Here is a 57,342-nt window from a genome sequence, read left to right on the forward strand (position 1 = left end):
CGCTGCTGGACATCCTTGCGGTGGATACGGATGGACCCGCCGCCGATCTCGTTGCCGTTGCAGACGATGTCGTAGGCGTAGGCGAGCGCATCGCCCGGGGCTGACTCGAAGTTGCCGAGCCACTCAGCCTTCGGCGAGGTGAACGGGTGGTGCACGGCCGTCCAGCCGGTGTCCGCGCCGCCGGGCGCCTCGACCCGCTCGAACATCGGGGCGTCGATCACCCAGCAGAACGCCCAGGCCGACTCGTCGATCAGCCCGGACCGCTTGGCGATCTCCTGCCGGGCGGCGCCGAGCAGCTCCTGGGCGGCGCGACGCTCCGCGCCGGCGGCGAAGAAGACGGCGTCGCCGGGCTTGGCCCCGGCAGCGTCGGCGAGGCCGGCGAGGTGGTCCTCGTGCAGATTCTTGGCGACGGGGCCGCGCGGCTCGCCGGTCTCGGCGTCCAGAACGATGTAGGCCAGGCCACGGGCGCCGCGGGCCTTGGCCCAGTCCTGCCAGCCGTCCAGCTCCTTGCGGGTCTGCGAGGCCCCGCCGGGCATGACGACGGCGCCGACGTAGCCGCCGTCGTCGATGGCGCTGGCGAACACCCGGAACGCGGTGCCGCGCAGGTACTCGGTGAGGTCGACCAGCTCGACGCCGTAGCGCAGGTCGGGCTTGTCGGAGCCGTACCGGCTCATCGCCTCGTGCCAGGTGATCCGCGGGATCGGTCGGGTGATCTCGTGCCCGGCCAGCTCGCCCCAGAGCGCGGCGACGATGTTCTCGCCGAGGTCGATGACGTCGTCCTGGGTGACGAACGACATCTCGATGTCGAGCTGGGTGAACTCGGGCTGCCGGTCGGCGCGGAAGTCCTCATCGCGGTAGCAGCGGGCGATCTGGTAGTAGCGTTCCAGGCCGGAGACCATGAGGAGCTGCTTGAACAGCTGCGGCGACTGCGGCAGCGCGTACCAGGCGCCGGGCTGGAGCCGGACCGGGACGAGGAAGTCGCGGGCGCCCTCGGGAGTGGACCGGGTCAGCGTCGGAGTCTCGATCTCCAGGAAGTCGCGGGCGTGGAGCACCTCGCGGGCGATCTGGTTGGCGCGCGAGCGCAGCCGCATCGCCGACGCTGGTCCGCTGCGCCGCAGGTCGAGGTAGCGGTAGCGGAGACGGATGTCGTCGCCTGCCTCGACGTGGTCGTCGATCGGCAGTGGCAGCGGCGCCGCCTCGGACAGCACGTTCAGCTCGGCGGCGACGACCTCGACGGCGCCGGTGGCCAGTTCGGGGTTCTCGTTACCCTCCGGCCGCAGCCGGACCGAGCCGGTGACGGTCACGCAGAACTCGTTGCGCAGGTCGTGCGCGCTGTCCATGCCCTCGCGGAACACCACCTGGGTGACGCCTGAGGCGTCACGCAGGTCGACGAAGATCACTCCACCGTGGTCACGGCGGCGGGCCACCCAGCCGGCGAGCGTGACGGTCGCGCCGGCGTCGCTGGCGCGCAGGCTGCCGGCGTTGTGGGTACGGATCACGGTGGTTCTCCTTCGCGGTGAGCTCGCCTGCCATTCTGTCAGTTGACTCGACATCGCGTAGGCCCGGGGACGACACCGGCCCAGCCGTTCCCCGGCATGAGACCGGTCGTGCGGTCGCCCGCGCCGGCGATGTGTGGCCATGGCTGTGCGAACGGCCACTGTGACGGATACCGGACTGCGAAACGGTCGCCAGCCGTCGATACTCACGCGCATGAACGCACCCCACCCCGGTCAGCCGGCCGGTCATCCGATGCCCGATCCCAACCCGTCGGGTGGTTATCCGATGCCTGCGCCCAACCCGCCGGCCGGTTATCCGATGCCCGATGCCCCGGCGCCGCGCAAGCGTCACGTGGGCTGGTGGATCGCAGGCGGGATCACCGCGGTGCTTGTGCTCGGCTGCTGCGGCGTCGGCGCCGGCGCCGTGCTGTTGTCTGACCTGCCCGCCGGCGACGACGGCCCGCCGGCCATGAGCGCCGGCGACTACCACCAGCTCATTGCCCGGATCGACGGCGATCTGGGGACGGCAATGGGCGCCGTCACGACAGCCACCAGCCCCGCCAAGGTCTCCAACGCCACCGAGAAACTCCGCGCCACGACGAGCGCGAGCCTCGACGAGATCCGTGGCACGAACCCGCCCAAGGGACAGGCGGCCGCGCACGGCGCGCTCCTGGACGCGCTCGTCTCCATGGACACCACAGCGGCCGCCACCGGCAGCGCCGCCGACGCCTACGAAGTCTGCACGGGCACGTCGGCGGCCGCGATGATCGCCAGGTCCGAGGCGACGAAAGCCACCCGGGCGGCGGCGCAGCTGCTCGCCCAGGCGGATCCGCCGCTGGCCCAACCGTTCGCCGCCTATCTGCCGGAGCCCACGCCGGATGCCAACCGACGCCTCAAGCACGGCGCTTTCCTGGCCAGGCCCAACGGCGGCTCGGGTCACCTCAAGATCACTGGCGGCAAGCAGGACGCGCTGGTGACTCTCGCCCGCAAGGGGGCCAAGAAGCCGACGCTGAGCGTCTACATCCGGGCCAAGGCGAAGCTGACGATCACCGGAATCCGTGACGGCGACTACCGGGTCTACATCGCCAACGGAGTCGACTGGGACCCGCGCGCCAAGCGGTTCAACCGCGACTGCGGCTACCAGCGGGACACCACCGGGATGCGCTTCAGCACCAGCAGCGCCACCTACACGATCTGGCGGCTCACGTTGCAGGCCGGCGCCGCCGGGAACGTGCCGTCGGAGCCGGCAGACCCGGACACGTTCCCGATCTGAGCCTCAGCCGCCGTGGACCTGCGGGCGCAGGTCCACGGCCGGTGGCGCCCACGTCGCGGCGAACGCCTCGGCCTGGTCGCCGGAGCGGATGTCCTTGACCGTGTCAGGCTCGCCGTCGCCGCCGGGGAACCACACGAACGGAATGCCCCGGCGCTCGGCGAACCGGATCTGCTTGCCGTACTTCTGCGCGCCCGGCGCCACCTCGGTGGCGATCCCCCGGGCGCGCAGCGCCGCGGCCACCTGGTCGCAGTCAGCCCGTCGCTCCTCGTCCGGCAACGCCACCAGCACCGCCGTCGGGACCTGCCGGGATACCGTCAATACGCCGGCGCCGAACAGGAGCCCGAGCATCCGCGACACTCCGATGGACAGCCCGACGCCGGGGAAACGGTCCGCGCCGGCGGTGGCGAGGTTGTCGTAGCGGCCGCCCGAGCAGATCGAGCCAGCCCGTTCGAACCCCCGCAGCTGCGTCTCGTAGACGGTGCCGGTGTAGTAGTCCAGCCCCCGGGCGATCTTCAGCTCGGCTCGGCACAGGCCCGGCGCGTAGCGTCCGGCGGCCTCGACGACGGCAGCCAGCTCGGCCAGGCCCTCGTCGAGCATCGGGTCGTCGACGCCCAACGCCCGGACCTGGTCCACGAAGGACGCGTCGGCGGCGCCGATCTGGGCCAGGGCCAGGCAGGCACGGGCCTGCGCGTCGCTGGCGCCGACCGTCTCGGACAGCGCCGCGGCGACCCTGTCGGGGCCGATCTTGTCGAGCTTGTCGATGACCCGCAGCGCGCCCTCGGCGTCCTCGATGCCCAGGCCGCGGTAGAAACCCTCACACAGCTTGCGGTTGTTGACCTGGATGACGACCGGCAGCTCACCGTCCGGCTGCCCCAACGGCAGCCCGCCGAGCGCGTCGCCGATCACCAACGGCAGCTCGACCTCGTAGTGGAACGGCAACGTGTCCCGGTCGACGATGTCGATGTCGGCCTGTAGGAACTCCCGGTACCGGCCCTCCTGCGGCCGCTCGCCACGCCACACCTTCTGGATCTGGTACCGCCGGAACGGGAACTGCAACTTGCCGGCGTTCTCCAACACGAACCGGGCGAACGGCACCGTCAGGTCGAAGTGCAGGCCGAGCGCGTCCGCCCCGACGTCGGCCCCGGCGTCGTCCTGGAGCCGGCGCAGCAGGTAAACCTCCTTGGAGGTCTCGCCCTTGCGCAGCAACTGGTCCAGCGGCTCCACCGACCGGGTCTCCAACGGCGCGAAGCCGTACAGCTCGAAAGTGGAGCGCAGCCGGTCGAGCACGTGCAGCTCGATCATCCGCTGCGGGGGCAGCCACTCGGGGAAACCGGAGATCGGCGTCGGCTTGCTCATCTGCACCCATGCCTTGGATCAGGAGGCCGGCGGCCTCGGATCGGGGAAGCTAGCCTCGGATCGGGGAAGCTACCAGCCTCGGTTCGGCGACGCGACCGCCCCGCCGGCGCCGAGATCCCGCAGGTACGGGTTCGCCCGGCGCTCGCGGCCGATCGTCGTCGAGGGGCCGTGGCCGGGCAACACCATTGTGTTGTCAGCCAGCGGCAGGATCTTGTCGCGGAGGCTGGCGAGCATCTGGTCGATGCTGCCGCCGGGAAGGTCCGTGCGGCCGATCGAGCCGGCGAACAGGACGTCCCCGGACAGGCACAGCTCGTCCGCCTCAGCCTGGGCCGCGGCCGGGAGCCGGAACAGCACCGACCCCCGGGTGTGACCCGGAGCGTGGTCGACAGTCAACTCCAGCCCGGCCAGCGACAGCACCGACCCATCGGTCATCTCGACGACATCCTCCGGCTCGGCGTAGCTGAACCGGCCGCCGAACAGCTCGGTGAGGTCCATCGACAACGCCTTCGCCGGGTCGGCCAGCAGCTCCCGGTCGTCCGGGTGGACGTAGGCGGAGACGCCGCGGGCGCCGCAGACCGGCGTCACCGAGAACGTGTGATCGAGGTGCCCGTGGGTGAGCAGCACCGCCGCCGGCTGGAGCCGGTGCTCGGCCAGAATCGCGTCGAGCCGGTCGATAACGCCGATGCCCGGATCGACGATGACACACTGCTCACCAGGGGCCGGCGCCAGGACGTAACAGTTGGTCCCGAACGCGTCGGCGGGAAAGCCGGCGACGAGCAACGAAGCCTCCGAGATACAGGCGAAACCGGCTCGCGTCCGCTACCGCGGGCCGCCGACAACCGCGGACAGGACGCCAGCCTAGTCGGCTCGGCGCCGGCGCTGTCGTCGTGGCGCGTCGCCGGGAGATCCGCTTTCAGACTTTGCCCGTACACTCGTGCGGACGTGTGCCGGGGCACACTCCTGCCCGCGCGTGGCGCTGTGGACAGCTTGGCAACAATCAGATAACGACGAGGAGGGCGTCCGGTGACTCCCAGCAAGGATCGGCAGCGCAGGCTCGCCCGCGCCAAGCTCGACCGGCAGTTGGCCAAGCAGGCCCGGGCGGCCAGGCTGCGTCGTCAGATCCTGGCCGGGCTCGCCACCGCGATGTCCCTTTTGCTTGTCGCCGGCGGGATGGCCCACTTCTTCGGCGCGTTCGACGACGAGCCCGCTGCGAACACCGCGGTCTGCGGTTGGACCCCCCTCGACCCGGCCGCGAATCCGGCCCTCAAGGACGTCGGCACGCCGCCCACGACAGGCGTACCCGAAACCGGCGCGGCGACGCTCGACATCGCCACCAGCTACGGGATCATCAACGCCACGCTGCCGATCGCGTCCGCTCCCTGCGCCGTCGCGAGCCTGCGGCACCTGGCCGCGAAGACGTTCTACAACAACACCACCTGCCACGAGCTGACCGGAAACTACCTCACCTGCGGCGACCCCAGCGGCACCGGCAACGGCGGACCCACATACAGCGTCCTCGCCGAGAACCGACCGGACCCGGGCGCCTCGCCCGCCAAGCCCGGCGAGCCGCCGCAGTACCCGCGCGGCACGATCGCCCTCAAGCGCACCGGCCCGGCCAGCTACGGCAGCCAGTTCGTCATCGTCCACAAGGACATCACCACCGACGACCCCACCCTGGCCACCGTCGGTTACGTCACCACGAACATGTACCTGATGGACCGGATCGTCAAAGCCGGGACCGTCGACAACGGCGCCGGCGACAAGACCCGACCGGCCAAACCGGTCACCCTCGCCTACGTCAACGTCGAAGGCGGGCTCGACCAGGGACTCATCACCATCACGCCGCCGCCGGCGGCGCCCTCACCCGTGACGTCACCGACCCGGTGACCACCGCCCCCACGTCCGACCGACAGGCACGCCGTAAGGAGCGAAGGTGAACGCGACGAACCAGCGGGACGCCGCCCGGGCCCGTTTGGAACAACAGATGGCCGAACGTAAGAGCGCGGCGCGGCGCAAGCGCAGGGTGCTCACCGGCGTGGCGGCCGGCGCGGCCGTCGTCGTCGTCGGCGGCGCCACCGCGTGGGTGATCCACATCGCCACCCGGCCCGTCCCGGCCGAGTGCGACTACCAGGCGCTGCCCGCCGAGGCGGTCACCCCGACAGTCAAGGACGTCGGCAAGCCACCGGCCGAGGTGCCCAAGTCCGGCATGAAGACGATGACGCTGAGCACCAACTTCGGCGACGTCGACATCGTCATGGACCGCGCGCTGGCGCCGTGCACCGTGGCGAGCTTCACGCACCTGGCGAGCAAGAACTTCTTCAACGACACCAAGTGCCACCGGATGTTCCCGGGGATGCTCCAGTGCGGGGACCCCAGCGCCAAGGGCCCCGGCTACCGGCAGACCGACGGCACGGGCGGTCCCAACTACGTCTTCGGCACCGAGAACCTGCCGCTGAACAAGCGGCCGGCGTACCCGGCCGGGACCGTGGCGATGGCCCGGACCCAGGACCCGGTGAGCAACGGCAGCCAGTTCTTCATCATCACCCAGGACAACGAGAACCTGAGCCCCGACTACACGGTGTTCGGGACGATGTCAGCGGCCGGCCAGGAGATCATCAAGAAGGCCACCGCAACCGGTCACGACGGCGCCTTCGAGCCCACCCCCGGCGGCGGACACCCCAAGAAGGACATCATCCTCAAGTCGGTCGCGGTGCGCTGACCCGCCGAAGGTCGGACGGCCCATCCCCAGCGCGAAAGCGCCGGAAGGTGGGCCGTCCTCGCTGCGTCGGCCCAGCTCCTACGCCCCGGAGGTGACCCGGTAGGCGTCGAAGACGCCGTCGACCTTGCGCACGGCGGCCAGCAGGTGCCCCAGATGCTTCGGGTCGGCCATCTCGAAGCTGAACCGGCTCACCGCCACCCGGTCCCGGGTCGTGGTGACGGTCGCCGACAGTATGTTCACCCGCTCCTCGCTCATCACCTTGGTGATGTCGGCGAGGAGCTTGTGCCGGTCCAGCGCCTCGACCTGGATCGCCACCAGGAACGTCGACGCCGAGGTCGGTTTCCACTCCACGGCCACGATGCGCTCGGTCTGCGCCTTGAGGTCCTCGGCGTTCGCGCAGCCCTCCCGGTGCACGCTGACACCTCCGGTGCGGGTCACGAACCCGAAGATCTGGTCGCCCGGAACCGGGGTGCAGCAGCGGGCCAGCTTCACCCACACGTCGCTGACGTCCTTGACCACCACGCCCGGATCCTGGCCGGCCCCGCGGTGGCGCGGCGGTCGGGTCGGCATCGCGGTCTCGGCGATGTCCTCGACCGCGCCCTCCTCACCGCCGTAGGTGGCGACGAGCTTCTGAACCACCGACTGGGCTGACACCTGTCCCTCGCCGACCACCGCGTACAGCGAGGCGACATCCTGCAGGTGCAGATCCCGGGCGATCGTCATCAACGAGTCCGAGGTGAGCAGCCGCTGCAACGGCAGCCCCTGCTTCCGCATCGCCTTCGTGATCGACTCCTTGCCGATCTCGATGGCCTCCTCGCGGCGCTCCTTGTTGAAGTACTGCCGGATCTTCGTACGCGCCCGCGGGCTCTTGACGAAGCCGAGCCAGTCCTGGGTCGGGCTGGCCGTCTCCGACTTCGAGGTGAAGATCTCGATGACGTCGCCGTTGGACAGCGGCGACTCCAGCGGCACCAGCTTGCCGTTGACCCGGGCGCCGATGCACTTGTGGCCGACCTCGGTGTGGACGGCGTACGCGAAGTCGACCGGCGTCGATCCGGTGGGCAGCGGGATGACGTCGCCCTTGGGGGTGAAGACGTACACCTCCTGGCTGGACAGGTCGAAACGCAGCGCGTCGAGGAACTCGCTCGGGTCGCTGGCCTCACGCTGCCAGTCGAGCAGCTGCCGCAGCCAGGTCATCTCGTCGATGTGCGCCGGCGGGCCGACCACCGTCATCGCCTTGTTGTCCTTGTAGCGCCAGTGCGCGGCGATGCCGTACTCGGCGGTGCGGTGCATGGCGTAGGTGCGGATCTGCATCTCGACCGGCTTGCCGGTCGGGCCGATGACCGTCGTGTGCAACGACTGGTACATGTTGAACTTCGGCATCGCGATGTAGTCCTTGAACCGGCCCGGGACCGGCTGCCAGTTCGCGTGGATGACGCCCAGGGCCGCGTAGCAGTCACGGACGGTGTCAACGGTGATCCGCACGCCGACCAGGTCGTAGATGTCGTTGAACTCGCGGCCCCGCACGATCATCTTCTGGTAGATCGAGTACAGGTGCTTCGGGCGTCCGGTGACCTCGGCTTTGATCTTGGCTGAACGCAGGTCCAGGCCCACCTTCTTGGTGACCTGCTTGAGTAGCGCCTCCCGCTGCGGCTGGTGCTCGCCGATGAGGCGGTTGATCTCCTCATACCGCTTCGGGAACAGGGTGCCGAAGGACAGGTCCTCCAACTCCCACTTGATCGTGTTCATACCGAGGCGGTGCGCCAGCGGCGCCAGGATCTCCAGCGTCTCTTTGGCCTTCTGCTCCTGCTTGGCCCGCGGCAGGAACGTCAGGGTGCGCATATTGTGCAGCCGGTCAGCCAGCTTGATCACCAGAACGCGGGGGTCCTTGGCCATCGCCACGACCATCTTGCGGATCGTCTCAGCCTTCGCGGCATCGCCGAGCTTGACCCGGTCCAGCTTGGTGACGCCATCGACGAGCAGACCGACTTCGTCGCCGAAGTCCGCGCGGATCTGCTCCAGGGTGTACGGGGTGTCCTCGACGGTGTCGTGCAGCAGGGCGGCGACCAGGGTGGTGGTGTCCATGCCCAGGTTGGCCAGGATGGTGGCGACCGCCAGCGGGTGGGTGATGTACGGGTCACCGGACTTGCGGAACTGCCCGTCGTGCCACTTCGCGGCCACGTCGAAGGCCCGCTGCAACAGCCGGGCGTCGCCCTTGGGGTGGGTGTTGCGGTGGACCGCGATGAGCGGTTCCAGAACCTCGCTGACCTGCGGGGTCTGCCACGGGGCGTTGAACCGGGCCAGCCTGGCCCGCACCCGCCGGCCGGTGGGGGCGCCGGACAGGGTCAACGCCGAGTCGTGCGGCTCGACGGCGGTCGGGGGACTGTCCAGGCTCGCGTCGGCCACGGGCTCAGGCTCAGGTCCGCCCTCAGCCTGCGTCGATTCGCGCGCCGGGGGCGCGACGTCGCTGGACACCGGGCGGCTCCTCATGTCAACTCACCGTTGGTCGCCTGCCACAGGCATCCCGGCTACCCAGGACAAACCCGATGGGGCGGGGAAAGCCATCGTACCCGTAGCCGGGCGCCCCGGGCGCCGCTCGGCCCCCAGCGCCGACCGGATGGCCGACAGCGCGGGTTGTCGCACGTTGAGGTCAGGACGTGATGGCGGATGGTTGCGGCGGATGCGGCGCCGCTCGGGCGCCGGTAGGCCCAACCTCGGTGTTCGCGAAGCCGGGCCAGCCGGGCGCCGCGGTGTCCACCACACAGCTGACCGGCAGGGTGACGGTGAACGTGCTGCCCTGTCCGACCGTGGAGTCCAGCGTGATATCCCCACCGTGGGCACGGGCGATCTGCCGGGCCAGCGTGAGTCCCAGGCCGGTGCCCTGGCTGCGCGAATCGGGCTCCCCGACCTGCTGGAACTCCTGGAAGACCAGATCCTGGCTCTCAGGTGCGATCCCGGGTCCCGGGTCGGCGACGTGCAGCGCCGCGCCCTGGACGCCCACAGCTCCGCTGACGGTGATCGCGCCGCCCTCGGGCGTGAACTTGATGGCGTTCGAGAGCAGGTTCTCCAGCACCTGCCGGAACCGGAACGGATCGACGTCAGCGGTGATGTCCGGGACCGCGTGGCTCACCTGCAACACCTTCCCCCGCCACAGCGGCTCCAGCATGCCGACAGTCTGACGGACCAGTTCGTCGAGCCGCGTCGGACTCATCTGGAGGTCCATTCGACCCGAGCCGACCTTGGACAGGTCGAGCAGATCGTTGATGAGGTGCAGCAGCCGGCGGCCGCCAGTGTGCACGTGCTCCATGAACGGTCGGTTGAGGTCGTCCTCGGCGAGGTTGGACAGGACCAGGTCAGAGAACCCGATGATGGCGTTGAGTGGGGTGCGGAGCTCGTGGCTTGTGGCGGCCAGAAACTGGCTGCGGAACTCGTCGGTGCGTCGCTGCTCCGCCAGCGCCTCGCCCAGCTCGTCGGAGAGTCGTCGCTGCTCGACAAGTAGGCGTCGCTGCTCGGCGAGCAGCCTGCCCCGTTCGGCGAGCACCGCGGCCTCAGCGGCGGCCGTGGCGAAGGCCAGCAGGTCGTCGCGGTCGAACAGCCCCTGCCGCCGGTTCATCACCGCCATCGCCCCGCCGTCGATCCGCTGGTCGACCAGCGGCACCCAGCGCACGTCGCCAGCGATGATGACGTCTGGTCTGGTGGCGTCGCGGTGGGCAGCGGACTCGGCCACGGCCCGCAGGTCGTTCGCGGCGCCCGACTCCTCGGGGTGCCGGACCGCCAGGACCGAGACGTCCCGACCCACGACGACCGCGACCGCGTCGCCACTGCTGGCCTCGGCCACCGCGTCCGCGTACTGCTGCCACACCCGCTGTGGCGCCGCGTCGGCCGGTAGCGCCAGGACGCGTCTGCTCACCTCGTGGGCGGCGGCGGCCGCCCACGCCTGACGCAGCCATCGAGGCGGCATGAACGTCAGGACGAAACCGAGGGCCAACAGCATGAGGCCGGCGGCGCTGAGCAGCACCAGGACCTCGCCGACCGGGCTCACCGGCACGAGCGCGTACTGCCCCAGGTTGAGCGTGAAACCGCCGGCCCTACCCACGACCAGGGTCAGGCTCCAGAGGGTAAAGGCGCCGCAGCCGGCCGCCGTCAGCCAGAGCCGGGTACCCGACCAGCCGCCCCGGTGACGCGCCTCTGCGGCGAAAAGCATCGTCACCCGAACGACCGGAACGAGCAACACGACGCAGTACGGCACGAACCACCAGACCGAATGCGGGCGCGGCAGCAGGACCGCCGCTGGGACGAACAGCAGGCTGGCCACCGCGGTGCCGACGAGCCACCGCCGGGGCACCGGGGCGACACGCCGGGCCAGGAGCAGCAGCACGTAGCCGCGCGTCAGGCTGAAGACAACGGCGAGGCGGAACAGCTGTTCGTGCGGCCCGACGCCGGTCCATCTGGCCACGTCGCTCAGGGCCCACGCGACGTTGGTGGCGAAGGCCATCGCCACCAGCCCGCGACTGGGGTCCCCGGTCCGGATGTAGCTGAACAGAGCCAACAGCCCGACCAGCGCCCCGGCCCACATTCCTGCGATCTGGAATTCGACGGCCACGTCGGTACCTCGGCTCTGGGGGCGTACGGCAGCGGAGCGCCGATGTACGCCTGACCTCCACGATAGGCGCCATGGTGCTGCTCAGTGCCCGTCTTGCCCGATTCACCGCGGCGGCCGCCGGCTGGCTCCTTAAGGGTCGCGCCGGCGCGACCCAGGTGGTACCCGGCGCTCGTCCAGGGCGCCGACCTGCGGCCCGGGAAAGCGGACGGGCGGTGAGAATGCCGTCATCGGCATTCTCACCGCCCGTCTCCGTCAGGCGCGGACCGCTCAGCGGCGGCGACCACCCGGCCCCGGACGCCGGCCCTTGGCCGCCGGTCGGGCGCCCGGCTTCGGGGCGGCGGTCGCCACGGCGACCGGCTCGGCGGCCCGGCGAGGGGTGTTGCCGGCAGCCTCCCGGCCGGAGGCGAGGCGGGCCCGGACCCGGGCGTTGTGGGCCTTGTACCGCGGCTCGTGGTCCTTGAGCGTCACCAGGATCGGCGTCGCCACGAACAGCGACGAGTAGACCGCGATCGCCATACCGACGAAGAGGACCAGACTCAGGTCCTTCAGGGTGCCCGCCCCGAGCAGGCCGGCGCCGATGAACAACAGACCGCCGACCGGCAACAGCGCCACCAGCGAGGTATTGATCGACCGCATGATGGTCTGGTTGACCGCGAGGTTGGCGGCGTCGGCGTAGGTCCGGGTGCTGCTCGTGGTGATGCCCCGGGTGTTCTCCTGGATCTTGTCGAACACCACGACGACGTCGTACAGCGCGAAGCCGAGAATCGTCAGGAAGCCGATGACCGTCGACGGCGTGACCTCGAACCCGGTGAGGGCGTAGACGCCCGCGGTGAGAATGAGGTTGAGCAGCAGCGACGATACGGCGCTGACGGCCATCCGCCATTCGAACCGCAGCACCAGATAGATCATCACGACGATGAGGAAGATGATCAGACCTTGGAGGGCCTTGTTCGTGATCTGTTCGCCCCAGGCCGCGCTGACCGTGTTGAACGTGATCTCGCCATCGGCGATGCCGAGCTTGGCGGCGACATCCTGCTTGACCTGGACAGCCTGGTCGGAACCCATCGCGGCGGTGGTCACCTGGAAGGTCACGTCGTCGCCCCGACCGACCGTCTGCACGGGGCCGACCACGGCGCCGGCGTCCTGGAACGCCTGCTCCACCGCGGCCTGGGACTGGGTGAGGTTAGGCAGTTTGAACTGGTTGCCACCGGCGAACTCGATACCCAGATGGAACTGCTTGACGCCGATGGCGAGCACCGCCAGCAGCAGCGCTACTCCCGCGACCGTGAACCACATCTTGCGACGGCCGACGATGTTGACGCCGGCCTCGCCCCGGTAGAGCCGGGTAGCCAGACTACTCATCTCAGGCCTCCTTCGTGGTCTCGTCGCGCTGCAAGAGGACCCGGCCCAGGCCGCTGACGCGCGGCGAGAGGAATGCCTTCGTGCTGGCGAACAACGTCATGATCGGGTGACGGAACAGGAAGACGACCACAAGGTCCAGCACCGTCGCCAGGCCGAGCGCGAAGGCGAAACCCTGCACCGTGCCGACCGAGACGATGTAGAGGATAACCGCCGCCATAATGGTGATGGCGTTGGCGGAGATGATCGTCCGCTTGGCCCGGGCCCATGCCCTCGGGACAGCGCTACGCGGGGAGCGGCCCTCCTGGATCTCGTCCTTGAGCCGTTCGAAGTAGATGACGAACGAGTCCGCCGCCACACCGAGCGAGACGATGAAGCCGGCGATCCCGGCCATCGTCAGCGTGAATCCGATCTGGCGGCCCAGCACGATCAGCGCGCCGAAAACGAGCACTGCGGACAGGATCAGACTCAGGAAGATCACCGTGCCGAGCAGGCGGTAGTAGAAGAACGAGTAGAGAATGACCAGGAGCATGCCGATACCGGCGGCGAGCAGACCGGCTTTGAGGTGCTTCTCGCCGAGCGTCGGCGTAACGCTCTCATTACTCACCGTCTCGAACGTCAGCGGCAGGGCGCCGTAACGGATCTGGTTGGCGAGGTTAGTGGCGTCCGCCTGGCTGAACTGGCCAGTGATCTGCGAGTTAGCGCCGAGCACGCCCTGGATCTCGGGCGAGGAGACGATCGTATTGTCAAGCACCACCGCGACGCGGCAGTGCTGGCCCGATCCCAACGCCTCCGGCGCGCACTTGGAGTCGCCGACGGCGTCGTTGCGGAACGCCTCACCGGTGAGCTTGGTCCACTTCTTGGTGCCCTCTTCGTCGAAGTCGAGGCTCACCACCCGCTGGCCGGTGGTGTCGACCTGCGGGGAGGCGTTCTCGATGTCGTCGCCCACGACCGTGGCGATGTCGAGCAGGTACTTGGTGCCTTCCTCGCACGCCACCACCCGCTCGTCCGCGTTCTGGATCGCGCCGCGCTCACGCTTGTCGAGCTTCTCGCAGGTGATCTGCGGGACGTTGAACTGGATCGCCGGCGGCAGGACGGCAACCTGCTCAACGCTGAGCTTCTCGAACGGTGCCAGCGCGGCGTTCGTCGGCTCCGCGGGAGCGGTCAACTTCTCAGCCGCGGCCCAAGCCGGGGCCCCGACCACAGCCTTGGCCTCCGCGAGGACCTGTGCCGGCGTCTTCTCCACCTTCTTGCCCGGTTGCGGCGGCGTTGTGGCGGTCGGGACTGCGCCGGCGGCCGGAGGTGCCGGGCTGGCCGTCGGCGCCGGGGCGGCGTTCGCGGTGGGAACCGGGCTCGCCGGCTTCCCGGTCAGGACCGGCTTCGGCGCGGCGCTCGCCGCCGGCTGCGGGCTGGCGGCGGAGGCGCTGGGGGTGGCCTGCGGTGGAATGGCCTGGCCATTGGTGGCCTTGAGGACCTTACGGAAGCGCATCTGCGCCGCCTCACCGATATCCTCGCCGAGAGTGTCTTCACTGGCGCCGGCCTTCGAGACGACGATATTCGTGTCGCCCTCGACCACGACCGATGCCTCGCTGACGCCCTTGCTGTCGACCCGCAGGGCGATGATGTTGCGGGCCTCTTCCATCTTCTCGCGGCTCGGCGGCGGATCGCCGGGCGTGACCTTCGCCTGCAGAGTCATCCGCATGCCGCCGACCAGGTCTAGGCCGAGCTGCGGTTTGAACCGCTCGGCCCACCCCATCGCCTCGGGCCTGCCGGCCTTCGGGTCAGGACCGGTGCCGACGAACATGACCATGAGGTAGAGCACGACGAAGAGGCCGCCGAGGATGGCGAGTTGCCGTCCCGGGCGCATCTGTCCCTGTGGTGGTGCCACGGCTGTCGAATCTCCCGGTTCGAGGCCACGCGGGCTCGCGCGGCGGATGACGTTCCGGGGTGTGCGGACGTCCCGGAACGGACGGTGTGGTCGGCGTCAGGACGCCGACTTCCTGCGACGGCTGCTCACTGCTCCGACCCGGCGGCCTGGTCGGCGGTCTCGTCCGCCGCGGGGATCGCCTGGGCGATCGCCGGCCGGGCGAAGGCGACGACCGTGCCGGGGGCGATCTCAATCGAGACGGTGTCGTCGTCCATCGCGGCGACGACACCATGCATGCCACCCACAGTGACTACCTTGTTACCCACGGACAGCGACGACTGCATCCGCTCGGCCTCGCGACGTCGGCGCTGCTGTGGTCGGATCATCATGAAGTACATGACAGCGAAGAGACCGGCGAGCAGGAGCAGCGACATCGCGCCGCCACCGCCACTTTCGGCTGCGGAAAGGTTCACGATCTAAGGCCTTCCGGTGCATCCGACCCGCCACGCTGCGTGATCGGCCAAGGTGTTCCAGTCCTATTGCGGACCGGCGCGATTCTAGTCTGTGGCTCTGAGAACCAGCTGACCCCCATAGATCACGGTACGGTCACGGAGCGTCCGGATCGATGCCGAACAACGCCGGCTGGCCGGGGCCGGGCGCTGGCGGAGTCCGTCCCAGGTGACGCCAGCCGGCGGCGGTGGCCACCCGGCCGCGCGGCGTACGGGCCAGCAGACCGGCCCGGACCAGGAACGGCTCGCAGACCTCCTCGACGGTGTCCGGTTGCTCCCCGACCGCCACAGCCAGCGTCGACAGACCGACCGGTCCGCCCCCGAAAGTGTCGACCAGGGCCCTGATGACCGCCTTGTCCAACCGGTCCAGGCCAAGGTCGTCGACGTCGTAGACGGCCAGCGCCGCGTGGGCGGCGGCCAGCGACACCACGCCGTCGCCGCGGACCTCGGCGAAGTCGCGGACCCGGCGCAACAGCCGGTTGGCGATCCGTGGGGTGCCCCGGGAGCGGCCGGCGATCTCGGCGGCGCCGTCCGGTTCGATGGCGACGCCGAGGATGCCGGCCGCGCGGGTGATGACCCGTTGCAGCTCCGCCGGCTCGTAGAACTCCAGATGCCCGACGAAACCGAACCGGTCCCGCATCGGGCCGGTCAACAGGCCGGCCCGGGTGGTGGCGCCGACCAGGGTGAACGGCTCAAGATCCAGCGGGATCGCCGTCGCGCCAGGGCCCTTGCCGACGATGACGTCGACGCGGAAGTCCTCCATCGCGCTGTAGAGCAGCTCCTCGGCCGGCTTGGCGATCCGGTGGATCTCGTCGATGAACAGCACGTCGCCGGCGGCGAGGCTGGTGAGCACCGCGGCCAGATCACCGGAGCGTTCGATGGCCGGACCGCTGGTGATCCGCAGGCCGCCGCCCAGCTCAGCCGCCACGATCATCGCCAACGTGGTCTTGCCGAGCCCCGGCGAGCCGGACAACAGAATATGGTCCGGCGGCGAACCCCGGCGCAGCGCGCTGTGCAGCAGCAGCTCAAGCTGCTCACGCACCCGGTGCTGGCCGACGAACTCGTCCAACCGCTTGGGCCGGACGCTGGCCTCGGCGTCACGTTCTGCCTGGTCGGCGTAGGAGGAGACGATGCCGTCGGGGTCGGTCATCGGCTCGTGCCGAGCATTCGGATGGCGTGCCGTAGCAGGACCGGCACCGGCGGCGGCGATCCGTCCACCGTCTCGGCGACCGCGGTGACGGCGGCATCAGCCTGCCCCGCGGACCAACCCAGCCCGACCAGGCCCTGCCGGACCTGGTCCTGCCAGGGCGCCGACGTCTGAGCTGACCCAGCGCCGCCGGCCGCGACCGGACCGACCCGGTCCCGCAGCTCCAGGATGAGCCGCTCGGCGCCCTTCTTGCCGATTCCCGGAACCCTCGTCAGCGCCGCGACGTCCCCACCGTGCAGGGCCGCCTGGAGAGCCTGCGGGCTGTGCGCGGCGAGCGCCGCCTGGGCCAGCCGTGGCCCGACCCCGCTGGCGCTCTGGAGCAGCTCGAACATCTGCTTGGCGGCGTCATCGGCGAAGCCGTAGAGGGTGAGCGAATCCTCCCGGACGACCAGACTGGTGGCCAGCCGCGCCGGCTCGCCGAGCCGCAGCCGCGCCAGGGTCGCCGGGCCACACTGGACGGCCAGCCCGACCCCGCCCACCTCGACGACCGCGTGGTCCGCGCCGATATGGGCGACCTCGCCGCGCACGCTTGCGATCACCGGGCGTTCCTTCCTCCCGCGCGGGCCCGGGCCTGAGCGATCCTGGCCCGGGCGCCGCCGCGCCAGATGTGACAGATGGCCAACGCCAGCGCGTCGGCGGCGTCAGCCGGCCGGGGTGGGGCGTCCAGCCGGAGCAGTCTGGTCACCATAGCGGTGACCTGACGCTTGTCGGCCGTCCCGAAGCCGGTCACCGCCGCCTTGACCTCGCTCGGAGTGTAGGTCTGCACGGGCAGACCGGCGCGGGCGCCGGCGAGAACGGCCACGGCGCTGGCCTGGGCGGTGCCCATGACCGTACGGACGTTGTGCTGGCTGAACACCCGTTCCACCGCCACCGACGCCGGCTCGTGCCTGGCGATCAGCTCCCCGAGGGAGCGGTCCAGGTGCAGCAGGCGCAGCGAAAGATCGTCGCCGGGCTCGGAGTGGATGACGTAGTAGCCGACCAGCACGCAGGGCCGACCTGGCACGCCTTCCACGACCCCGACGCCGCACCGCGTCAGTCCAGGATCGACGCCGAGCACCCGCACGCCCTCACCCCTTCCGCGCCGTACATATGTTCGACACCCTAACGGGCGTCAGCGGCAGCCGCCGCACGGACACACCTGTCCGCTCCGGCAAGGCTGTTGAGGCCGCTGCCATCGCGGCCGCGAGCTGCTGCGTGGCGCGCGATCGGGGCGCGGGATGCTGTACCCGGGTGTCGCGACTGAGTCGGCGTGGTTCAGGGACGCCGCGCGCGCTCCGGCGGCGTCGGACTGGACCATGGCCCGGAGCGCAGGTCGCCGACTATTTCTGGCCGCTGCCCCCTGGCAGCCGGGCTCAGCCGGCGGGACGCAGGACCGCGACCAGAAAGTCCGACTTGTCCGTGAATGGGCGCAGGTCCCAGGTGGACAGCAGCAGGTCCGGGACCAGCTCGGCCGCCTCGACGTCGGCCAGGAACTCGGCGAACTCGTAGCCGCGGCCGGAGCCGAATCCGATGACGACCCGGCCGCCGTCGCGCAGGTGCCCGCGAAGCCGACGCAGCACCTCGCGGCGGGTGGCCGGGGCCACGAACGCCATAACGTTGCCCGCGCTGACGATGACGTCGAAGCCCTCGCTGATGCCCTCGGCGGAAAGATCCAGCCGGGACAGGTCCCCCACCAGCCAACGCGGCCCCGGGTGGTCCTGCTCGGCGGCGGCGACCAGCACCGGGTCCAGATCCACCCCGACGACCTCGTGGCCGACGGCGGCCAGAGCCGCGCCGACCCGCCCCGACCCGCAACCAGCGTCGAGCACACGCGAGCCGCGGGGCGCCATGGCGTCCACCAGACGGGCCTCGCCGGCCAGGTCAGCACCCTCGCTGGCCATGGCGCGGAACCGGTCCACGTACCACTGGGAATGGTTCGGATCTTCTGCGAGGCGTCGGAGCCACAGGTTCTCGTCAGTCACGCCGGTCATCCTTTCACGGCGCCAGGTGGCTCAGCGAGCGTCGCGACATAGACGGTGTTGGTCGCCTCCCGGTCCTGCAGCGGGTTCGGGAAGGCGATCACATGCGCGGCCGTCTCGGCGAAAACCTCGCTCAGCGCATCGCTGAAAGCGACCTCGGGCGGGTCGTTGGACCACAGCGCGAACACCCCGCCCGGCCGTAGGTGGCGGGCCAACCGACGCAGCCCGTCGGGTTGGTAGAACGGCGCGTGGCTCGGGTCCAGGACCTGGCTGGGCGAATGGTCGACGTCGAGCAGGATCGCGTCGTGCCGACGCCCAGGAGTCCGCGGGTCGAAGCCGGCGTCGCTGGCGGCGAGGGCGAAGAAGTCGCCGGCGAGCAGGTGGCAGCGCGGGTCGGCGGCGACCGGTTCGGCGAACGGCAGGAGCCGGCGACGGTGCCAGCTGATCACCTCGTCGAATGCCTCGACGACGGTCACCGATGCCACCCGTGGGTCTTCCAGCGCGGTGCGCGCCGTGTAGCCGAGACCCAGCCCGCCGACGATGACGTCGAGCTGGTCGCCGGACGTGGCGGCAAGCCCCAGGCGGGCCAGCTCTATCTCGGCGACCGGGAACAGGCTCGACATGAGGTACTCGTCGCCAAGCTTCACCTCGTAGACGTCGACCTCGTGCGACGGGTCCCGGCGCCGGCGCAGGCTGATCTCACCCATCCGGGTGTCATGCCAGGCCAGTTCCTCGAAGCGCGCCATCGAACCTCTTTCCTGCGGTGAGCCGCGTCGGCCCCGACGCTATCGTCCGGGCCGCCGACCGTCCACGTCCCCATCGGGCCACGTACGCCGGCGGCACGGGTCGATCCGGTACCTCTACCAGGACGACGCCTCGGTCAAGCTGGTAGGCAATGTCACCTCGGCTCCGAGCGCCGGCTGCCACACGCTGGAATTCGGCATGTGCTGGGGCGTCATCGCGAGGTCGAGCGGAGCCGACTCGGCTCCACCTGTGACTCGCAGGGGCCGCTTCCCCGCCACCGAGGGCACGCCGGTTCGGGCGCAACCGGCCCGCCTGGTCAGTCGGCTGTGGCGGGCATCTCGATCACCCGGCCACGCCGGTTGACGAGTCCCGCATCGTACGCAAGCAGAGCCGCCTGGGTCCGGTTCGCGCAGTCCAGCTTGGACAGAACGCGGGAAACGTGGCCCTTCACCGTCGCCTCGCTCAGCCCGATCGCCACGCCGATATCCGCGTTGGACAGGCCCTGGCCTAGGAAAGCGAGCACGTCGCGCTCCCGTGGCGTCAGGACGCGGAGCGCTGCCCGTGCGTCGGCCCTCACACCGGTGGCGAAGAGGAGGCTGCGGGCTGCCGCAGGCGACAGCACGGTGTGCCCGTCCGCCACCACCCGAACAACGTCCACCAGGTCCTCGGGCGGGGTGGACTTGACGACGAACCCGACTGCTCCGGCCCGCAACGCGCGCTGCACGTGCGCGTCCGCGTCGAACGTCGTCAGCGCGACCACGGCCGGTGGTCGCGCCATCCTGCTGATCTGGCGAGTGGCGGTAATGCCGTCGACACCGGGCATCCGTAGGTCCATGAGCACCACGTCAGGCCGATGCTGGACGACCGCATTCACTGCGGCCACCCCGTCGTGTGCCTGCCCCACCACGTTGATGTCGCCGGCCGCCGACAGGATCGTGGTGAGCAACGCACACACCATCGGTTCGTCGTCGACGAGCAGCACCCGGATCATGTTGTCGCTCCGGTCGGCACCGCCGGCGGCAGCGTCGCCGCCAACAGAAATCCGCCATCCGCCGTCGCGCCCGCGGTCAGCGCACCGGACACCAGCTCCACGCGGTGCCGCAGGCCACGCAGGCCGAGCCCGCCGCCGGCCGCGCGCAGGCGCGCGTCCCGCCGGTCGGTCGGCGCGCCGCTGTGGACGTGGACCTCAAGTCGGTCCGGATACCCGTCCACCCGAATGTCGACCGGCGCCCCGGGCGCGTGCTTGTGCGCGTTGGTGAGACCCTCCTGCACCACCCGGTACGCGGTCCGGCTCACCACCGGCGTGTAGACGGCGAGATCGCCGGCGGTGTGGCACCGCACGGCAGCCCCCACCGTACGGGACTCCTCGACGAGCTGTGGCAGATCCGCGAGAGAGTGCCGGCTGAGATCCGGCTCAGGCGCCGCTGCTCCATGCAGGACGCCGAGCAGATCCCGCAGCTCCACGAGCGCCTCGCACCCGGTGCGGCGGAGACGTTCGGCGGCGTCGGCGACGGCTGGGTCGGCGGTGCTCACGCGCATCGCCCCGGCCTGCAGCACCATGAGGCTGACCCGGTGGGCGACGACATCGTGCAGCTCGCGGGCGAGTCGGGTGCGCTCGTCGGCGCGGGCACGCGCCGCAAGCAGGTGCTGCTCCCGCTCAGCGCGCTGCGCCCGATCGGCATACGCGCGCAGGAGCCGCAGCCGGTCGCGGGTGTGCCGGCCAAGCAGTCCGGGGATGAGCGTGATGTTCAGCCCCACAGCGGCGATGGTCACTGTGGGCTGCCACGGCTGTGTCGCGACCACAGTGAGCAGGGCGAGCAGCCACCACGGGCCGTGGCCACTGCCGTAAGCGACGACGCTGTACGCGGCCGGGGCGGCGCTCAGGGGCAGCGCGACCCACACGCTCTCCAAGCCGGCCGGGAACAGGTTGTCAGGGGCGAGCAGCGGCAGAAGCAGCATGAGCAGGCCGCTGGCCGCGAGAACGGCGGCGACGGTCTGTGGCCAGCATCGCCGGAACGCGATGGTCAGGTTGATCGCACCCTGCGCGACGAGGACGACCCAGTGCCACGGCCGGTCCAGCCGGAACACGCCCACGCAGATCGCTGCGTCCACCAGCGCCAACACGACAGCCAGGGCGATGTCATAGGTCATGGCGCGCGGCGAGGGCCACAGCGCGCCGCCGCGACGCTGATCCGGTGTTGCATCGTCAGACGCTCGCACGAGGCGACCCTAGCGGGGGACCGCGTGGTCGCCGCGGACCGCAGGCTGAATCACGACGAAAGTCGCTGTCGGACGGTGCCGCAGCCCCGACCATCGGACCAGGACCCGGCGCCGCTGCCGCTGCCAGATCTGATCCTTTCCACGGTGGAGTGGGCGGATGACGACAACAGCAGCCTTCGCGCCGGACCGTGTCGGCGACAAATCCAGCCATCGGCCGCGCGTCGACGTCCTCGACGTGCTGCGCGGCATCGCCATCCTCGGCACACTGGGCACGAACGTGTGGGCGTTCGCCGACCCGGATGGCCCCGCGGCCGGCGCCCTGGGCGGATCTTCACCAGGCACGGGCTCGGAGTGGTACGAGGCGCTGGCCAGGTGGGTCTTCAACGGCAAGGCGCTGGCCATCCTGACATTGCTTTTCGGGGTCGGCCTCTACCTGCAGTTTGAATCTGCCCAGCGCCGCGGAGGACGCTGGTTGCGGGGCTACCTGCGCCGGCCCGCGGTGCTGTTCGCGGAGGGCCTGGCGCACTATGTCGTCATCTTCGAATGGGACGTCCTCATGGGCTACGCGCTCGCGGGCCTCGTGGCGGCGTCCGTGCTGCGGCATCGGCGGACCCGCCGCGTCGTGCTCGCTCTCAGCGCCGCTGTCCACATCGGGCTTATCGCCCTGCTGACCACACACCGACTCCAGAATCCGCCCGGCGCCGACGTGCTGCCGGCCTGGACCAGCGACGACTACGTGGCGCAGCTGGTCGGCCGGCTCGACAACGCCGCGGTGTACCGGTCAGAGCTGGTGGTGCTGTTGCCGATGTCGGTGGCGATGTTCCTGTGCGGCGCGGCGCTGTGGCGCTCGGGAGCGTTCGGCGACACGGCGGCGGGGGCACGGATACGCCGCCGGCTGATGACTCTCGGCCTCGGCGTAGCGCTCCCGGTCAACCTGGCGCTGGCCGTGGCAGGCGGAGCTGGGCTGTTCGCCGAGCGCTACCTCACGGCGCCGCTGGTGGGGATTGGCGTCGTCGCCGCCGTCACCTCGCTGTTACAGCGCCATGCCCGCCGGGCCACCGCCGGTGGGCCGCGGGGCGCGGTACGGCGGTCCCTTGCGGCGGTCGGCCGTACCGCCCTGTCCTGCTACATCCTTCAGAACCTCCTCGCCTCCGCCCTGTGCTACGGATGGGGTCTGGGCCTGGCGGAGCGCCTCGGTGGAGCGTCGCCGTGGTATGTGCCGGCCCTGTGGCTCACGGTCTGTGGGGTGAACGTGGCGGCGGCGCGGTGGTGGCTGCGCCGCTTCGGTGGCGGACCGGCCGAATCGCTGTCGCGGCGCCTTACCGGCACGAGGCGGCGGTAAGCGCGTCCCACACGTCGGACACTCGGCGGTCCCGTAGTCGGCGGGTGGGCGTGGCTCGACGGACTGGCAAACCTCATGGAAGCGGGGTCAGACCGTCTCGGTCTGACCCCGCTTCCATGCTTCGAACGACGGGCCTACTCGGCGTCGAGCTTGGCCATGACCTCGTCGCTGATGTCGAAGTTGGCGACCACGTTCTGGATGTCGTCGCAGTCGTCGAGGGCGTCGATGAGCTTGAACACCTTACGGGCCCCGTCCTCGTCCAACGGCACGTTGACGCTGGGCACGAACGTCGACTCGGCCGAGTCGTAGTCGATGCCGGCCGCCTGCAACGCCTGCCGGACCGCGACGAGCGCGCCCGGCTCGCTGACGATCTCGAACGACTCGCCCAAGTCGTTGCACTCCTCGGCGCCGGCGTCGAGGACGGCCATGAGGATGTCGTCCTCGGTCTGACCGTCCTTAGGGACGATGACCACGCCCTTGCGGGTGAACATGTACGACACCGAGCCGGCGTCGGCGAACGTGCCGCCGTTGCGGGTCAGCGCGGTCCGGACCTCGGTGGCCGCCCGGTTCCGGTTGTCGGTGAGGCACTCGATGAGCACTGCCACGCCGTTGGGCCCGTAACCCTCGTACATGATGGTCTGCCAGTCGGCGCCGCCGGCCTCGAGACCGGAGCCACGCTTGAGCGCCCGGTCGATGTTGTCGTTCGGCACCGAGTTCTTCTTCGCCTTCTGAATGGCGTCGAAGAGGGTCGGGTTGCCGGACGGATCGCCGCCGCCGGTGCGGGCCGCGACCTCGATGTTCTTGATCAGCCGGGCGAAGAGCTTGCCACGCTTGGCGTCGATGGCCGCCTTCTTGTGCTTCGTGGTCGCCCACTTGGAATGGCCGGACATCAAGCCTCCGTTGTGCTCGTGGCCGCCCGCACGATCTCCACAAAGAGCCGGTGCACGCGCAGGTCGCCGGTGAGCTCCGGGTGGAACGACGTCGCGAGCAGGCTTCCCTGCTGGACGGCGACAATCCTACCGGCGGCCGGACCGCTGGTGACGCGGCCCAGCACCCGCACGTCCGGTCCGACCGACTCCACCCACGGGGCGCGGATAAAGACGGCGTGCACCGGAGCGTCATCGAGGCCGTCGATCGGCACCGCGGCTTCGAACGACTCGGTCTGCCGGCCGAACGCGTTGCGGCGGACCGTCATGTCGATGCCGTCGAAGCCGCGCTGGTCCGGGCGGCCGTCGAGGACCGTACGGGCCAGCATGATCATGCCGGCGCAGGAGCCGTAGGTGGGCATTCCGGCCGCGATCCGCTCCCGGATCGGGCCGGCGAGGTCGAAGTCCTGCGCCAGCTTGCTCATCGTGGTCGACTCGCCGCCGGGGATGACCAGGGCGTCGACCTCGGCCAACGCGCCCGGCCGGCGCACCGGCCGGGCGATGACGTCGCACTCGGCCAACGCGGCCAGGTGCTCGCGCACGTCGCCCTGCAACGCGAGCACGCCGACGATCGGGTCGTCATTCATCGGAACTGGCGTGCTCACCAGCCGCGCTCGGCGAGCCGGTGCGGGACCGGAATCTCGTCGACGCTGATGCCGACCATCGCCTCGCCCAGGCCGCGGGACGCCTTGGCGATCTCGTCAGGGTCGTCGAAGAAGGTGGTGGCCTTGACGATCGCGCGGGCCCGCTGCTCCGGGTTGCCGGACTTGAAGATGCCCGAGCCCACGAAGACGCCCTCGGCGCCCAGCTGCATCATCATCGCCGCGTCGGCCGGGGTGGCGATGCCGCCGGCGGTGAACAGCACGACGGGCAGTTTGCCGGTCTCGGCGACCTCCCTGACCAGCTCGAACGGGGCCTGAAGCTCCTTGGCGGCCACGTACAGCTCGTCGGCCGGCAGCGAGCCGAGGCGCCTGATCTCGCCGCGGATCTTACGCATGTGGGTGGTGGCGTTCGAGACGTCGCCGGTGCCGGCCTCGCCCTTGGAGCGGATCATCGCCGCCCCCTCGGTGATCCGGCGCAGCGCCTCGCCGAGGTTCGTCGCCCCGCACACGAACGGGACGGTGAACGCCCACTTGTCGATGTGGTTGGCGTAGTCGGCCGGGGTCAGCACCTCGGACTCGTCGATGTAGTCAACGCCGAGCGACTGGATGACCTGCGCCTCGACGAAGTGGCCGATCCGGGCCTTGGCCATGACCGGGATCGAGACGGCGTTGATGATGCCCTCGATCATGTCGGGGTCGCTCATCCGGGACACGCCGCCCTGGGCGCGGATGTCGGCCGGAACGCGTTCGAGCGCCATCACGGCGACCGCGCCGGCGTCCTCAGCGATCTTGGCCTGGTCGGCGTTGACCACGTCCATGATCACACCGCCCTTGAGCATCTCGGCCATGCCGCGCTTGACCCGGGAGGTGCCGGTGACCGGCGTGGCGGCGTCGCCGGAGACGGCGGCGGAATTGATGTCGATCGGTGCGGACACGGTGGCGTGGCTCCTTGTGAGGTCGGCTGACGGCGCTCATGCTACGCCGCGCCGGTGAGCGTCCCGACGGCCAATCAACCCCAGGTGGCCTGCCCTGTGGCGTCCCTCACTCGCGGGCCCGAGCGCCCCGGGTCGCCGTCGGCATATGCCATGCCATCTGGCGCGCGTCAGCGCGGCGCGGCGGCAGCCGGGGCGGCGAGTGGGGCGGGCGTCGGGGCCAGCTCGACGACCGGGACGTCCAGCGCCGGATCGTCGATGTCGAAGTACGCGGGGCACTCGTGGCGGCGGGCCAGCCCGAGCACCCGGACCAGCCTGCGACGCCGGGCGCCGAGCGCGTCGCGGACCAGGTCGGTGTGCATCTGGCGGGCCAGCGCCGCCCGGCGGCAGACCGCCCGCATGGCCTCGTCGGGCGCGCCGTCGACGGCCTCCCGCAGCTCGCGGGTCAGGTCGTTCTCGGCAGCCCCACGCTCGTCCGCCTCGGCGTCCAGGGCCGCCCTGGCCGCGGCGTACAGGTCGGGGATCGCCTGCCGCTCGGCCAGGACCGCCGCCGCGGCGGCCCTGCGCAGCAGGTGCGCCGACAGGGCCCGCTCGGCCGCCTGGGCGCGGGCGTGCAGCCGGTCGACCCGGCCGGCCGTCCAGGCCAGGTACAGGGCGACCAGCGCGAGCGCCGTCAGAACGGCAAGCGTCAGCATGTCCGGCATCGTAGGCCCCCTGCGCTGAGCCCCGGGCGGCGGTCAGGTGTTATGCCTGATTTGTTCCTCGCTGGCGGCGGGGACGACACGGCCGGTGGAACACTCGATCGCCGTCGCGTAGACCTCCAGAACCCGGGCCGCCACCACCGGCCAGTCGTAGGCCGCCACCGCCGCTCTGCCCCGGGCCGCGAGCTGCGCCCGACGGGCCGGGTGGTCGAGCAGGTCGTCGAGCAGCGCGGCCAGGGCCACCGGATCCCCGGTCCGGAACAGGGCGCCGGCGGCGCCGCCGACCAGGACCCGGCGGAAGGCGTCCAGGTCGCTGGCCACCACGGGCGTCCCGGCGGCCATCGCCTCGGTGAGGATCATCCCGAACGACTCGCCGCCGGTGTTCGGAGCCACGTACAGGTCGACGCTCCGCAGCATCCGGGCCTTCCGCGCCTCGGGCACCATTCCGAGCAGCGTCACCTGGCCGTGCAGCGCCGCGGGAATCAGCGCCAACGCCTCCTCGGCCTCCCCCGGGCCGGCCACCAACAGCCGCAGGCCCGGCCGCCGGGCCGCCAGAGCCGCGAACGCCGCCGCCAGCACGCCGAAGCCCTTGCGGGGCTCGCCGAAGCGACCGAGGAAACCGATCGCGCCACCGCGGCCCGGGCCGCTGACGCCGGGCCAGCCCGGCAGCGGGGAAGCGTCGGCGAACGCGGCCACGGACACCCCGTTGGGGATCTCCACCGCGCCGCCGTCGAGGTGCTCGACCTGCACCCGACGGGCCAGCGCGCTCACCGCGATCCGGGCGGTGATCCGCTCCAGCACGAGTTGCAACATTCCCTGCGCCACGGACATCGCCCGGGATCTGGTCATCGCCGTATGGAAGGTGGCGACCACCGGCCCGCGCGACGACAACACCGCCAGCAGCGAGAGGCTGGGTGTCACCGGCTCGTGCACGTGGAGGACGTCGAAGTCCCCGGCGGTGAGCCAACGGCGGACCCGGGTGGCAGAGATCGGGCCGAAAGCCAGCCTTGCCACCGACCCGTTGTAGGGCACCGGCACGGCGCGGCCGGCGCTCACCACGTACGGCGGCAGGCCGTCCTCCTCGTGGGCGGGGGCCAGGACGCTCACGTCGTGGCCGAGCCCGATGAGCGTCTCGGCCAGGTCGCGGATGTGGAACTGGACCCCTCCGGGCACGTCGAACGAGTACGGGCACACGATGCCGACGCGCATCAGCGCACGCCTCCCCCGACCGCCGCGGCGGCGCCCCGCCACACCGGTTGCAGCATGTGCCAGTCGGCCGGGTGTTCGGCGATGCCGGCGGCGAACTCGTCGGCCAGGCGCTGGGTGAGCAGCCGCACCCGCTCGTCCAGCGGACCCTCCGGCGGCAGCGGGAGCGGTCCGACGAGCTGGCCGCACGGTCGCTGGGGCGTGAACCACATCCGGGCGGCGTAGAGCGGGGCGCCGGTCGTCAACGCCAGCAGCGCCGGGCCGGCGGGCATCCTGGTGGACGCGCCGAAGAACTCGACCGGGACGCCCCGGGCCGACAGGTCCCGGTCGGCCAGCAGGGCCACGACGTGCCCCTGACCCAGGCGCTCGCCGAGCACCCGCATCGGGGCGTGATCGCCGCCGGTCTGCGGAATGATCTCCATCCCGAGGCCGCGGCGGAACGTCAGGAAACGTTCATACAGGCCCTCGGGTCGCAGCCGTTCGGCGACGGTGACGATCGGCCAGCCCTGGGCGGCGACCCAGGCGCCGGCGGCATCCCAGTTACCGGCGTGTGGCAGGGCCACCACCGCGCCCCGGCCGGCGGCGACATCCGCGGCGAGAAGGTCGGCGCCGCCGAGATGGAACGCGGCGACGATCTGTTCCCGGCTCAGCGACGGCAGCCGGAACGCCTCCACCCAGTAGCGGGCGTACGAGCGCATCGCGGCGCGCAGCAACCCGTCCAGCTCCGCTGGGGTGAGCCGGTCGCCGGTCACCCGGCGCAGGTTCTCCCGCAGCCGCCGCGGCGCCGGCCCGTCGCGGCGGACGGCCAGGTCGGCGCCGGCGCGGAAGATGGCAGCCGCCGCGGCGGCGGGCAACGCCCTGGTCAGCCTCCAGCCGGCCGCGTATCCGCGTTCGACCAGACCGGCGCGCAGGCTCACCGCTGGGACGCCAGGGCGGCGGCCTGCCGACGGACGTGCCAGATCCGCTGGCCGATGGTGACCACGCTCAGAACCGCCAGCAGCCACAACGCCGCCGGCAGCGCCCAGGACAGACCGAACGCCCCGGTAAGGACGGCGCCGACCCCGGCGCAGACGAGCCGCTCGAACCGCTCGGCCACCCCGACGTCACAGCTCATGCCCAGGCCCTCGGCGCGGGCCTTGACGTAGGAGACGACCTGCCCGCCACCCAGGCACAACATCGCCGCGACCATGCCCGCGAGGTCGCCGGTGCTGGCCAGCCAGTACGCCACCGCGCCGAAGATGAGTCCGTCAGCGACGCGGTCCAGGCTGGAGTCCAGCAGCGCGCCGAAGGAACTGTCCCCGCCGCGTAGTCGCGCCATCGTCCCGTCGATGATGTCGCTGATCGCTGCCACCATGACGATGATCGTGCCGAGCACCAGATGGCCGCGGGCGGCGAACCCGACGGCGCCGACGGCGACGCCGAGCGTGCCGAGCACAGTGACCGCGTTCGGGCTGAGTCCGGAGCGCAGCAGCGCCCGGGCGACCGGCTCCACGAGGTGCGCGGTCGCGCCCCGGGCCGACCCGCTGAAGATCTTCGCCATGGCGGTCCCACCATAGCCGCGACCCGGGTCCAGAGGCACAACCGGAGGTCAGGCCGGCGGTTGAGCCCACCCGCCCAGGCGCCGGGACGCCATGATCGGGCTCGGCCGAGGTGGCTCGCGGACCGCTGACCGCCGCATTGGGCGCCCGGCCGGTGTGAGACGGTAAGGCCGCCCGCGAGCACCCGATTGGGGCAGACTCGGTCTATATCGCAGGGCCGCACGGGCCGGCGGCGACAACGAGGAGGTTCGCCGATGGCGTCCAAGGGTCACGACAGGGTCGCGGCCGCGCCGACGGCGGCGTCAACGCCGGCCGCGGTGCGCAACATCGTCCTGGTCGGCCACAGCGGCGCCGGCAAGACCACGCTGGTCGAGGCGCTGCTCGCGGCCGCCGGCGCCATCACCCGTCCGGGTTCGGTGGCCGAGGGCACTACGGTCTGTGACACCGACCCCGCCGCGATCAAGCAGCAGCGGTCGGTGGCTCTGGCCTGCGCGCCGCTCACCCACCGCGACGTCAAAATCAATCTGCTGGACGCCCCCGGCTACGCCGACTTCGTCGGCGAGCTGCGCGCCGGGCTCCGGGCCGCCGACGCGGCGCTGTTCGTCGTCTCGGCTGTCGACGGCATGGACACCGCCACCGCCATCCTGTGGGAGGAGTGCGCCGCGGTGGGACTGCCCCGGGCGGTGGCGATCACCCGGCTGGACCACCCCCGGGCGGACTTCGACGAGATGGTCGCGCTGTGCCAGCGGGTGTTCGGCGGCGAGGACGCCGCCGGCTCGGTGCTGCCGTTGCTGCTGCCCATGCACGGCGACGACGGCGAGTCCATCGTCGGCCTCATGAGCCTGGTCGACCAGCGGGTCCTCGACTACAGCGCCGGCACGCCGGCCACGGCGCGGCCGGCCGAGCCACAGCACCTGTCGGCGACCAGCGAGTTCCGTGACGAGCTGTTGGAGGGGATCATCGCCGAGAGCGAGGACGAGACCCTCATGGACCGGTACCTGGCCGGCGAGCCGATCGACCCGGCCGTCGTCGTCGCCGACCTGGAGAAGGCGGTCGCCCGGGGCCACTTCTATCCGGTCATCCCGGTGTCGCCGACCACCGGCGTCGGCCTCGACGCTCTGCTCGACCTGCTCGTTCGCGCCTTCCCCAGCCCGTTGGAGCACGGCCTGCCCCCGGTCACCGGCCTCGACGGCTCGCCCCGCCCGCCGATGACCTGCGACCCGGACGGCCCGCTGGTCGCCGAGGTCGTCAAGACCACCGTCGACCCGTACCTGGGCCGGGTGTCGCTGGTGCGGGTGTTCTCCGGGACGCTGCGCCCCGAGCTGAACGTCCACATCGCCGGCCACGGCCTGGCCGACCGGGGCCACCCCGACCACGACGCCGACGAGCGGATCACCCACGTATACGCCCCGCTCGGGACGGCGCTGCGGGAGATCCCCGGGTGCGTGGCCGGCGACATCTGCGCGATCGCCAAGTCCGCCACCGCGGAGACCGGCGACACGATCTCCGGCCGCGACGAGCCATTGCTGGTTTCCCCGTGGGACATGCCCGAGCCGCTGCTGCCGGTGGCGGTCGCCGCGCACACCCGCGCCGACGAGGACGCCCTCGCCCGCAACCTGGCCAAACTCACCGCCGGCGACCCGACGCTCCGGCTGGACCGGGACGCCGACACCGGCCAGCTCGTCCTGTGGTGCATGGGCGAGGCACACGCCGAGGTGGTGCTGGACCGGCTGCGCGCCGGTGGCGCCGAGGTGGACACCGAACCGGTGCGGGTACGCCTGCGGGAGACGTTCGCCGCCGCCGCCAAGGGACACGGGCGATTGGTCAAGCAGTCCGGCGGCCACGGCCAGTACGCCGTCGTCGACCTGGAGATCACCCCGCTGCCGCGCGGCGCTGGAGTCGAGTTCCTCGACAGCTCCGTCGGTGGCGCGGTGCCGCGCCACTACGTTCCGGCCGTCGAGAAGGGTGTTCGGACCCAGCTGCAACGCGGCCTTTTCGCCGGGCATCCAGTGGTGGACGTGCGGGTGACGCTTGTGGACGGCAAGGCGCACAGCGTCGACTCATCCGATATGGCGTTCCAGAACGCGGCGCAGCTGGCCGTGCGGGACGCCGCCGAGTCCGGGCAGCTGATGCTGCTGGAGCCGGTCGACGAGGTCACCGTCCGGGCGCCGCAGGCGCACCTGGGGGCGGTGATGAGCGACCTGACAGGTCGGCGCGGACGGGTTCTGGGCACCGAGACGGACCCCGAGCAGCCGGAGATCGCCGTCGTGCGCGCCGAGACGCCGGCCATCGAGCTGCTGCGGTATGCCGTCGAGCTACGTTCGGCCACGTCGGGCGCCGGCAGGTTCCGGCGGTCTTTCCTCCGGTACGAGCCGATGCCCGACCAGCTGGCCGAGATCGCGCGCCGGGAGCACCCCGGGCGCGGTTGACCGACGACGGTCCTCAGGACGGCCAGGACGCGTGCTCAGGACGGCCAGGCTGAGGCGAACAGGTCCCGGGTGTCGGCCAGCAGCTGCGGCAGGACCTTGGTCCGGCCGATGACCGGCATGAAGTTGGCGTCGCCGCCCCACCGGGGCACGACATGCTGGTGCAGGTGGGCGGCGATGCCGGCGCCGGCGGCGTTGCCCTGGTTGAGGCCCAGGTTGAACCCGTGCGCCTGGCTGGTCGCGCGGACCACCCGCATCGCGGTCTGCGCGAACGACGCCAGCTCGGCGGTCTCGTCCACGGTCAGCTCGGTGTAGTCGGCGACGTGCCGGTACGGGCAGATGAGCAGGTGCCCGGGGTTGTAGGGGTACAGGTTCAGCACCGCGAACACCCACGACCCCCGCGCGACGACCAGCGAGTCGTCAACCCGGTCGGGGGCGAGGCAGAACGGGCAGCCCGACGGCTTCTCGTAACCCTGGGCGGGACGGTCCTCGCCGGTCACGTAGGCCATCCGGTGTGGCGTCCAGAGCCGCTCCAGGCCGTCGGGCTCCCCGATGCTCACGGCGTGGGCTCGGCTGCGGTCGGCGGGGTGTTGACCCGGGACTGGACGAACGCGACGACGTGCGCGACAGCCTCGTCGAGCGGGACGCCGTTGCGCTGCGACCCGTCGCGGTACCGGAACGACACAGTGCCGTTGGCGACGTCCTCGTCGCCGGCCAGCGCCATGAACGGGATCTTCTGGTTCTGCGCGTTGCGGATCTTCTTCTGCATCCGGTCGTCGCCGAAGTCGACCTCCGCCCGGATGCCCTCGGCGCGCAGCTTGGCCACGAACGCGGCCAGGTGGTCGCCGTGGTCCTCGCGGATCGGGATGCCGACCACCTGCACCGGCGCCAGCCAGGCCGGAAACGCGCCGGCGTAGTGCTCGGTGAGGATGCCGAAGAACCGTTCGATCGAGCCGAACAACGCCCGGTGGATCATGATGGGCCGCTGCCGGGCGCCGTCGGCGGCCTGGTACTCCAGGCCGAAACGCTCGGGGAGGTTGAAGTCGAGCTGCACGGTGGACATCTGCCAGGTGCGGCCGATGGCGTCGCGGGCCTGCACCGAGATCTTCGGGCCGTAGAACGCCGCGCCGCCCGGATCGGGGACCAGCTCCAGGCCGGAGTCCTCGGCGACGCTGCGTAGGGTCTCGGTGGCGATCTCCCACTGGACATCGTCGCCGACGTGCTTCTCCGGATCCTTGGTGGACAGCTCCAGGTAGAAGTCCTCCAGGCCGTAGGCCTTAAGGAGGTCGAGGACGAACGTCAGGGTGCTGGTCAGCTCATCGCGCAGCTGCTCGGGGGCGCAGTAGATGTGCGCGTCGTCCATGGTGAGGCCGCGGACCCGGGTGAGGCCGTGCACGACACCGGACTTCTCGAACCGGTAGACGGTGCCGAACTCGAACAGTCGCAACGGCAGCTCACGGTAGGAACGCCCCCGGGACCGGAAGATCAGGTTGTGGAACGGGCAGTTCATCGGCTTGAGGTAGTAGTCGGCGCCCTCGACCTCGATCGGCGGGAACATGCCGTCGGCGTACCACTGGAGGTGGCCGGAGGTCTCGAACAGGCTCCCCTTGGTGATGTGCGGGGTGTTGACGAACGAGTACCCGGCCCGCTCGTGCGCGATCCGCGAGTAGTTCTCCAGCTCCCGACGGATGATGCCGCCCTTCGGGTGGAACACCGCAAGGCCCGAGCCGATCTCGTCGGGGAAGGAGAACAGGTCCAGGTCGCTGCCGAGCTTGCGGTGGTCGCGCCGGGCCGCCTCCTCAAGCAACTTGAGGTAGCCCTTGAGGGCGTCGCGGGTCGGCCAGGCGGTGCCGTAGACCCGCTGGAGCTGCGGGTTCTTCTCGCTGCCGCGCCAGTACGCGGCGGCCGAGCGCATGAGCTTGAACGCGCCGATGTGCCGGGTGCTGGGCAGGTGCGGGCCGCGACACAGGTCGCCCCAGCAGCGTTCGCCGTTCTTGTCGAGGTTGTCGTAGATGGTCAGCTCGCCGCCGCCGACCTCCATCACCTCGGTGGCGTCGACATCGCCCTTGATGTCGACCAGCTCCAGCTTGAACGGCTCGTCGGCCAGCTCCGCCTTGGCCGCGTCCAAGGAGTCGAAGCGACGGCGACGGAAGCTCTGACCCGACTTGATGATCTCCTGCATCTTCTTGTCGAGCTTGTCGAGGTCGTCCGGGGTGAACGGGGTGGCGACGTCGAAGTCGTAGTAGAAGCCGTTCTCGATCGGCGGGCCGATGCCGAGCCTGGCCGCCGGGAACACCTGCTGGACGGCCTGGGCGAGGACGTGGGCGGTCGAGTGGCGCAGCACGTTGAGCCCGTCGGGCGAGTCGATCCGCACCGGCTCCACGGTGACCTCAACGTCCGGAGCCCAGTCGAGATCGCGCAACTGGCCGTCGGCGTCGCGGACGACGACGACAGCCCGGGCGCCGGTCGCGGGCAGGTCCGCGGCGGCGACCGCGTCGGCGCACGTCGTCCCCGCCGGCACGACGATCGGCTCGTCGGTGGCGGAGGCGACGGCTTCGCTCGGGCGCGCTACGGACACGGCTTGCTCCCAGGTGGTGAGGACAGCGGGACGGCGACTCGATGCTATCGGGCGCCCTGGCGCCGGCTCACCCCGATATGCCCAGCCACGCGTCGCATCGCCGACCACCCGCGCCGATGACGGAATATTCGGCGATTTCTGACTAGAAAGCCATCAATTAGGTTAGATCTATCGGACGCCCTACCTCGTCGACACGGCGGCCGACCAGGTCAGGCCCGTATTGATCCGCGTAGGCGCCACTAATCCACCACGACGGAGGGAGGCATCGACGCTGTTTGGCAGTACCGTGCTTCCCATGGCGTCGGTGCTGCTGGTGGAGGACGACCATGTCGTCCGCGGCGCCATGCTGCGGTCGCTAGCCGACCGCGGGCACGCGGTGCACGCCGTCGGCACGGCGCTGGACGCGCTGCGGCGGGTCGCCGCCGAAAGCCCCGACCTCGTCGTGCTCGACCTGGGACTCCCCGACCTCGACGGCGGGGACGCGCTGCGGATGCTGCGCGGCATCACCGACGTGCCGATCATCATCGCCACCGCACGCGACGACGAGCACGCGATCGTCCGACTGCTGCGCGCCGGGGCCGACGATTACATGGTCAAGCCGTTCACCGGCGCGCACCTGGACGCCCGGATCACCTCGGTGCTGCGCCGCGCCGGCCGACCGAACCGGCCCACCCCGACCACCTACGTCATCGACGGCCTGACCGTCGACGTCGGACAGCGGATCGCGACGCTCGACGGGTCGGAGCTGCACCTGACCCGCAAGGAGTTCGACCTGTTGGCCTATCTGGCGGGGCGCCCCGGCCAGGTGGTGCCACGGCGGGAGCTGTTGGAGGAAGTATGGCGACAGCCGTCCCTGGGCGAGGACCAGACCATCGACGTCCACCTGTACTGGCTCCGCCGGAAGCTGGGCGAGACCGCGGCCAAGCCACGCTACCTGCACACCGTGCGGGGGGTGGGCTTCCGGCTGGTGGCCCCGGCCTCCGGCTGATCGTCGCCAGGGTCGCCGTGGTGGTGGCGGCGGTGACGTCGCTGGCGCTGTTCCTGCCACTGGGGCTGGCGGTCACCCAACGGAGCCACGAACGACGGCTGGCCGAGGCGGAGGCTGACGCCTCGATCGTCGCCGGCGCCATCGCCGCGACGACCTCAGCGCGCGCCGCCCGCCAGGCGGTGAGCCGGATCGCCCTGCCGACCGGGGTGTCGGTGCGCCGGCTCGCCGGAGTGGACGAGTCGCCCGGACGGGCCAGCGCCAGTGACCTCAGCGCTGTGGCGGCGCAGGGCGGGTCACTGCGTGCCGACGTTCCCGGCGGCGTCGCCGTGCTCGTGCCCACCAGCGGGGCGGTCGTCGAGGCGTTCGTCGCCGACGCCGAGCTGGGCGCCGCCGACAGCGGGGTCTGGTGGGCGCTGGCCAGCGGCGCCGCCGTCCTCATGACGCTGTTCGTGCTGTCCGGGGACCGGGTCGCCGCGCGGGTGGCGCGCGGGGCCCGGCAGCTGCGCGACGGCGCGGTCGCGCTCGGCGACGGCGACCTGCGGGCGCGGGTCGACCCCGCCGGGTGCCGGGAGCTGGCGGAGGCGGGCGCGGCGTTCAACCGGATGGCCGACCGGATGGCCCAGTCGCGCACCAGCGAACGGGAGCTGGTCGCCGACCTGTCCCATCGGCTCCGCACGCCGCTGACGGTGCTCCGGCTGGACGCCGAATCGCTCGTCGGCGGCGGGACAGCCGATATCGACGGGGAGCTGGACACCGGCGAGATGTTTGTCGGCACCGCCGAGGAGGCCGACCAGCGGCGGACCGTCCGCCGCATCCGCACTGCCGTGGCGACCCTGGAGCAGGAGATCGACGTCCTCATCCAGACGACCCGCCAGGTCGTCTCCACCGAGGCGGACGAGCGGGCGGACCCGCAGCGGTGCGACGCCGGCGAGGTGGTCCGGGACCGGCTGGAGTTCTGGGCGGCGGTGGCCGGGGACCAGAACCGCCCGTTCAGTGTGCACGGCGCCAGCCGGCGGGCGCCGGTAGCGCTGGCTCGGTCCGAGCTGGCGGCGGCCTTGGACGCGGTGCTGGGCAACGTCTTCCGGTACACCCCGCAGGGCACCCCGTTCGAGGTGGCGGTCTCGCGTCGCGACGGCTACGTGGCGGTCCGGGTCGACGACGGGGGCAAGGGCATCGACGACCCCGACCGGGCGTTGCGGCGCGGGGCCAGCGACCAGGGCTCGACCGGTCTCGGGCTCGACATCGCCCGTCGGGCCACCCTGGCGGCGCAGGGCTCGGTGAGCATCGACCGGGCCCAGCTCGGCGGCGCCAGCGTCGTCATGTTGTTCCGGGACGCCGAGGCGCCCCCGCCCAGCGCCAACCGCTTCGGCCTGGTGGGCCGCCGCGACGCCGAACCCGCACCGCGACGCTGGCCCCGGCAGCGCTCCGACAACGCCCCCGACCGGGACGAAGCGCGGTCAGGAGCCACCGATGCGTGAAGTCTCACAGCGCCGCCGTTTCCGCTTCCGCAAATCTTCCTTAGGTGTGAATTAAGTGGGTATCCGGCGACGAGGTCCGTGGCTACCGTCTAGGTCAATCCCATCCGGCTCCTCCCGGCGCCAGGCCCTATGTGCATCCCCCTGTACGCCGGTTCGGGAAGAGCCTCATGCGCGGCGGGGCGGGTCCACCCCCATGACACCCGTCCTGCCGCGCGCCTGTCCCGACGCGGACGGAGGGCGTCAGATGGCCACCGGTGACCACTCGGTCTCCAGGGGCGACGGCGCGCGCCGTCGCGCCCGGCCGAAGCGGCACGCCCGGTCGGCACGGCGCTTCACGCTCACCACGACCATCGCGGCGATCTGCCTGGCCCTGGTCCTCGGCCCGGACCTGACCGGACGACCGGCGCCCAGCGGCCTGCCGATCGCCCATCTGCCGCCGGACGAGCCGCGCCTCGGGCTGATCTTCCAGGATCTGTTCCCCGCCGGCGACGGCGAGCCGTGCGTCGGGGCGTTCCAGGTGGCCGACCCACAGCTGTGCACCCACGGCCCCAGGCGGCCGCCGCAGGGCCTGTCGGTGGACACCGACGTCGCCCCGGCCGGGGCCCAGGCGCCGGCGCCGGCCGCGCCCCGGCTCGATGTGGCGCCCGCGCCGCCGACCCGGGACCTGCTGGCCGATGTGGGGGCGGTGACCGGTCCGGGCGCCGGCGCCGCGCTCGCGCCCAGGACCGCGCCGGACGACTCCTACACGACGCTGACCGGGGTCGGCCCGGCTTGCCAGGGCGATGGTCGCGATGGCCGCCGGGTCCAGGCCTTGTACGCGTACGAGTCGGGCCGCGCCAGCAACCACTCCCGATATCTGGCCTCGTTCCGGTCGTGGCTGGCCGGAGTGGACGCGATCTACGCGGTGAGCGCCAAGGCGACCGGGGGCCAGCGTCGGATCCGCTTCGTCACCGCCGGCGATTGTCTCATCGACATCGCCGAGGTGGAGGTCCCCGCGGGCGCGCTCCGCACCCTCGTGACCATGATCGCGGCGTTGCGGGAGCGCGGCTACGAACGCGCGGACCGTAAGTATCTGGTGTTCGCGGACACGAACGTCTACTGCGGCATCAGCACGTTACGCCGCGACGACAGCCCTGGGCCCACGAACCAGAACAACCAGGGACCGTCGTACGGACGCGCCGATGCCGGCTGCTGGGGCGCCCAGGTGGCCGCGCGCGAGCTGACCCAGATGCTCGGCGGGGTCCAGGACAGCGCCCCGAACGCCAGCGGCGGCGGCGAGTGCTCCGACGGCCCCGACCTGCTGTGCGACGCGCCGGCCGCCACCGGTGACGCCGACCCGTCCGGCGCCGCGGCGCCGGGCGCTGACTGCCCGCTCGCCGGCAGCGGGTCGCGTCTGGACTGCGGCGGAGACGACTACTTCAACACCGGTCCGGCCGAGGGCAGTTACCTGGCCACACACTGGAACATCGCCCGCAGCGGGTTCCTCATCAGCGGCCCGAAGTCGGCCGGCGGCCCTCGGCTGACCGCCCCCTCGCCAGCTGCCTCGCCGTCGCCGACCGCTCCGCAGGACCCGCGTCCGACGCCTGAACCGCCGGGCCCGACGCCCAGCCTTCCCCCGCCGCCGCCGGGCCCACCCCCGCCCAGCGGCGCGGCGGGCGGGCCAGCCCCGCTGACCGCGGCGCCCTCACCGACGCCCGCGGTGGGGCTGCCCGGCGCCCTGGCCGGGCCGGCCGTTCCCGTCCGGATCACCGATGTCGACGTCACGTCGGCGACGCTGAGCTGGCCGCCGGCGGCCCCCGGCGCCCGCTATGTGGTGAGTGTGGACGGCGTCGCCGTGGGCGACACCAGCGGCGCCAGCGCCCGGTTGCTGGGACTGCGCCCGGACCGCCGGCACACGGTTCAGGTCATGCTGCGCGAGAATGCGGTGGTGGCGCCGCACACCGTTACGGCCACAGCCCGCACCCTGGCGGTCGCGACGCCACCGCCGGGGACCACGGTCGCGTTCGGCAACGCCTTGACCAGCCAGGGTATGACCGTGGCTGCCGGCCGCTCCGGCTCGGACACCCCGATCGTCGTGGCCGCCCCGGATGGCGTGGCGACCCAGCGGTGGACGCTGCGCCCGACCGCCGGCGGGGTGCTGCTGGCGAGTGCTCTCAGCGGCCTGTGCCTGACCCCGCGGGGCGGCGTCAGGGCCGGGAGCGTCCTGGCCCAGCGGACCTGCGACCCGGCCAACGCCGCCCAGCGTTGGCAGATCGTCCGGGACGGGGCGGGTCTGTCGCTGACCACCGGCGACGGCGGGCTCGCCATCGGGGTCAGCGCCCAGCGGTACGGCGAGCACCGGTTGCTGGTGCTCCAGCGCCGCAACGGTCAGCCGGCGCAGCGGTGGATCGCTGACCAGAGCTGATCGGCGCGGTGGTCAACCGGGGTTGGCTGCCAGGTAACTGTCGATCTCGGTCAGCAGACGCGCCTGCTGGTCGGCCGGCAGGAATGACGCCCGGACGGCCTGGCCGGCCAGGCGCGCCAGTCCGGCACGGTCGAGGTCGAGCAGGCGGGCGGCGATGGCGTACTCGTTGTTCAGGGTGGTGCCGAACATCGGCGGGTCGTCCGAATTGATGGTGATGTGGAGGCCGGCGGCGACCATCGCCGGCAGCGGGTGCTCAGCCAGCGAGGTCACGGCGCGGGTGCGCACGTTGGAGGTGGGGCACACCTCCAACGGGATCTGCCGCTCGGCTAAATGGGCCATGAGTCGGTCGTCCTGGACGCAGCCGATGCCGTGCCCGATCCGCTCGGCCCCCAGATGGTCCAGGGCGTCCCAGATGGACTGGGGGCCGCTGGTCTCGCCAGCGTGCGGGACCGAGCGCAGGCCCTCGGCGCGGGCCTTGGCGAAGACCTCGGCGAACGGCGGCCGTGGCACCTCCGGCCCGCCGAGCCCGAAGCTGATGAGCCCGTCGGGGCGCTGCCGTAGGGCGATGTCGAGCGTCTGCTCGGACGCCCCGGCGCCCTCGGCCTCGCCGGGGATGTCGAAGCACCAGCGCAGGACGACGCCCAGCTCGCGCTCGGCGGCGTGGCGCGCGTCCTCGATCGCCGCGCAGAACTCGTCGGCGGGGATACCGCGACGGACGTGTGAGTACGGGGTGATAGTCAGCTCGGCGTAGCGCACCTGTTGGCCGGCGAGGTCCCGGGCGACCTCGTAGGTGAGCAGGCGCACGTCCTCAGCGTCCCGGATGAGGTCGACGACGCTGAGGTAGACCTCGATGAAGTGGGCGAAGTCGCGGAACTCGAAGTATCGCTCCAGAGCCGCCGGGTCGACCGGGACGGGGCTGCGTCCCTCGTGCCTGGCGGCCAGCGCCGCCACGGTGCGCGGCGAGGCCGAGCCCACGTGGTGCACGTGCAGCTCCACCTTGGGCAGGCCGGTGATGAAGGCGTCCAGGTTGGCCACCGCTCCCCCTCACTGTCGCCCGCGAGGGCCGCGCGACGACGAATATCTGACCGGAAGGGGTAGTAGACCACGGGCACGCCCGGTCGTCCGAAACAGTACGTACGTTTTGGTAAAGAAGCCGGCGGCCGCGCCCAACCAGGCGTAATCTGTTGTGTGTGGAAATGCGCGAGTTGCCCCGGATGGGGGCTGAGGTGGGCGTGGTCGGGCTCGGCACCTGGCAGTTCAGCGGCGCCCGCGGGCCAGCCGACGACGACCGCGCAGTGGCCACCATCACCGCCGCCGTCGACGCGGGCGCGACGCTCGTCGACACCGCCGACGTCTACGGCGACGGTCGCAGCGAGCGCGTCATCGGCCGCTACCTGACCGACCATCCCCTGGCCGACGTCTTCGTCGCCACGAAAATGGGCCAACGCGGCGGCAACGCCCCCGCCTCCTACCACCTCGACAACTTCCGCGCCTGGACCGACCGGTCCCGGGCCAACCTCGGCATGGACGTCCTCGACCTGGTCCACCTGCACTGCCCGCCACCGGCGGTCTACGACGACGACGCGGTGTTCGACGCCCTCAACCTGCTCATCGACGAGAAGCGGATCACCGGATACGGCGTCAGCGTCGACACCTGCGACCAGGCGCTGCGCGCGATCGCCCGGCCGGGCGTGGCCAGCGTCGAGATCGTGCTCAACCCGCTCAGGCCCAAGCCCATCGAGCACGTCCTGCCGGCGGCGCTCGCCGCCGGAGTGGGCGTCATCGCCCGGGCGCCGCTGGCCAGTGGCCTGCTCAGCGGCGGCTACGACGAGCTGACCGCGTTCGGCGACGACGATCACCGCTGTGTCGCCCGCCGCGACGAGCTTCCCGGCGAGACCTTCGCCGGCCTCGACTTCCACGGCGCCCTGACCGCGGTCCGCAAACTGAGCGCGGTGGTGCCGCCGGAGCTGACCATGACCCAGTTCGCGCTGCGCTGGATCATCGACCAGCCGGGCGTGACCGCGGTCATCCCGGGCGCCAGCAGCCCGCAACAGGCGCGCTGCAACGCCGCCGCCGCGAGCCTGCGACCGCTGCACGTCGAGGCCCAGATGATGATCGCCGAGATCTACGACGAGCTCATCCGGCCGCAGCTGCACCACCGCTGGTGACGGCGACCGGGCATGTCACGACGCTGTCCTGCCGCCCGGGCCAGGCCATCGTGTCGACCGCGCCCGCGCTTCAGGCTCAACGGGCGAGACGAACGACGATCTTGTCGGTGTCGGCGCTCTCCAGGGTCGCCTTGAGGCCGGCGATGTCCACCGCCTGCTGACCGACGGTCAGCGTCTGCTGCGCCCCGGCAACCTCCAGGGTGACCTGCTCCCCCTGGACCGAGACGACCTTCGCCTCGACGCCCAGGACGCTCGCGGTGGCGTTGACGCCGTCGAAGGTGACCGTGCAGGCGTTGAGGTCGCAGCTGGCGTTCTCGCTGGAGCAACCGGCGACGCCGGTGAGCGCCAGCGCCAGCGCCAGCGTGCCAGCGACAGCCCAGCGACGGGCGCCGCCACCCGCACGGGTGACCGGGGAACGGGGCACGGTGATTTCGGTTGATCGGTACGTCATGCGAGCAAGAGTACGCTGCGCTGTCATGGGGATCATCGTGACGGAACAGCCGGACCAGCGCAGGTTCGAGGCGCGGGTCGATGGCGAGTTGGCCGGTCAGGCCGACTATCAGGTGCGCGGCGACGTTCTTGTGCTCACCCACACCCAGGTCGACCCGGCCCGGCGTGGCCACGGCGTCGCGAGCGCGATGATGACCGCCGTGTTCGACCAGGTGCGGGCCAGCGGCCGGCGGGTCACCCCGCTGTGCCCGTTCGTGACCTGGTTCATCGAGCAGAACCCGGAGCAGACCGACATCGTCGCCGGCTAAGCGATCATTGCGGGTTCAGACGGTCGTGGGCGCCGTCTGCGGATAGTGGCAGGCGACCTGGGCTGCCCCGGGTCCGGCGCGCAGCGTCGGCGCGAAGTCCCGACAGGCGACCCGCTCCGCCTCGGCGAGCCGACCGGCGTACACCGGGCAGCGGGCACGGAAACGGCAGCCGTCCGGCGGCGAGACGGGGTTCGGCAGGTCGCCGTCGAGGACGATCCGGCTGCGGGCGCGCTCGCGGCGGGGGTCCGGCACCGGGACGGCCGACAGCAGCGCTGCCGTGTACGGGTGGGCCGGGCTGGCGAACAGGTCGTCCGCCCGACCGGCATCCACGATCTGCCCGGCGTACATGACCGCGACCTGGTCGGCCAGGTGGCGCACCACCGACAGGTCGTGCGAGACGAACAGGTACGAAAGCCCCAGCGTCGTCTGGAGATCGGCCAGCAGGTTGAGCACCCCGGCCCGGATCGAGACGTCCAGCGCGGACACCGGCTCGTCGAGCACCAGCACCCGGGGGTCGACCGCGAGCGCCCGGGCGATGCCGATGCGCTGCCGCTGCCCACCGGAGAACTCGTGCGGAAACCGGTTAGCGTGCTCCGGGTTGAGACCGACGAGGTCGAGCAGCTCCCGGACCCGGGCCGGTTCGTAGCGGCCGTGCAGCCGCAGCGGCTCGCCGATGATCGCCTCGACGGTCATCCGCGGATCAAGCGAGGCGTACGGGTCCTGGAAGACCAGTTGCAGCTCGCGTCGTAGCGGCCGCCACTGCCGCTGGCTGAGCGCGGTGAGTTCACGGTCGCCGTAACGCACCGACCCCGCGGTCGGACGGATGAGGTTGAGCAGCAGCCGGGCCGTGGTGCTCTTGCCGCAGCCGGACTCGCCGACGAGCGCCAGCGTCTGACCGGGGTACAGGTCGAAGGAGACCCCGCAGACGGCGTGGACGACGCCGGTGACCCGCCGGGTCAGGCCCCGGGAACGCACCGGAAAATGCCCGACCAGGCCCCGGGCCGACACCACCGGCGCCGGCGTGGTGGAGTCGATGCTCACGGCCCGAACACCTCCTGGGGACTGACGCCGACAAGGCGCTCGTGGAAGTGGCACGCCGCCCGGTGGCCGCCCCCGACCGCGGTCAACAGCGGCGCCTGCTCCCGGCACCGGTCCACGGTCATCGGGCAGCGCGGCGCGAACGCGCAGCCCGGCGGGGGCGCCAGCAGCGACGGCGGGCCGCCGACGATCGGCGTCAGGCGTCCGCCCCGGTTGTCGATGCGCGGCAGGCTGCCCAGCAGACCCAGCGTGTACGGCATCCGCGGCTGGTAGAAGACATCGTCGGCGGTCCCGGTCTCTACCGGGGCGCCGGCGTACATGACACACACCCGGTCGGCGTGGCCGGCGATGACGCCCAAGTCGTGGGTGATGAGGACGAGGGCCGCGCCGGTGGCCTGCCGGGCGGTCCGCAGCGCCTCGAGCACCTGCGCCTGCACGGTCACGTCCAGGGCGGTGGTGGGCTCGTCGGCGATGATGACGTCCGGGTCGTTGGCCATCGCGATGGCGATGACCACCCGCTGCCGCATTCCGCCGGACAGCTCGTGCGGGTAGGACGACGATCGTCGCCGCGGGTCGGCGATCCCGACGAGGTCGAGCAGCTCGACGGCCCGGCGCTCGGCCACACCCCGGCCCGGACGCTGGTGCGCCTCGATCGCCTCGACGATCTGCGCGCCAACCGGGTAGACCGGGTTCAACGCCGTCATCGGGTCCTGGAAGATCATGGCGACCCGCCGCCCGCGAACCCGGCTCAGCTCCCGGTCGGGCAGGCCGAGCAGCTCCTGGCCGCGCAGCTTGACCGACCCGCCGACGCGGGCGTCGCGCGGCAGCAGGCCGAGCACCGCCAGCGACGACACCGACTTGCCTGACCCCGACTCCCCCACGATGCCCAGCACCTCACCGGCGGCGACCTCGTAGGACAGTCCCCGGACCGCCTGGACCTGGCCGTCCTCGGTGGGCAGGGCGACGGTGAGGTCGCGCACCGCGAGCACCGGGGAGTTCACCGACGGCGCCGGCTCTGGCGCGGGTCGAAGGCGTCCCGCAGCCCGTCGCCGATGAAGTTGACCGTCAACGCGACGAGCACGATGAACACCCCCGGGGTGTAGAACAGCCACGGCCTGGTGCGCACGGCCGAGCGGGCGTCGCTGACGAGCAGGCCCAGCGACGTGTCGGGGCTCTGCACCCCGAAGCCGATGAACGACAGCGCGGTCTCGGCCAGGATGCCGCCGGCCACCAGGATGGTGGCGTTGACGATGAGCGGGCCGAGCGCGTTGGGGATGAGGTGTCGGACGATGATCCAGCCGGGGCCGGCGCCGAGCGCCCGGGCCGCCTCGATGAAGTCCTGCTCGCGCAGCGACAGCACGATCCCGCGGATCACCCGGGCCACGTAGGCCGAGGCCAGACCACCGATGATCAGGGAGATGAGCCACCAGCGTCCGCTGGAGCTGGCGCCGAGCGCGGCGGCCACGGCGATGCCCGGCACCACCAGGACCACATCCGCGGCCCGCATCAGCGCGGTGTCGGCGAGGCGGCCGAAGTAGCCGGCCACCGCGCCCCAGGTGGCCCCGACGACGGTGGCGATCACCGCGATCAACACCGCGATCTTGATGGACTGCTGGAGCCCCCGCATGACCTGGGCCAGGGTGTCGTGGCCGATCGAATCGGTGCCGAACGGGTGCGCCCATGACGGCGGCTGGGAATTGTCCGGGGTGATGTCCAGGTGGCTGTAGCGCCACAGCGCCCCGCCGACGTAGGCGAACAGCACGATGAGCGTCAGCGTCGCCAGGCTGGCGACGGCCAGCCGGTGCCGCAGGAAGCGGCGCACGACCAGCCGCGACTGCGAACGGGCCGGAACCGGAGGCTCAGGCATGCCGGATTCTCGGGTCGAGCACGCCGTAGAGCAGGTCGGCGACGAGATTGCCGACGACGACCAGCAGACCGGAGATGGTCAGCCAGGCCATCACCGCGTAGAGGTCGCGGGTGGTGATGGAGTCGATGAGGTAGGCGCCCATGCCCTGCCACTGGAACACCGTCTCAGTGATCACCGCACCGCCCAGGATGCCGGCGAGGTCCATGGCCGTCACCGTCGTCAGGGGAATGAGCGCGGTGCGCAACGCGTGCCGGGTGAGCACCCGCCGGGCCGGCAGCCCCTTGGCGCGGGCCAGCCGGACGTAGTCGCTGCCGAGCACCTCCAGCATCGCGGCGCGTTGGAACCGGCTCCAGGCGGCGAAACTGATCAACGCCAGGGAGATCGTCGGCAGAATCATGTGCCCGGCGACGTCGACGAAGCGGTTCCACCAGGTCGGATCAGCCAGGTAGGGGGACCGGTCGCCGATGGTGAACAGCAGCTGGGTCCGGGGGTCGCCGTCCAGGCCGTTGATCCAGATGCCAGCCTCCTTGAGCAGGACTGCGAGCCAGAACGAGGGCATCGCCAGAAACAGGAACCCGCTGAAGGTGATGCCGTAGTCCAACGCCGAGTACTGCCGCACGGCGCTGACGACGCCGGCGACCACCGCGATGACCAGCGCCACCAACATCGCCACCGCGACCAGGCGCAACGTCACCCCCATCCGGGTGACGATCTCGGCGTTGATGTCCTCGCGTGGGTTGACCGACGGCCCGAAGTCGCCGCGGGTGACCAGCCCCCACAGCCAGCTCCCGTAGCGTTGGAGCAGCGGCTGGTCCCAACCGAGCCGCCGCTCCTCCAGGCGGATCGTCTCCTCGGGAACCGGCGGGTTCACCGCACGCAGGGGATCGGTGGGGCTGCCGGAGACGGCCACCAGGACGAAGACCAGGAAACTGGCCACCAGCAGCACCGGCACGGACAGCAGCATTCGGCGCGCCGCGTAGGCGAACATCTCATCCGCTCCGCTCGTCGCCTACTGGGCCCGAAGTCCCCACTGGGCGATGTTGTACCCCACGCCGCTGAGCGTCGGGTTGGGTCGAATGTTGGCGTACCGGCTGGCGACGGCCGTGAACGATTCACGCTGGAACAGCGGCAGCACGTACGCGTCCTCGGTCATGATCTTGTCGGCCTGGTTGATGAGGTCGAACGCCTTGGCGTCGTCGCCGACGATCTGGTTCGCCTGGGCGAGCAGCTTGTCCGATGCGGGGTTGCTCCACCTGCCGTAGTTGCTGGCGCTGGAGGAGGCCCACAGCGACGAGGCGGCGCCGATCCGCAGCGGCGACAACATCCAGGCGAAGATCATGATGTCGAAGTCGCCGGAGGTCAGCGTCGCCCCCAGGTTGTCGGTCGGCTCGACCCGGACCTCGACGCCCAGCTCCTTGACCATGTTCGCGACCAGCTCGCAGGTGTTCCTGCGCAACTGGTTGCCGACCGTGTGGCGGATCCGCAGCGGCGGCACCGCTTTCCCCGACGGGGCGACGAGCTTGCCGCCGGCGCTCCGGTAGCCGGCCTTGGCCAGGATCTCCCGGGCCTTGGCCAGGTCCCCGCTGCCCTGTCCGGTGGCGCTGACGTGGTCGACGTAGCCGGGCATCGTGGGCACGAAGTTGTGGCTGCCCATGGGCTGGGTGTCCGGCGCGTACTGGCCCACCGTCTTGGCGATGATGTCGGCGCGGTTGATCGCGGTGAAGATGGCCTGGCGTATCGCCCGGTCGGCCAGGGCAGGGTTCTTGAGATTGAAGTCCAGGTGCTCCCAGGACAGACCCTTGCCGAGGTGACTGTTGACGTCCGGGACCTCGCGGACCTGGGCGAGAATGTCCGGCGTGACGATCGGGTTGACGGCCGACACCTCGCCGTTGCGCAGCGCAGGCGCCAGCTCGGCGTCGTTGGTGATGATCCGGTAGACGATCCGGTCCAGCGGCGCCTTGGACTTGCCGAACCAACGTTCGTTGCGGACGAGCGTCAGCGCGAAGTTGGGCTCGTGCTTCTCGATCCGGTACGGACCGCCGGACCACGTCGGCACCGTCTTCTCCATCCAGGAGAACCCAGCGGCCAGGTCGCCCTGCTGGGCGGCCAGGTGCGCCGGGTAGAGCGTGCCGAACAGGCCCTGCCAGTCCGGGTACGGCTTGCTGAACGTCGCGGTGACGGTCTTGCCGTTGTCAGCCCCGGCGACCGCGGCGATATCCTGGTAGCCGTCGTTCGAGGCGGCCGTGCACCCTGTGCAGTCGCGGCCGTTCATCACCTTCCAGACCCAGATGAAGTCCTCGGCCGAGATGGGGGTCCCGTCGCTCCACACCGCGTTCGGCTGGATCTTGTACTGGACTGTCATCGGCGCGCTGCTCACCAGCCCCATCGAGGCCAGCGTGTCGGTGTTGATGGTGTGTTTGAGGTCCGGCGCGAAGACGTGGGCGACGCCCAGCACCCCGGCCAGCGCCTGCTGGTACTCAACGGTGTTGCCGGCGCTGGAGAGGGTGTTCCACGCCTTGACGTCCTTGCCCAGGGCGTAGGTCATCGTCCCGCCCGGCTCGGTCGGGCCAGCGTTGCAGCCGGCCGGGTCGGCGGCGCAGGCTTCGAAGCCGCCGCCGGCGCCTCCGCTGGCGTCGTCGGGTCGGGTGCAGGCGGCGACAACCGTCAGGGCGGCGATGACCGCCGCGGTCAACCGGACAGCGCGCATCGACGCCTCCTCACAGGCCAGGGGTCCTGGCGCCCGCGACCCCGAGGACCACATGGGATCTGCCGAGCACGGTTTGTTGAGGAAACCCGCCCGGCACGGCGAGGGGAAGATGCGACCGCCCTTCGCAACGTTATCGAGACGGAAACCTCACCTTGCGTGGCTGCCAGCCGGATATATCCACTGTGGCAATCACCCTGCGCATCGACTGTCATCGCATGGATCGGCCGTTGGCCGGCCACCGCCTCGCAGGCGGCGCCTGGCCCGGTCGGGGCGCTCGACGCGCGAGCCCGTCGCGGCCATGGGATCGTGGTGTGGTGACAGAACAGACGACGCACGAGAAGTTGGGCTTCACCGACGACGAATGGGGGCTGCTGGTCGGCCTGCCCGAGGCGGTCGTCACCGCCGCGAGCGCCGTGGAGTCAGACAGCGGCCGCCGCAGCCGCGCCGAGAGCGCCGCCGGCCACGAGGTCATCTCCGCCGGCCGTGAATCGGCGAGCCCGCTGGTCAACGCGGTCGCCGTGGAGCTGCTCAGCCGGGTCGGCGACCCCGAGGCCGGCGAGATGCCGCCGGCGATCACCCCGGCTGACCCGGCAGCGACGGTCGCGGACACGTTGGTCCGGGCCCGCGCCGCCGCGGCCCTGCTCGAGGGACGCGCCAGCGAGGGCGAGTCCGGCGCCTACCGGCACTGGCTGACCGAGATCGCCGACGCGGTCGTCACGGCGACCCGCAGCGGCGGGCTGCTGGGCATCGGCGGCGAGCAGGTGACCGAGGCCGAGCGGCACTTCCGCGACGAGCTCGCGGCGATCCTCGCCGACTGACCGTCGACCCGTCCGCGCGGGTCAGACCGTCACCGTGCTCCTGCGGCTGACCCGCGCGTACACCCCGGACAGCTGTCCGGCGCACCGCTGCCAGGAGTAACAGTGCCGGGCCCGGTCCAGACCCGCGGTGCCGTAGGCCATCCGCAGGACCGGGTCCGCCAGCAGCAGCCGGATGGCCGATCCGAGGCGTCGACCGTTCGCCGGCGGTGTCAGGGCGCCGGTGAGCCCGTCGACGACAGTCTCGGCCAGCGCTCCCACCGCGGTGGCGACCACCGCGGCGCCGCACGCCATCGCCTCCAGCGCCACGGCCACCGACTCGGCGTCCGACGTCCGTGGCGGGCACACCACGAGGTCCGCCTTGCCCAGCCACTCCGCCAGGTCGACGTTCTCCGGTCGGACGATCCGGTCGGCGAGCCCCGCGTCGGCAGCGGCCCGGGAGAACCAGTCGTCAGCGGGCCTGGCGAGCGCCACGCACTCGACCGTCGGGGCCCATGGCAACGCCGCCAGCAGGTCAGCGTGGCCGGCGGCGACGCTGGGCTCGCCCGCGATGAGCAGCCGTGGGCCGCCCGGACGGGCGGCGGGCTCGGGCGGCACGGCCGACACCGTGTCGACGCCGTCCCGCACCAAGGTGATCATCTGTCGTGGCAGCCCGTCGCGGACGAGGCCGGCGATCTCGGCATGTGACGAGGCGATGATCTGATCGGCGGCCGCGCCAAGCGCCCGCCGCCAGCTCGCGCGACCGGCCGGGTCCACCGGCCCGGTGTCGCCGAAACTCTGCACCAGGGCGATGTCCGAATCCATCGCCGCGGGCGCGGCGAGCGCCCCGCTCCACCAGCACAGCGGGTGCGCCACCTGGGGGCGTTCGGCGGGGTCGGTCCAACGGTTGGCGAGCCAGAGTCCGTCGGCGCGGGCCCGCTCGGCGACCTCGGACGGGGCGAGCCCGTGGACGACCGTGGTGGCCATCGGGGCCACCTGCGCGCCGGCTGGCAGCCCGAAGCGCGGAGGCAGGTCCGCCCGGTCCAGCCGTGGGTAGACCCACACCTCGTGACCGGCGTCGGCGAGGGCCGCGGTCAACCTGGCCAGCCGGGCCGCAGGGGCGGTCGGGCCGGGGCTGACGAGCAGGCCCGAGGCATCGACACCGGCCGCGATGATCGCAATCCGCGGGGGCACAGCGGGTCGAGTGCCCCACGGGGGCGCAGATAAACATGAACCGGCCGTAGGTCGTCGTGCGCCTCAGCGGTCCCGTGCTGTCGGCCACCCGGCGAAGGCGCCAGCCCCATGGCGCCGCCCGCCAACGACCACATAGACGTTTCGACATGTATGCCGACCACGCTAGTCTGCCCGGGTGGCACAGCGACGCACCTCGACGAAGGTGACAACCCCCGGCGCCCGTCAGGGCCGCAGGCCCCTCGCGACAGCCGCCCGGGCGGTGTCGGCGGTCAAGGGACGCGCCCTGGTCGGCGGGCTCGCGGTCGTGGCGGCGATCGCCGCCGGAGCGGCGCTTCTCAGCCAGCCGGCGGCCGAGCCGACGCCCCTGCCGACCCCGGGTCTGGGTGACGTCCCCATGGCCGAGGCGTGGCCCGGCGTCACCGCGTCGGCGCCCCAGGTCGGCGTCCTCGACGACAACACCACCTACACCCCGAGGCTGTACCTCAACACCCAGCTGTCGGTGGGCATCGCGCGGACCCCGGACGGCGAGACCCACCGGCTGCTGACCCGCGCCGCCGACGGCCGGATCACCGAGCTGCGTCGGGTCGCCGGCAGCCGGGACCCCAACTTCAACGGCTTCGCCGCCTCCGGCGACGTCCTGGTGTGGGCTGAGACGACCACCGGCGGGCCCGCCAACCAGCTCACCACGATCTGGCGGGCCGATCTGAAGACGGGGGCCGTCCGGTCCCTCACCGCCGACACCGGCAACGCGGTGTTCCGAAAGAGCGGCTTCGATGTCGTCATCGCCGAGGGCGCCGCCCACTGGGTCTCCGGCGGCAACATCAAGACCATTCCGGCCGAGGTGCGCTCGATCCCGCTGGCCGGCGGGAAGGTGACCCGACGCACGGTGCCCACGCTGCTGTCGCTGTCGACGTGGCCGTGGCTGACCACGGCCGAGAGCGCGGTGTCGGTTCCGGCGACGATCTTCAACCTGAAGACCGGCAAGAGCCAGGTGGTGCGGTCGAGCCCGTCGGAGAGCATCCGGTGTCGTCCGTCCTGGTGCCGGATTGGCGTCGTGGGCTCCAGCGGCATCTCCCGCACCGACATGATGCGTCCTGACGGCGCCGAACGGCGCCGGATCGCCGGCCCGAACGCGGCGGCGGTCATGAACGACATCGGGTTGTTCGACCGGTTCGAGGCGTTGGGCGTCTCGGAGGGGCCGGAGAAGGGGACGATCACCCTGCAACTGGTCGACCTGGCCCGCCAGCAGACCGTCCGGATCGCCGAAGGCGCCGCCGTGGTCGAGTCCCAGGGCTCGCTGCTGTGGTGGGCTGAAGGGCTGCCGGGCCGGGAGTACAAGTGGCGGGCTCTGGACCTGTCCGCGATCCCTGCCTGACGCACGTCGGTCCGGACGGCTACCCAGCCGCACCCGTTTGGATAGCCGTCGCACACCGTGCCGCCCCGCACACTGGTCGACATGCGTGATGGAACCCGACTTCTCAAGCCCCGTCAGCGGCGGCTGGCCTGGGCCGGCTTCGTCCTGGTCAGCGCCTACGCCCCCGTGCAGGCGATGGTCCTTCCGGATGCCTCGTGGCTGTTCAGCATCTGCGTCGCCGGACTGGTAGCCGCGGTGATCATCGCCGACGACGCCTCCGAACGGGCCGCGGCCGCCGTCGACCCGGGGAAGCGCCGGTGAACATCCGCGCCGGCGCCGGCCGGATCGACCGGCACACCGCGGAGGTGACGCTCTCGTCGCTGATGTCAGAGTTCGGCCAGACGGGCCTCGCGGTCGCCGCGGTCGTGCCGGGCCTGGCAGCCGCGATCGACCAGCACGCCGCCGCCGTGCGCGACAGCATCCGGGCGACCGGCCGGCCGATGACGCGCGCCGGGCTGGCCGGGTACGCCACCGGACTACGTGAGGCCGCCACCGACCACGGCTGGTCCGCCCCCGACACGCCGATCGACTGGACCCGCGCGGACTGGGTGCTGGTGCGACTGATCGCCGTGTGCGTGCTCAGCAGCTGAACACCCGCCGGCTCCGGCCATACCGGGCTACATGACGCAGTTCAGGGCCGCCCCCACCCGGGGGCGGCCCTGACCGCGTTCCCGCCCGCGTTCCCGGCGACCTCAGGTCAGGTCGCCCGACCCGGCGCTGGACGCGGTCGTGCCCGGGGCGCCCGCGGTCGCCGACGGGCCCGCTGAGGTGGCCATCGCCGCGTCGGCCGAGGCGGGCGCGCGGTCGGCCATCTGCCGGTCAAGGTCGTTTCGACCGGCGGCGAAGCCCTGCGCCCGCTCGCTGATCACCGACGACTCGGCCTCGACCCGGTCCAGCCAGCGGTCCCAGCGCTGAGTCATCGGACGCACCAGACCGCCGCCGACGCCGACGATCATGATGCCGGCCACGGTGGCCAGCACGGCGACGAGAACCGGCGTGGTGACAGCGGTGGCGATGCCGACCTGGTTGAGGGCCGCGATGATACCCATCGCGGTGATGAACACCGACGCGGTCGTGCCCAGCAGCCGGCCGTACGACAGCCCGCTGAGCGCCCCGCTGATGAGGTCCCTGGCTGCGGTCGCGATCCCGCTGGCTACCACGACGATGACGATCGCGACGAACGCCTTGGGCAGCCAGCTCACGACCCCGTCGATGAGATTGCTGACCGGGTTCGGCCCGAAGACGCCGAAGGCGAGCTGTAGCGTCACCAGCAACAACGCGTAGTAGGTGAGCCGGGCCAGGATGTCGCTTCCCTGGATCCTGCTGCGGGCCATCGCCCGGCCCAGGGAGCCACGGTGGGTGAGCCGGTCGAACCCGGCCTTGGCCAGCAGCTTGCCTACGAGGCGACGCGCCGCGATCGCGACCATCCAACCCAGGGCGAGGATGGCCAGGAAAGCCAGAGCCTTGGGGACGAAGACAAGAACCGTTGACCACATATCAGTCAACGCGGCGCTGATGTCACCCATGGGATCCTCCTGTCCAAGCGGCCACTGGGACTCGCCGCATACCCGCGACAGACTGGTTCAACCACAGCGAGAACGGCGCTGACCTCGATGAGGTCAGCGCCGTTCTACGCGGCATGCGGACGGTGGCGTCAGCGCGCTCCGAACACCTGGGTCCAGTACGGGACGCCCTTGGCGTTGAAGTGCACGCCGATCCCGACCGTCTTGGCCCGGCAGTCCAACAGGTTCCGACGGTGGCCGGGGCTCTTGCCCCACCCGGAGTAGACGAGGGTCGTGGCGTTGGTGTGGCCCATGGCCAGGTTCTCGCCGACGGCAAAGTTGTAACCCTGACGGCGCGCGCGCTGAACGAACGTCCCGGTGGTCTTGCCGACGTGGCTGAAGTAGCCGCGACGGGCCATGTCGTAACTGTGCAGGCGGGCGGTGCGGGCGAGCGCCGAGTTGACCCGGACGGCGCGGCAGCCGTGCGCGACGCGGTACTTGTTGGTGGCGGCCACCGCCTGGGCCGCCAGGACACCGGCACGTGACGCTGAGGCGGGGGCTGCGGGTGTGAGGATGCCGACGCCGACAATGACAACGGCGAACAGCGGGGCGATACGACGAAGAACAGAAATCACCGAGGCTCCTTAAACCCGAGGCGTCGACGACGCCTGGGTGGCAGGCGCAATCGGTTGCGCCATTCCCATCGGTGATTGGGGAGCCGCTGTGAGGGACGGGGCGGTGCGGTTGCGGAAGGCGGTGGTATCGGGCAGGTTGCCGCATCACCGCCGCGTTCGGACCGGACCGCGCGGGGCCTTCGGCACGTCGCGTCAGGCGCTGTAGCGAGTGATCACTTCATTGAGGACGGACAGCAGCGGCTCCAGGGTGGCCGGCACCTGTCCGTCCACCGCCTTGACCGTCGCGCCCTGGTAGGTGAGCACGTACGAGAACCCGTCGGCCATCCCGGTCGTGGGCGCCGTCGTCGGCAGGGTGGCGATCTTCGCGGCGGCGCTGGCCCGACGCACCTCGGCAAGGTCGGCGGCGGTGAGCTGACCGGTGCGGACACCGCTCTGCCGACGCGTCAACCGGTAACTGCCATCGGTCGACACCGCCAGCTGATCGTCGAAGCCGGCGAAACCGCCGGTGCGGTGATAGGAGAGCAGAGAGGCTTCCTTACCTGGGTCCTGGGCAGTGCCGGACGGGACGGGAGCGGCGGCGTCGCTGGAGGCGGTGGGGCTCCCCGACGAGGAGGTGCGGCTCGCGTCCACCGGACCGCAGCCAGCCGCCAGAATCGGCAGCATCGTCAGCGTCGCCAGAAGTCGTATACGCATGAGGTCTACCTCCGCAGTCGCCACAGGCGGGAACCGCCCGTGTTCATCAACGATCGCCACAGTCGCGTCGACCGTCACAGACCCGGACCGACCGGCCGACACCACGGCCGACAGCCCTTGATCAGCTGCCGATAGGACGCAGCCGGGACGGGCACGGCTCCCCACCCGGACGCAGTGTCATCGATCACACCCTCCCGGACTCCGGCGAGTTACGCTCGCCGCGGTCGCTCCCGCCTGATCGGCTCGGTGTAACGTACCCACGCCCAGCCATGGACGCCGACCCGCGCCCCGGGCCGCCGGCGCGTCTCACACGCCGCCAGCGGATTCCTGCCAGCTCACGGCAGCCGGCGCGCGCGGGACGGCTACGGTGGGGCAACGAGCCTGAATGACCATAGTTGGACCGGACGGCGGGGAGCGTCATGACTGATTTCACGCTGGAGCACCCGGGCGGCAAGCTGCCCCTCGATGTCCGGCCGGCGGTGGAGGGCCCGCCCGGCATCGACGTCGGAAAGCTCCTGTCGAGCACCGGGCACGTCACCCTGGACCAGGGCTTCATGAACACCGCGGCGTGCACCTCGGCGATCACCTACATCGACGGCGACGCCGGCATCCTGCGCTACCGCGGGTACCCGATCGAGCAACTCGCCGAGGGCGCCAGCTTCCTGGAGGTCTCGTACCTGCTCATCTACGGCCAACTGCCGACCGCCACCCAGGTCGAGGAGTTCGGCAACCGGATCCGGCTGCACACCCTCCTGCACGAGGAGATGCGCCGCTTCTTCGACGGCTTCCCTCGCGACGCCCACCCGATGGCCGTGCTGTCGTCGGCCGTCAGCGCGCTGTCGACCTTCTACCAGGACAGCCTCGACCCGTTCGATCCCGAGCAGGTCGAAATGTCGACGGTTCGCCTCATCGCCAAGGTGCCGACGATCGCCTCGTACGCGCACAAGAAGTCCATCGGCCAGCCGCTGATGTACCCGGACAACCGCCTCGGCTACGTCGAGAACTTCCTGCGGATGACGTTCGGCGTCCCGACCGCGGACTACGAGCTGGACCCGGTCTTCGTCAAGGCCCTCGACCTGCTGCTCACCCTGCACGCCGACCACGAACAGAACTGCTCGACGTCGACCGTCCGCATGGTCGGCTCGTCCCAGGCGAACCTGTTCGCATCGGTGTCGGCCGGCGTGAACGCCCTGTTCGGACCGCTGCACGGCGGCGCCAACCAGGCGGTCCTGGAGATGCTCCAGCAGATCCACGACAGCGGCGACGACGTCGACGCGTTCGTCCGCCGGGTCAAGAACAAGGAAGCCGGCATCCGGCTCATGGGCTTCGGCCACCGGGTCTACAAGAACTACGACCCGCGCGCCATGATCATCAAGAAGACCGCGCAGGAGGTCCTGGGCCGGACCCAGAATGCCGACCCGCTGCTCGACATCGCAATCAAGCTGGAAGAGGTCGCGCTCGCCGACGACTTCTTCGTCTCGCGCAAGCTCTACCCGAACGTCGACTTCTACACCGGCCTCATCTACAAGGCGATGGGCTTCCCGCCGCAGCTGTTCACGGTGCTGTTCGCGTTGGGCCGACTACCGGGTTGGATCGCCCAGTGGCGCGAGATGATGGCCGACCCGACTACCAAGATCGGACGCCCTCGGCAGATCTATGTGGGCGAGCCGGAGCGCAAGTTCGTGCCGATGGCCAGCCGCTGACCCGCCCGCAGCAGCACGGCGCCCCGCTCAGCGCGGGGCGCGATCGTACGAAGCATGGGCCCGCCGCAGCACCCGCCGCGGCGGGTCCGTCGCTGTTGCGCGCCACCGGGCCCCAGGCGCGGGGTCAGGCGGCTGAGGTTGGCCGCATGGACGACAGCGAACGCGCGTACGGCTCGATCTGCCGAGGCAGGACGTTGACGCCCAATGACCGGAGCCGGGCGAGCATCTCGTCGGTGATCTCGTCGACAGGTCTGCCGGCATGCGTGGGGGCGAGCCGGCTGTAGACGTGCTCGATGCGTACCAGCAGGTGACGTTGGACCGCCGCGCCCGGCTCGGAGTCGAAGTGGACGGCGACCACCTGCCGTTCGGATGGCTGCTGCATGCATCAGAGTCTGATGACCGGGACGCCGGTAGGCAATGACGCCGTGGTCGATGCAACCGTCCGGCACCGTCGCCGCAACCAGGATCAGCCGACTGGCCGACAGGGACCGCCACTCAACATGCCTGACGTGGCCCGGTCAGGTCCTCCTCGGCGAGGATCGAGCTGAGAGCGAGCCGGCGACTGGTCGGGCAGACGTCGCCGAGGGAGGCGTTGTACTCGACGTGGAACACCGGCTTCCCGGCGCGCAGGAACGGTCTCAGCAGGTGACACTCGTTGAACCTGACGCACGACTCGTTGACCGCGAAGTCGAAGTCGCCAGCCAGGGCGTTGACCTGGCTGAGGTTGTTCTTGAGACCCACGGCCAGCCCCATCGAACGGGCCAGGGCGGCTACCCGCCGGTTGAAGGTCAGCTGCTCGGCAGCGGTGATCGTGAACCCGGAGCGTTGGGTGTAGCCGTCCATGTTGTCAGGGTCCACGCCGTCGAAGCCCTTCCGACGACAGTCGGCGAACCGGCCCCGCAGAATCGGCTCCAGAGCGGACCAACGGCGGATGTCGAGCCAGCGTTCCCCCGCCCAACCGTCCATCGGCTTGCCGATCACCGAGCTCGGGTAGCGGCCGCGGTCGGCCCGCCAGTCCTCCCAGGCCCCGGCGTTGATGTAACAGATCGCCTTCGCGCCCCGGGCATGCAGCGCCGTGATCTGGGCGGCCGTGGCGTCGGCGCCGTCGATGTCGTAGACATCCGCCTTGACCGAGAGCTGAACCGGGCCCTTGAGCTGGAGCTGCCAGGTCTGCCCGGCGACCAGCTTGGGCTTCCACCGCAGCGCCGGCTTGGCGCTGGGGCTGGCCTTGAGGCTGGGCTTGGGGCTGGGCTTGACGGAGGCCACCGGCCCGGGCGTAGCTACGGCCGCGGACGGCGTCGCCGTCGCGACGGCCTCCGGACGTGCCTGGGCCTGCGGCTCGCGCGCCTGTTGCCACACCGAGCAGCCCCCGCCGACCAGCAACGCGGCCGGCAGCGCGAATATGACCGACCGACGCCGCCACCGGCGACCCGGGGAGCCGTGCCTGGCTGTCCTCATCCGCGTCAGCCTCTTCCGCCCATACGCCGGGCCACGGCGCTGATGAGCCGATCCAGCTCGGAGCCGAACGGGTTGTCGTGGACCAGATACGTCCAGGTGGCGCTCGGGCGGGCGACATCGGCCCGGTCCGGCGCCCAGCCCTCGCTGAGGTCCGTGTCGGCGAAGGTGGCCGTGGTGCGGGCCTCGATCTCGGGCATGAGATTGGTGAAGGCCGGGACGGCGGACCGGTGGAACTCGTCCAGCGGGTCGAGCCGGCCCAGCGCGCGCAGGTGCACGCCCTCCCGGACCTCGGTCAACTCGGCCAGGTGGGCGGCCCACAACCGGTCGAGGTGATACAACGCGATCGAACGGGCAGCCTGCGACAACACCTCCGGGTCGATCTCCGCGCACTTGTCCGGGAACTTCTCCGTCAGCATCACCGCGGCGATCTCGCTGGTCAACAGGCGCTCGCGCCGCTCGGCCAACGCCTGGCGCTGCTGCTCGGTGACGACGCTGTAGCGCCAGGTGTTGCGGTGGATCTCGAAGTTGACGCCCTCGGCGACGCGCTGAGCGTGCTCGACCGCGTACAGAGCCGCCTTGTCGGTGACCAGGCCGTCGGCGGTCATCTCCGGTGAGGGCGGGATGACGTCGCCGGCGTGCCGGACGATGAGCTCGTCCTCAAGGCTGACGAAGAACACCGATCCGCCCGGGTCGCCCTGACGGCCGGCGCGTCCGCGCAACTGGTCGTCGACCCGTCGGCTGTCGTTGCGGCCGAAGCCGATGACGAACAGGCCGCCAAGCTCGGCCACCCGGTCCCGGTCCGCGCCGTCGGAGCCGCCGAGCCGGATGTCGACGCCCCGGCCGGCCATCTGGGTGGAGACGGTGACCGCGCCGTGCGCGCCGGCCTCCGCGATGATCGCGGCTTCCTCGGCGTCATTCTTGGCGTTGAGGACTACGTAGGGGACCTCGGCCTCGGAGAGCGCGGCGGCCAGACGCTCGGACT

53 protein-coding genes (2 of these 53 cut by a window edge) are annotated in these 57,342 nt (G+C 71.3%); 15 read left to right on the forward strand and 38 right to left on the reverse strand.

The annotated features are described in order from the left end of the window. Positions 1 to 1,499 carry the 5' portion of an aspartate--tRNA ligase gene (gene aspS / locus ABD287_RS13840; protein ID WP_344173022.1) on the reverse strand. The gene continues 316 nt to the left of window position 1, outside the view, so only the first 1,499 of its 1,815 coding nucleotides appear in the window; it begins with the start codon at positions 1,497 to 1,499; its stop codon lies off the left edge, out of view. A 211-nt stretch (positions 1,500 to 1,710) separates the two neighbouring features. Between aspS and ABD287_RS13845 the strand changes: the two genes are divergently transcribed. Continuing rightward, the gene (locus ABD287_RS13845; RefSeq protein ID WP_344173024.1) at positions 1,711 to 2,769 is read left to right on the forward strand and encodes a hypothetical protein; all 1,059 of its coding nucleotides are present in this window, start codon (positions 1,711 to 1,713) and stop codon (positions 2,767 to 2,769) included. A 3-nt stretch (positions 2,770 to 2,772) separates the two neighbouring features. Here the strand turns inward: ABD287_RS13845 and hisS are convergent, their stop codons facing one another. Both hisS and ABD287_RS13855 read right to left on the reverse strand, forming a co-directional pair. After that, a complete protein-coding gene (gene hisS / locus ABD287_RS13850; RefSeq protein ID WP_344173026.1) occupies positions 2,773 to 4,125 on the reverse strand; it encodes a histidine--tRNA ligase in 1,353 nt (450 codons plus the stop codon). A gap of 69 nt (positions 4,126 to 4,194) precedes the next feature. Then, entirely contained in the window at positions 4,195 to 4,905 is a 711-nt protein-coding gene (locus ABD287_RS13855) for an MBL fold metallo-hydrolase (protein WP_344173029.1), read from the reverse strand. Between the two features lie 243 nt (positions 4,906 to 5,148). Between ABD287_RS13855 and ABD287_RS13860 the strand changes: the two genes are divergently transcribed. Beyond that, on the forward strand, positions 5,149 to 6,012 hold the full coding sequence (locus ABD287_RS13860; protein ID WP_344173031.1) for a peptidylprolyl isomerase: 864 nt from the start codon (positions 5,149 to 5,151) through the stop codon (positions 6,010 to 6,012). A 46-nt stretch (positions 6,013 to 6,058) separates the two neighbouring features. Beyond that, the gene (locus tag ABD287_RS13865; protein ID WP_344173033.1) at positions 6,059 to 6,844 is read left to right on the forward strand and encodes a peptidylprolyl isomerase; all 786 of its coding nucleotides are present in this window, start codon (positions 6,059 to 6,061) and stop codon (positions 6,842 to 6,844) included. A 78-nt stretch (positions 6,845 to 6,922) separates the two neighbouring features. Here the strand turns inward: ABD287_RS13865 and ABD287_RS13870 are convergent, their stop codons facing one another. The 12 genes from ABD287_RS13870 to ABD287_RS13925 all read right to left on the reverse strand — a co-directional run bounded on the left by ABD287_RS13870 (position 6,923) and on the right by ABD287_RS13925 (position 21,308). After that, positions 6,923 to 9,316, reverse strand: coding sequence for a RelA/SpoT family protein (locus tag ABD287_RS13870; protein ID WP_344173035.1), 2,394 nt, complete (start codon positions 9,314 to 9,316; stop codon positions 6,923 to 6,925). A 175-nt stretch (positions 9,317 to 9,491) separates the two neighbouring features. Beyond that, a complete protein-coding gene (locus tag ABD287_RS13875; protein ID WP_344173037.1) occupies positions 9,492 to 11,444 on the reverse strand; it encodes a sensor histidine kinase in 1,953 nt (650 codons plus the stop codon). A gap of 267 nt (positions 11,445 to 11,711) precedes the next feature. Next, positions 11,712 to 12,806 carry a protein translocase subunit SecF gene (gene secF / locus ABD287_RS13880; protein ID WP_344173039.1) on the reverse strand — a complete coding sequence of 365 codons (1,095 nt, stop codon included), beginning with the start codon at positions 12,804 to 12,806 and terminating at the stop codon, positions 11,712 to 11,714. 1 nt (position 12,807) lies between these two features. Beyond that, positions 12,808 to 14,691, reverse strand: a complete 1,884-nt coding sequence (secD, locus tag ABD287_RS13885) for a protein translocase subunit SecD (RefSeq protein WP_344173041.1) — start codon at positions 14,689 to 14,691, stop codon at positions 12,808 to 12,810. Positions 14,692 to 14,816: 125 nt separating this feature from the next. Next, entirely contained in the window at positions 14,817 to 15,104 is a 288-nt protein-coding gene (gene yajC / locus ABD287_RS13890; protein WP_344173151.1) for a preprotein translocase subunit YajC, read from the reverse strand. Between the two features lie 172 nt (positions 15,105 to 15,276). Further along, positions 15,277 to 16,329, reverse strand: a complete 1,053-nt coding sequence (gene ruvB / locus ABD287_RS13895) for a Holliday junction branch migration DNA helicase RuvB (protein ID WP_344173043.1) — start codon at positions 16,327 to 16,329, stop codon at positions 15,277 to 15,279. Next, on the reverse strand, positions 16,326 to 16,925 hold the full coding sequence (ruvA, locus tag ABD287_RS13900; protein ID WP_344173045.1) for a Holliday junction branch migration protein RuvA: 600 nt from the start codon (positions 16,923 to 16,925) through the stop codon (positions 16,326 to 16,328). The genes ruvB and ruvA overlap by 4 nt, the downstream gene beginning before the upstream one ends. Next, a complete protein-coding gene (gene ruvC / locus ABD287_RS13905; RefSeq protein ID WP_344173046.1) occupies positions 16,922 to 17,449 on the reverse strand; it encodes a crossover junction endodeoxyribonuclease RuvC in 528 nt (175 codons plus the stop codon). The genes ruvA and ruvC overlap by 4 nt, the downstream gene beginning before the upstream one ends. Positions 17,450 to 17,738: 289 nt before the next feature. Then, a complete protein-coding gene (locus ABD287_RS13910; RefSeq protein ID WP_344173153.1) occupies positions 17,739 to 18,266 on the reverse strand; it encodes a class I SAM-dependent methyltransferase in 528 nt (175 codons plus the stop codon). Between the two features lie 86 nt (positions 18,267 to 18,352). After that, complete coding sequence (locus ABD287_RS13915; RefSeq protein WP_344173047.1) at positions 18,353 to 19,090, reverse strand: polyamine aminopropyltransferase; 738 nt, start codon at positions 19,088 to 19,090, stop codon at positions 18,353 to 18,355. Positions 19,091 to 19,404: 314 nt separating this feature from the next. Continuing rightward, the gene (locus tag ABD287_RS13920) at positions 19,405 to 20,079 is read right to left on the reverse strand and encodes a response regulator (protein WP_344173048.1); all 675 of its coding nucleotides are present in this window, start codon (positions 20,077 to 20,079) and stop codon (positions 19,405 to 19,407) included. Beyond that, a complete protein-coding gene (locus ABD287_RS13925) occupies positions 20,076 to 21,308 on the reverse strand; it encodes a sensor histidine kinase (RefSeq protein WP_344173050.1) in 1,233 nt (410 codons plus the stop codon). The genes ABD287_RS13920 and ABD287_RS13925 overlap by 4 nt, the downstream gene beginning before the upstream one ends. A gap of 157 nt (positions 21,309 to 21,465) precedes the next feature. Here ABD287_RS13925 and ABD287_RS13930 point away from each other — a divergent pair, with 157 nt between their 5' ends. Then, entirely contained in the window at positions 21,466 to 22,650 is a 1,185-nt protein-coding gene (locus ABD287_RS13930; RefSeq protein ID WP_344173052.1) for a DUF418 domain-containing protein, read from the forward strand. 134 nt (positions 22,651 to 22,784) lie between these two features. Here ABD287_RS13930 and ABD287_RS13935 read toward each other — a convergent pair whose 3' ends face one another. From ABD287_RS13935 to pgsA, 7 genes are all read right to left on the reverse strand, one after another. After that, positions 22,785 to 23,540, reverse strand: coding sequence for a YebC/PmpR family DNA-binding transcriptional regulator (locus ABD287_RS13935; RefSeq protein ID WP_344173054.1), 756 nt, complete (start codon positions 23,538 to 23,540; stop codon positions 22,785 to 22,787). Continuing rightward, positions 23,540 to 24,163, reverse strand: coding sequence for a pyridoxal 5'-phosphate synthase glutaminase subunit PdxT (gene pdxT / locus ABD287_RS13940; protein ID WP_344173057.1), 624 nt, complete (start codon positions 24,161 to 24,163; stop codon positions 23,540 to 23,542). The genes ABD287_RS13935 and pdxT overlap by 1 nt, the downstream gene beginning before the upstream one ends. A 14-nt stretch (positions 24,164 to 24,177) precedes the next feature. Then, complete coding sequence (pdxS, locus tag ABD287_RS13945) at positions 24,178 to 25,095, reverse strand: pyridoxal 5'-phosphate synthase lyase subunit PdxS (protein ID WP_344173155.1); 918 nt, start codon at positions 25,093 to 25,095, stop codon at positions 24,178 to 24,180. A 185-nt stretch (positions 25,096 to 25,280) separates the two neighbouring features. Further along, positions 25,281 to 25,814, reverse strand: coding sequence for a hypothetical protein (locus tag ABD287_RS13950; protein ID WP_344173060.1), 534 nt, complete (start codon positions 25,812 to 25,814; stop codon positions 25,281 to 25,283). A 33-nt stretch (positions 25,815 to 25,847) separates the two neighbouring features. Next, on the reverse strand, positions 25,848 to 27,020 hold the full coding sequence (locus tag ABD287_RS13955; protein ID WP_344173062.1) for a glycosyltransferase family 4 protein: 1,173 nt from the start codon (positions 27,018 to 27,020) through the stop codon (positions 25,848 to 25,850). After that, a complete protein-coding gene (locus tag ABD287_RS13960; protein WP_344173157.1) occupies positions 27,020 to 27,928 on the reverse strand; it encodes a phosphatidylinositol mannoside acyltransferase in 909 nt (302 codons plus the stop codon). Before ABD287_RS13960 ends, ABD287_RS13955 begins: the two co-directional genes overlap by 1 nt. 2 nt (positions 27,929 to 27,930) lie before the next feature. Then, positions 27,931 to 28,557 (reverse strand): phosphatidylinositol phosphate synthase, encoded by a 627-nt coding sequence (gene pgsA, locus ABD287_RS13965; RefSeq protein ID WP_344173064.1) that lies wholly within the window; start codon positions 28,555 to 28,557, stop codon positions 27,931 to 27,933. 252 nt (positions 28,558 to 28,809) lie between these two features. On the opposite strand from pgsA, the gene ABD287_RS13970 reads away from it, so the two are divergent. Further along, positions 28,810 to 30,984 (forward strand): elongation factor G-like protein EF-G2, encoded by a 2,175-nt coding sequence (locus ABD287_RS13970; RefSeq protein WP_344173066.1) that lies wholly within the window; start codon positions 28,810 to 28,812, stop codon positions 30,982 to 30,984. A 35-nt stretch (positions 30,985 to 31,019) separates the two neighbouring features. Here ABD287_RS13970 and ABD287_RS13975 read toward each other — a convergent pair whose 3' ends face one another. Beyond that, positions 31,020 to 31,490, reverse strand: a complete 471-nt coding sequence (locus tag ABD287_RS13975) for an HIT family protein (RefSeq protein WP_344173160.1) — start codon at positions 31,488 to 31,490, stop codon at positions 31,020 to 31,022. A gap of 47 nt (positions 31,491 to 31,537) precedes the next feature. After that, positions 31,538 to 33,559: a threonine--tRNA ligase gene (gene thrS, locus ABD287_RS13980; protein ID WP_344173068.1), complete on the reverse strand. Its 2,022-nt coding sequence runs from the start codon at positions 33,557 to 33,559 to the stop codon at positions 31,538 to 31,540. Between the two features lie 295 nt (positions 33,560 to 33,854). Between thrS and ABD287_RS13985 the strand changes: the two genes are divergently transcribed. From ABD287_RS13985 to ABD287_RS13995, 3 genes are all read left to right on the forward strand, one after another. Beyond that, on the forward strand, positions 33,855 to 34,547 hold the full coding sequence (locus ABD287_RS13985; RefSeq protein WP_344173071.1) for a response regulator transcription factor: 693 nt from the start codon (positions 33,855 to 33,857) through the stop codon (positions 34,545 to 34,547). 32 nt (positions 34,548 to 34,579) lie between these two features. Continuing rightward, positions 34,580 to 36,025 carry a HAMP domain-containing sensor histidine kinase gene (locus ABD287_RS13990; RefSeq protein ID WP_425565621.1) on the forward strand — a complete coding sequence of 482 codons (1,446 nt, stop codon included), beginning with the start codon at positions 34,580 to 34,582 and terminating at the stop codon, positions 36,023 to 36,025. Positions 36,026 to 36,269: 244 nt separating this feature from the next. Beyond that, the gene (locus ABD287_RS13995) at positions 36,270 to 38,429 is read left to right on the forward strand and encodes a ricin-type beta-trefoil lectin domain protein (protein ID WP_344173074.1); all 2,160 of its coding nucleotides are present in this window, start codon (positions 36,270 to 36,272) and stop codon (positions 38,427 to 38,429) included. Positions 38,430 to 38,441: 12 nt separating this feature from the next. Here the strand turns inward: ABD287_RS13995 and ABD287_RS14000 are convergent, their stop codons facing one another. After that, complete coding sequence (locus tag ABD287_RS14000) at positions 38,442 to 39,464, reverse strand: adenosine deaminase (RefSeq protein ID WP_344173076.1); 1,023 nt, start codon at positions 39,462 to 39,464, stop codon at positions 38,442 to 38,444. A 155-nt stretch (positions 39,465 to 39,619) separates the two neighbouring features. Between ABD287_RS14000 and ABD287_RS14005 the strand changes: the two genes are divergently transcribed. Further along, complete coding sequence (locus tag ABD287_RS14005; RefSeq protein ID WP_425565622.1) at positions 39,620 to 40,597, forward strand: aldo/keto reductase; 978 nt, start codon at positions 39,620 to 39,622, stop codon at positions 40,595 to 40,597. A gap of 76 nt (positions 40,598 to 40,673) precedes the next feature. On the opposite strand, the gene ABD287_RS14010 is transcribed toward ABD287_RS14005, so the two are convergent. Continuing rightward, complete coding sequence (locus ABD287_RS14010) at positions 40,674 to 41,048, reverse strand: hypothetical protein (protein WP_344173078.1); 375 nt, start codon at positions 41,046 to 41,048, stop codon at positions 40,674 to 40,676. Between the two features lie 25 nt (positions 41,049 to 41,073). On the opposite strand from ABD287_RS14010, the gene ABD287_RS14015 reads away from it, so the two are divergent. Then, a complete protein-coding gene (locus ABD287_RS14015; protein WP_344173080.1) occupies positions 41,074 to 41,355 on the forward strand; it encodes a GNAT family N-acetyltransferase in 282 nt (93 codons plus the stop codon). A 15-nt stretch (positions 41,356 to 41,370) separates the two neighbouring features. On the opposite strand, the gene ABD287_RS14020 is transcribed toward ABD287_RS14015, so the two are convergent. From ABD287_RS14020 to ABD287_RS14040, 5 genes are read right to left on the reverse strand one after another with little or no spacing between them, the layout of a single operon-like run. Beyond that, positions 41,371 to 42,396, reverse strand: coding sequence for an ABC transporter ATP-binding protein (locus ABD287_RS14020; protein WP_344173082.1), 1,026 nt, complete (start codon positions 42,394 to 42,396; stop codon positions 41,371 to 41,373). Then, positions 42,393 to 43,394: an ABC transporter ATP-binding protein gene (locus ABD287_RS14025; protein ID WP_344173084.1), complete on the reverse strand. Its 1,002-nt coding sequence runs from the start codon at positions 43,392 to 43,394 to the stop codon at positions 42,393 to 42,395. The genes ABD287_RS14020 and ABD287_RS14025 overlap by 4 nt, the downstream gene beginning before the upstream one ends. After that, positions 43,391 to 44,260 (reverse strand): ABC transporter permease, encoded by an 870-nt coding sequence (locus ABD287_RS14030; protein ID WP_344173086.1) that lies wholly within the window; start codon positions 44,258 to 44,260, stop codon positions 43,391 to 43,393. Before ABD287_RS14030 ends, ABD287_RS14025 begins: the two co-directional genes overlap by 4 nt. Further along, the gene (locus ABD287_RS14035) at positions 44,253 to 45,248 is read right to left on the reverse strand and encodes an ABC transporter permease (RefSeq protein ID WP_344173088.1); all 996 of its coding nucleotides are present in this window, start codon (positions 45,246 to 45,248) and stop codon (positions 44,253 to 44,255) included. The genes ABD287_RS14030 and ABD287_RS14035 overlap by 8 nt, the downstream gene beginning before the upstream one ends. 21 nt (positions 45,249 to 45,269) lie before the next feature. Next, the gene (locus tag ABD287_RS14040) at positions 45,270 to 46,967 is read right to left on the reverse strand and encodes an ABC transporter family substrate-binding protein (RefSeq protein WP_344173090.1); all 1,698 of its coding nucleotides are present in this window, start codon (positions 46,965 to 46,967) and stop codon (positions 45,270 to 45,272) included. 314 nt (positions 46,968 to 47,281) lie between these two features. On the opposite strand from ABD287_RS14040, the gene ABD287_RS14045 reads away from it, so the two are divergent. Continuing rightward, the gene (locus ABD287_RS14045; RefSeq protein WP_344173092.1) at positions 47,282 to 47,785 is read left to right on the forward strand and encodes a hypothetical protein; all 504 of its coding nucleotides are present in this window, start codon (positions 47,282 to 47,284) and stop codon (positions 47,783 to 47,785) included. 21 nt (positions 47,786 to 47,806) lie between these two features. On the opposite strand, the gene ABD287_RS14050 is transcribed toward ABD287_RS14045, so the two are convergent. Further along, entirely contained in the window at positions 47,807 to 48,955 is a 1,149-nt protein-coding gene (locus tag ABD287_RS14050) for a glycosyltransferase (protein WP_344173094.1), read from the reverse strand. 175 nt (positions 48,956 to 49,130) lie between these two features. On the opposite strand from ABD287_RS14050, the gene ABD287_RS14055 reads away from it, so the two are divergent. The 3 genes from ABD287_RS14055 to ABD287_RS14065 all read left to right on the forward strand — a co-directional run bounded on the left by ABD287_RS14055 (position 49,131) and on the right by ABD287_RS14065 (position 50,959). Beyond that, positions 49,131 to 50,330: a hypothetical protein gene (locus ABD287_RS14055; RefSeq protein ID WP_344173097.1), complete on the forward strand. Its 1,200-nt coding sequence runs from the start codon at positions 49,131 to 49,133 to the stop codon at positions 50,328 to 50,330. An 81-nt stretch (positions 50,331 to 50,411) separates the two neighbouring features. Further along, positions 50,412 to 50,630, forward strand: a complete 219-nt coding sequence (locus ABD287_RS14060; protein ID WP_344173100.1) for a hypothetical protein — start codon at positions 50,412 to 50,414, stop codon at positions 50,628 to 50,630. Between the two features lie 62 nt (positions 50,631 to 50,692). Continuing rightward, the gene (locus ABD287_RS14065; protein ID WP_425565623.1) at positions 50,693 to 50,959 is read left to right on the forward strand and encodes a DUF6401 family natural product biosynthesis protein; all 267 of its coding nucleotides are present in this window, start codon (positions 50,693 to 50,695) and stop codon (positions 50,957 to 50,959) included. A gap of 102 nt (positions 50,960 to 51,061) precedes the next feature. Here ABD287_RS14065 and ABD287_RS14070 read toward each other — a convergent pair whose 3' ends face one another. The 3 genes from ABD287_RS14070 to ABD287_RS14080 form a co-directional block, all read right to left on the reverse strand. Then, on the reverse strand, positions 51,062 to 51,895 hold the full coding sequence (locus ABD287_RS14070) for a mechanosensitive ion channel family protein (protein ID WP_344173104.1): 834 nt from the start codon (positions 51,893 to 51,895) through the stop codon (positions 51,062 to 51,064). A gap of 128 nt (positions 51,896 to 52,023) precedes the next feature. Continuing rightward, a complete protein-coding gene (locus ABD287_RS14075) occupies positions 52,024 to 52,506 on the reverse strand; it encodes a CAP domain-containing protein (RefSeq protein WP_344173106.1) in 483 nt (160 codons plus the stop codon). Positions 52,507 to 52,698: 192 nt separating this feature from the next. Beyond that, complete coding sequence (locus ABD287_RS14080) at positions 52,699 to 53,199, reverse strand: protealysin inhibitor emfourin (RefSeq protein ID WP_344173108.1); 501 nt, start codon at positions 53,197 to 53,199, stop codon at positions 52,699 to 52,701. A gap of 419 nt (positions 53,200 to 53,618) precedes the next feature. Between ABD287_RS14080 and ABD287_RS14085 the strand changes: the two genes are divergently transcribed. Next, positions 53,619 to 54,902, forward strand: a complete 1,284-nt coding sequence (locus ABD287_RS14085; RefSeq protein ID WP_344173110.1) for a citrate synthase — start codon at positions 53,619 to 53,621, stop codon at positions 54,900 to 54,902. A 124-nt stretch (positions 54,903 to 55,026) separates the two neighbouring features. Here the strand turns inward: ABD287_RS14085 and ABD287_RS14090 are convergent, their stop codons facing one another. The 3 genes from ABD287_RS14090 to secA2 form a co-directional block, all read right to left on the reverse strand. Continuing rightward, entirely contained in the window at positions 55,027 to 55,284 is a 258-nt protein-coding gene (locus ABD287_RS14090; RefSeq protein WP_344173112.1) for a hypothetical protein, read from the reverse strand. A gap of 113 nt (positions 55,285 to 55,397) precedes the next feature. Further along, complete coding sequence (locus tag ABD287_RS14095; protein WP_344173115.1) at positions 55,398 to 56,360, reverse strand: endo alpha-1,4 polygalactosaminidase; 963 nt, start codon at positions 56,358 to 56,360, stop codon at positions 55,398 to 55,400. A gap of 5 nt (positions 56,361 to 56,365) precedes the next feature. Continuing rightward, positions 56,366 to 57,342, reverse strand: partial view of an accessory Sec system translocase SecA2 gene (gene secA2 / locus ABD287_RS14100; protein ID WP_344173117.1) — the end only. 1,315 nt of this gene lie beyond the right edge of the window; the window shows 977 of its 2,292 coding nt (coding positions 1,316-2,292); its start codon lies beyond the right edge, outside the window; its stop codon occupies positions 56,366 to 56,368.

The sequence above is a fragment of the Pilimelia columellifera subsp. columellifera genome (genome assembly GCF_039532605.1).
Classification (GTDB): Bacteria; Actinomycetota; Actinomycetes; order Mycobacteriales; family Micromonosporaceae; genus Pilimelia; species Pilimelia columellifera.

Bases quoted from the DNA above. Each gene is read 5' to 3' on its own strand.
- ABD287_RS13955 (WP_344173062.1), bottom strand. From the start codon at position 27,020: ATGCGCGTCGGCATCGTGTGCCCGTACTCGTTCGACGTGCCCGGAGGG.
- ABD287_RS14040 (WP_344173090.1), bottom strand. From the start codon at position 46,967: ATGCGCGCTGTCCGGTTGACCGCGGCGGTCATCGCCGCCCTGACGGTT.
- ABD287_RS13985 (WP_344173071.1), top strand. From the start codon at position 33,855: ATGGCGTCGGTGCTGCTGGTGGAGGACGACCATGTCGTCCGCGGCGCC.
- ABD287_RS14070 (WP_344173104.1), bottom strand. From the start codon at position 51,895: ATGGGTGACATCAGCGCCGCGTTGACTGATATGTGGTCAACGGTTCTT.
- hisS (WP_344173026.1), bottom strand. From the start codon at position 4,125: ATGAGCAAGCCGACGCCGATCTCCGGTTTCCCCGAGTGGCTGCCCCCG.
- pgsA (WP_344173064.1), bottom strand. From the start codon at position 28,557: ATGGCGAAGATCTTCAGCGGGTCGGCCCGGGGCGCGACCGCGCACCTC.
- ABD287_RS14095 (WP_344173115.1), bottom strand. From the start codon at position 56,360: ATGAGGACAGCCAGGCACGGCTCCCCGGGTCGCCGGTGGCGGCGTCGG.
- pdxT (WP_344173057.1), bottom strand. From the start codon at position 24,163: ATGAATGACGACCCGATCGTCGGCGTGCTCGCGTTGCAGGGCGACGTG.
- ABD287_RS14030 (WP_344173086.1), bottom strand. From the start codon at position 44,260: ATGCCTGAGCCTCCGGTTCCGGCCCGTTCGCAGTCGCGGCTGGTCGTG.
- ABD287_RS13930 (WP_344173052.1), top strand. From the start codon at position 21,466: ATGACGACAACAGCAGCCTTCGCGCCGGACCGTGTCGGCGACAAATCC.
- ABD287_RS14080 (WP_344173108.1), bottom strand. From the start codon at position 53,199: ATGCGTATACGACTTCTGGCGACGCTGACGATGCTGCCGATTCTGGCG.
- ABD287_RS14060 (WP_344173100.1), top strand. From the start codon at position 50,412: ATGCGTGATGGAACCCGACTTCTCAAGCCCCGTCAGCGGCGGCTGGCC.
- ABD287_RS14010 (WP_344173078.1), bottom strand. From the start codon at position 41,048: ATGACGTACCGATCAACCGAAATCACCGTGCCCCGTTCCCCGGTCACC.
- ABD287_RS14035 (WP_344173088.1), bottom strand. From the start codon at position 45,248: ATGTTCGCCTACGCGGCGCGCCGAATGCTGCTGTCCGTGCCGGTGCTG.
- ABD287_RS13995 (WP_344173074.1), top strand. From the start codon at position 36,270: ATGGCCACCGGTGACCACTCGGTCTCCAGGGGCGACGGCGCGCGCCGT.
- ABD287_RS13975 (WP_344173160.1), bottom strand. From the start codon at position 31,490: ATGGCCTACGTGACCGGCGAGGACCGTCCCGCCCAGGGTTACGAGAAG.
- ABD287_RS14085 (WP_344173110.1), top strand. From the start codon at position 53,619: ATGACTGATTTCACGCTGGAGCACCCGGGCGGCAAGCTGCCCCTCGAT.
- secF (WP_344173039.1), bottom strand. From the start codon at position 12,806: ATGAGTAGTCTGGCTACCCGGCTCTACCGGGGCGAGGCCGGCGTCAAC.
- ABD287_RS14015 (WP_344173080.1), top strand. From the start codon at position 41,074: ATGGGGATCATCGTGACGGAACAGCCGGACCAGCGCAGGTTCGAGGCG.
- ABD287_RS13920 (WP_344173048.1), bottom strand. From the start codon at position 20,079: ATGATCCGGGTGCTGCTCGTCGACGACGAACCGATGGTGTGTGCGTTG.
- ABD287_RS13845 (WP_344173024.1), top strand. From the start codon at position 1,711: ATGAACGCACCCCACCCCGGTCAGCCGGCCGGTCATCCGATGCCCGAT.
- ABD287_RS13950 (WP_344173060.1), bottom strand. From the start codon at position 25,814: ATGCCGGACATGCTGACGCTTGCCGTTCTGACGGCGCTCGCGCTGGTC.
- ABD287_RS13935 (WP_344173054.1), bottom strand. From the start codon at position 23,540: ATGTCCGGCCATTCCAAGTGGGCGACCACGAAGCACAAGAAGGCGGCC.
- ABD287_RS13915 (WP_344173047.1), bottom strand. From the start codon at position 19,090: ATGGCGCGCTTCGAGGAACTGGCCTGGCATGACACCCGGATGGGTGAG.
- ABD287_RS13970 (WP_344173066.1), top strand. From the start codon at position 28,810: ATGGCGTCCAAGGGTCACGACAGGGTCGCGGCCGCGCCGACGGCGGCG.
- ABD287_RS14090 (WP_344173112.1), bottom strand. From the start codon at position 55,284: ATGCAGCAGCCATCCGAACGGCAGGTGGTCGCCGTCCACTTCGACTCC.
- ABD287_RS13910 (WP_344173153.1), bottom strand. From the start codon at position 18,266: ATGGCCAGCGAGGGTGCTGACCTGGCCGGCGAGGCCCGTCTGGTGGAC.
- ruvB (WP_344173043.1), bottom strand. From the start codon at position 16,329: ATGACCGACCCCGACGGCATCGTCTCCTCCTACGCCGACCAGGCAGAA.
- ABD287_RS14065 (WP_425565623.1), top strand. From the start codon at position 50,693: ATGTCAGAGTTCGGCCAGACGGGCCTCGCGGTCGCCGCGGTCGTGCCG.
- yajC (WP_344173151.1), bottom strand. From the start codon at position 15,104: ATGTCGCTGCTCCTGCTCGCCGGTCTCTTCGCTGTCATGTACTTCATG.